The organism is Brevundimonas sp. Br13, from assembly GCF_055391505.1.
The window spans coordinates 829,583-883,848 of sequence record NZ_AP044008.1; the positions used below are offsets into that span (position 1 = coordinate 829,583).

Sequence of the window (54,266 nt, forward strand, 5' to 3'; positions counted from 1 at the left end):
CACCCGCAGAATGCGGCGGTCGACGGCGTCTATATCGATCATCAGAAATCGGTCCCTTGCGCCGAATTATATTCGGATCAACCTCATATCATACGAAGCACCTTCAACGAACTCCGGCATATACGGCGTAAATCCACAGGATTTCTCGCCGATGACCACGCCCGCCTTCACGCCTTCGAGCCTGGCCGCCTGGGACGGTCTGGATCGGGACAAGTTCCGCGACGAGCGCGCGGTCGTCGCCGACAATCTGGCGCGCATCCAGCTGGACGCCGCCGAACGCGCCGCCGTGGTGGCGGAGGCGACGGCCCTGGTCGAACACGCCCGGCGCAGCCAGAAGAAGCAGGGGGTAGTCGAAAGCTTCCTGCAGCAGTTTTCGCTGGGCACCCGCGAGGGCCTGGCCCTGATGTGCTTGGCCGAGGCCCTGCTGCGCGTGCCGGACGAGGAGACGCGCGACCGGCTGATCGCGGAAAAGATCGGATCCGCCGACTGGGCGTCTCACCTGGGCCAATCCGACAGCCTGTTCGTCAACGCCTCGACCTGGGGTCTGATGCTGACCGGCAAGCTGGTGGATGTGGACGACCAGGCGCGCAGCGACCTGCCGGGCTTTCTGAAGCGGATCGCCGGTCGTCTGGGCGAGCCGGTGATCCGTCAGGCGGTGGCCACCGCCGTCAAGATCATGGGTGAGCAGTTCGTGGTCGGCCGCACTATCCAGGGCGCGCTGAAACGGTCGAACAAGGAAGGCTGGCTGTGCAGCTTCGACATGCTGGGCGAAGGCGCCCGCACCGTCGCCGACGCCGACCGCTACGAAAAGATCTACGCCGACGCCATTGAGGCGGTCGGCAAGACCTCGAAGGGCCAGGGACCGGAACACGGTCATGGCGTCTCGGTGAAACTGTCGGCCCTGTCGCCCCGCTATGAGGCGACGCACGAGGACGACGTCTGGGCGACCCTCTATCCCCGCATCCTGCGCCTGGCCCAGATCGCGGCCAAGTACGACATCAACTATACGATGGACGCGGAAGAGGCGGACCGCCTGGCCCTATCGCTGAAGCTGCTGGATCGGCTGGCGCACGAACCCAGCCTGGGCGGCTGGACCGGCCTGGGGCTGGCGGTTCAGGCCTATCAGAAGCGCGGGCTGGAGACGATTGAGCGGGTCGCCGACCTGGCCCGCCGCTCGGGTCGCCGGCTGATGGTGCGCCTCGTCAAGGGCGCCTATTGGGACACGGAGATCAAGCGGGCCCAGGTCTTCGGCCGCACCGACTATCCGGTCTTCACCACCAAGGCGGCGACCGATCTGAACTATCTGGTCTGCGCCCGGGCCATGATCGAGGCGGCGCCGGCCCTCTATTCCCAGTTCGCCAGCCACAACGCCCATACCCTAGCCGCCGTCCGCCGCATGGCGCGGGATCGCGGCGTCGCCGTCGAGCATCAACGGCTGCACGGCATGGGCGAGGCTCTTTACGACGCGGCGCAGGAGGCGTGGAAGGACGAGACCGTCATCGTTCGCGCCTATGCTCCGGTCGGCGGACATGAGGAGCTTCTACCCTATCTGGTGCGGCGCCTGCTGGAAAACGGCGCCAACTCCTCCTTCGTCCACGCCCTGCTCGACGAGCGGGTGCCCGCCTCGGCCGTCGCGGCCGATCCCATCTCCCTGGTCGAGCAGGCGCCCGACCGCCACCCCAAGATTCCGGTTCCCAAAGACATGTACGGCGATCGTCAGAACTCCCTCGGCCGCGACTTTTCCCAGGCCGCAGACCGCGAAGCCCATGCCAAGGCGTTGGAGACGGTCGATCGCGAGAAGCTGACCTCAGGCCCCATCATCGGCGGCAAGCTGCGGGCCGGGATCGACGCCCAGGCCGTGACCAATCCGTTCGACCGGTCGCAGGTTCTGGGTCATGTTTCTGAAGCGACGGCCGCCGACATCGACGCCGCAGTCGAGGCGGCCGCCCGCGCACAGATCGCTTGGGACCGCCAGGGCGGAGCCCAGCGTGCCTTGACGCTGCGCGCCATGGCCGACGCCTTGGAGGCCGATCTGGACCGATTGGTCGCCCTGCTCAGCCGCGAAGCCGGCAAGACCCTGAACGACGGCGTCGCCGAGGTGCGTGAGGCCGCCGACTTCTGCCGATACTACGCCCTGCTGGCCGAGCGCGACTTCGCCGCGCCCCAGACCCTGAAGGGACCGACCGGCGAGACCAACCAGCTGATCCTGCACGGGCGCGGCGTCTTCGCCTGTATCAGCCCGTGGAACTTCCCCCTGGCCATCTTCACCGGCCAGATCGCCGCCGCCCTGGCCGCCGGCAACGCCGTCCTAGCCAAGCCGGCCGAACAGACGCCCCTGATCGCGGCGGAGGCGGTGCGCCTGTATCACAAGGCCGGCCTGAACCCCGATCTTCTGGCCCTGGTTCCCGGACGCGGCGAGACGGTCGGCGCGGCCCTGGTCGCCCATCCGGGCGTCGACGGCGTCGCCTTCACCGGCGGCACCGACACGGCCGGCGCCATCAACCGGTCGATCGCCGCCCGCCCCGGCGCCATCATTCCCTTCATCGCCGAGACCGGCGGACTGAACGGCATGTTCATCGACACCACGGCCCTAAAGGAGCAGGTGATCGACGACGTGATCCAGTCCGCCTTCGGCTCGGCCGGCCAGCGTTGCTCGGCCCTGCGCATCCTCTATGCGCCCAAGGAGTCGGCCGACGCCCTGATCGAGGGGCTGAAGGGCGCCTTGGCGGTCCAGACCGTCGGCGACCCCGCCGATCCCAAGACCGACATCGGCCCCGTCATCGACTCCGAATCGCGCCGCGCCCTGGAGGCCCACGTCGAACGTCTGGCCCGCGAAGCCAAGGTGATCGCCCGCGCCGCCCTGCCGCTGGGTTCGGAAAAGGGCGATCTCTTCGCCCCCACCGTCGCCGAAATCCCCACGCCTGACTTCCTGGAGCGCGAGGTGTTCGGGCCCATCCTGCACATCTACCGCTACGAGCCGTCCGAGCTGCAATCGGTCGCCTCGCGCCTAGCCGCGCGCGGCTATGGCCTGACCCTGGGCGTCCACAGCCGTATCGAAGCCTTCGCCGCCGAGGTGACGGCCCTGGTCCCCGCCGGCAACGTCTACGTCAACCGCTCCATCACCGGCGCCGTCGTCGGCGTCCAGCCCTTCGGCGGCGAGGGGCTGTCCGGAACGGGCCCCAAGGCCGGCGGACCGAACAGCCTGATCCGCTATGCGGCGGAAAAGGCGATCAGCGTGAACATCGCCGCCCAGGGGGGCGATCCGGCGCTGTTGAATCTTTAAGGCGCCCAGGACTTGGGGTGCTTGCACTGAACGCGAACCGGTCTATGTTCCCCGCCAAATCGGGCTGGGCGGCCTTGGTCACGCTCACGGCGAAGATGGCGAGCACCCGTTCCTCATGAGCGTGATCAATTTAGCGAAGCGAAATCGCCGCATCATTCATGCGTTGATGATGCGCGAAATCGTGACTCGATTTGGTCGTGAGGGGTTGGGATTTTTCTGGCTCATCGGCGAGCCTCTTTTGTTTTGCCTGGGCGTGTTGGTCATGTGGTCGATCATCAAGCCTGAGTACGAGCACGGGGTAAGGCTTGGCCCATTTGTTATGACCGGGTACATGTCTCTTTTGCTTTTGCGACATCAGATCAGCTTCAGTATGGGTGCTTTGCAAGCAAATATAGGGCTTCTTCATCACAGACAAATAAAAGTGCTCCACCTTTATTTGGCACGAAATATTTTAGAAGGTCTTGGTGCCACCGCGGCCTTTATTGTGGTGTACGTTATTCTCATGCTTCTCGGTCAGGTGGCGCTACCGAAAGACCCAGGTCTTCTGTACCTGGGCTGGCTCATTATGAATTGGCTGGGTATGGGCTTGGCCATAACGCTTGCGGCGCTGTCTATACGGTTTGAGGTGATGGAGCGCTTGGTTCCTGTCCTATCGTATGCATTGATCCCGATTTCCGGGGCCTTCTTCATGGTCGATTGGATACCTGCCGCTTATCGGGATCAGTTTCTGTTGCTGCCGTTTCCTCATCCGATTGAAATGATACGTGCTGGCGTTTTTGGGGAATTCACGCCCACGCACTTTGATCCATGGTATGCAGTCCTGTGGGGCTTCATACTGAATTTCGTTGGTATGATCTTGTTGGCTGGCGCGCGCGACAAGGTGGATATTGAATAGGCGTGTCAGCATTTCGGACCTTGGAAATTTGATGTCTCAATCCCACCTCCGATATCTCGGGCCGCTTCAAGATAGCATTCTTGGAAGCAATAGGCCTGCGTACTTGAAACGTGTACCATGGCCATTCTTTTTAGTGGTTGTTTTGCCCACCCTTGTCGCAGCTGCGTATTTTTTACTGATCGCTTCTCCGCGGTACGTTTCCGAAGCGCGGTTCGTTGTCAGGTCGCTGGACACGCAGCGCCTCCCGTCCTCCCTCGGAGTCGCGCTTCAAAGTGTGGGGGTCGGTCCAAGTCAGACTGACGCCTTTGCTGTCCACGAGTATATCACTTCAGCTGAAAGCATTTCGGACCTTAAAAGGACCATCGATCTAGAGCGAGTCATGGGCCCTCCGTCGGCGGACTTTTTGTCGCGGTATCCGCGTTTGGGGGAGAGTCAGAACTCTGAAGAACTGCAAAAGGCCTTCGAACGGTTCGTAACGGTGGGGTACGATTCGACGACCGGCATTAGCACCTTGCGCGTTCAAGCATTCAATGCCCGTGACGCCAAACGCTTGAACGAGGCTCTTCTCAGGGGAGGGGAAGCCCTAGTGAATCGATTAAATGAGCGTGCGGCGGTGAATGCCGTTCTCGAAGCGACGCGAGCACGGGACGAGGCGCAAGAGAATGTCTCAAAAGCGCAGGCGCAACTCACGAATTTCCGCAACCGAGAGCGGATCGTGGATCCTGCGCGTGTAGCCGCAGAAAGCGTTCAACTCGTCGGCTCGTTGATGGCGACCTTAGCCCAGCTTGAGGCGGAACGCGCCCAATTGGCGAGCCAAGCGCCAGAGAGTCCTCAAATTTCATCTATTGACGCTCGGATCGTGGCCTATCGCCAACAGTTGGAGGTCGAAAGAGAGAAGATTGCTGGTCGTTCCTCTTCAATTGCACCACAGATCGGTGCCTATGATCAGTTGGTTTTGCAGCGGGAAATCGCAGATCAGGAACTTGCGCAGGCCACCGCGAATCTAGTTTCCGCGCAGCAGGAGGCGCGCCGACAGAAGCTCTTTCTGGAGCGTATAGTCTCCCCCGCTCTTCCTGATTCGCCCCAAGAGCCGCGCCGCCTAAAGGCGATTCTTATAGTGTTCGGGAGCGCGTTTTTGGCTTATGCAGTCGGGTGGTTGATCTGGGCCGGAATTCGCGAGCATCGACAAGAATGACGCAACCCGAACAGCCGCAGATTGGACTGCGCGTTGAAAATCTTGGCATGCGTTACAGGACTGCGAAGACGGCGACGTTCAATAGCCTACACTTTGACGTCGAGCGTAACGGGCGCCTAGCTATACTCGGTCGTAACGGGCAGGGAAAATCCACCTTAATCCGACTTTTGGGGGGGATCCTTCCTCCGACTAGTGGCCGAATACGTTGGTTTATGAAGCAGTCCTGGCCGATTGGATTTGGCGGCGGCTTCCAAGGCAGCCTCAGCGGTTTAGATAACATTAGGTTTCTCGCCCGTCTTTACGACCGAGATTTCTCCACTACCTATGCGCTCGTCGATGAGTTTGCAGAGCTTGGACGATCGTTGAGTGAGCCGGTGAAATATTACTCGTCTGGAATGAGGGCTCGCTTAGCGTTTGGTCTCTCGCTTGCGATTGAGTTCGACTGTTACCTAATCGACGAGTTAGTGGCTGTGGGCGATAGTCGGTTTCAGGATAAATGTCGAGTTGAGCTTTTTGAACGCCGGCGGGATCGTGCGTTTATGATGGCGTCCCATGATATGGGGTTAATCGCTCAGCACTGTGAAAAAGCGATCATAGTCGAAAGCGGAGTGGCGCGACAGTTCGACGATATTGAAGAGGCAATCGACGTTTACAAATGGCTTCGCGCTTCGTGATGGATGGAAGCGAAATGGCGAGCACAGCTTGTCTTGTGTATGTTGAATCGTCTCCACAATTTGAGTTTTGGGCAGAGCAAATACGCCGTGCTAATTATTTGCCGACGAGCGACATCGATTTCTTTGAGAACGCCCAGCAACCGCGGCTTATTCTCTGGCCCACGCTATATTGTGGGGCAGGGGACGACGGATCTACAGATGCTCTTCAAGCAAAAATCAGGGAGAAAACGGCGGTCCTCGCTAGGTTGAGTAACCTAAGCGTTCACCAGGTCCCACTAGTCGAACTTTCGCCTCAGAGCCTGTGTCCGATTTTACCCAATGGTGTTGAACTGGTACAGCCAGCAACTCACACTCAACATGAGACTGTTGAACAGGCATTAGGACTGTATCGTGGAGGGGCACCAAAAATTGGGGCCAAGGCATTCTGGCCGTGTGCGTTATTTAATCTCGACCAGAGAGGCGCTCATCTACGATCGCGGCTTAACGAGATGGAGTTGGTCGGTCGGGCCCGGCATCTGGTGTTTGGTCCGTATTTTCACCTACCGCCGGGTTTATGGCGAATAACAGTCTTTTTTCGCTGCGACGACGTGGCTGCTAAGCAGTGGCTTCGCCTAGAGTGGGGCGGGGGAGGCTTCGCCACCTACGATCTGACACCTGGCAATGGCGGAGGGCGTTACGAAGCGGTTATTGAGACGCGATTGAACGAACCCCAAGAGGTAGAGTGTCGCGTCATACTAACCGCGAGCGCGCTGGATGGGTGGTTTGCATTCGACGGGGCTGAAGTTGAAAAGATCGCCTAGTTGGGGTGTTACGCCAGTGGCGGAGCAAAGGAGGTGAGGTGCTCCCTTCCTGATCCCTCGTTTTGAGTGAGAGTCCGTTTCATCAAGGAGACGGACGTGAAGAAGAGCAGGTTCAACGAAGGGCAGATCCTCGGCGTGTTGCGGGAGCAGGAGGCAGGGAGCCCGACGGCGGAGGTTTGTCGTCGGCATGGGATCAGCGAGCAGACCCTCCATTGGTGGAAGGCGAAATACAGCGGCATGTCGGTGTCGGACGCGACGAAGCTGAAGGCGCTGGAGGACGAGAACCGGCGGCTCAAAAAGCTGCTGGCGGAGTCGATGCTTGGACGTTCGGCGCTGAACGATCTTCTGGGAAAAAACTGATCGGGCCTGCAGCGCGCATAGCGGCCGTGCTTCGCCTGATGGCAGAGCGCGGCTTCTCCCAAAAGCGCGCCTGCGGGCTGGTTTAGATCGATCCCAAGACGGTGCGTCACGAGCCTGAACCGGGCGACGCGGAGGTGCGCGAGCGGCTGCGCAGCCTGGCGGCCGAGCGCCGGCGGTTCGGCTACTGGCGCTTGGGCATCCTGTTGGAACGGGATGGCGTCAGCATGAACAAGAAGCGGCTGTTCCGGCTCTATCGGGAGTGACGTGACCCCCGTTTCTCATCCAGCCATAACGAGAGTCCTGGGTTGATCTGAGCTGGGGTTGGCGTGGTTGGCAAGAGGCCGGTCTGCGCAGCCATCAACCCGCGCAGCAGGCCGGCCGATGTGTCCGGTGAGCGCCTTTGCGTAGGCCTCGGGCGTCAGCCATCCCAGCTTCGAGTGCGGCCGGGTTTCATTGTAGTCGCGCCGCCAGGTTTCGAGCACGAGCCGGGCGTGCGGGAGGGACCGGAACAGCGTCTCGTTCAGCAGCTCGTCGCGCAGACGACCGTTGAAGCTCTCATTGAAGCCGTTCTGCTGCGGCTTGCCCGGCGCGATGTAGTGCCAGCCCACCCCCGTCTCGTCGGCCCAGGATAGGATCGCGTTCGAGGTCAGCTCGGTGCCGTTGTCGCTGACGATCGTCTCGGGACGACCCCGACGGACGATGATGGCATCCAGCTCGCGCACGACCCGCCGGCCCGACAGCGAGGTGTCGGCCACGAGCGCCAGGCACTCGCGGGTGCAGTTGTCGATCACCGTCAGGATGCGGAAGCGCCGCCCGTCAGTCATCTGGTCGGAGACGAAGTCCAACGACCAGCGCTGGTTGGCGACCAGCGGCTCATCCAGCGGCCGACGGGTGCCCATGGCGCGCTTGCGCCCGCCGCGCCGTCGGACCGTCAGCTTCTCCTCGCGATAGAGCCGCTGAACCCGCTTCCTGTTCACCACATGACCCTCGCGCCGGAGCATAACGTGCAGCCGGCGATAGCCGAACCGACGTCGCTCCTGGGCCAGGGTCCTCAGTCGATCTCGTAAAGCGCCATCGTCAGGGCGCGTCGCCCGATAGCGCACGCTGGTCCGATCCACGCCCAGCACCCGGCACGCCCGCCGCTCGCTCATCTCGTGGACCGACCGCAGGTGCGCCACAGCCTCTCGATGCGCAGCGGGCGTCACCACTTTTTTCCCAGCAGATCCTTCAGCGCGACGTTGTCCAGCATCGCGTCCGCCAGCATCCGCTTCAGCTTGGCGTTCTCGTCCTCCAGCGCCTTCAGACGCCGGGCCTCCGACACGTCCATGCCGCCGAACTTGGCCTTCCACTTGTAGAAGGTCGGCGAGCTTAGCCCGTGTGTCCTGCAAAGGTCCGCCACCGGAACACCGGCCTCCTGCTCGCGCAGGATCCCGATGATCTGCTCTTCCGTGAACCGTGATCGCTTCATTCCGTCCGTCCTTTCGAGGGGCGGATTCTAGCTATTCCTGGAGGAGCTTCAGGGGGTCACGTCACCGCCCTCTCGAGGTCCGGACGGTGGCGTCGCGTGGAAACTCTCAGAGGCAGGTCAGGCGTCCGTTTAAGCCTTCCTACATCATTCCAAGTTCGACCAAGCGACGGCGATAGTTCTCGGCAAGAGCCTTTCGCCCGAAGTTCTCTGCGATATGCGTCTTCGCGTTCTCTCCGACCTTCTTGGCCTGTTCAGGATTCTCATAGACATGGCGAATGAATGCGGCTGCCTGGTCTACATCTACCTCGGCCCAGGTCATTTCTGGACGCCAGTAAAGGTACTCGCGCTGAAGGACGGGAACTTGGTGGGCATCCACCAAATAACAGGCGTCAACGCCAGCAAACTCGGCGTTGGCTGAGTAGTTCGTCATGATCACCGGCTTACCCAAGGCCATGGCCTCCGCGGGGCCGTAACCGAACCCTTCCGATCGATGCAGACTTATATAGCAGTCAACTTCCTTCTTGAGCGAATAAAGCTCATCCAGCGTCATGGTTCTATTCACTAACGACACTCGAGGATCCGAGTCCACAAGCTCCATCAGCTCTTCGCCGCGGCCGTTAATAGCGTTCCAGTGATTGTTGGAGAAGTTCTGCGTTTTTATGATCAACCGGGCCTTCTCGGATCCTTCGGGGAAGGCCTTGAGGAAGGCGCGTACTACCGCGGCTGGGTTCTTCCGGTGGATGACAGAGTAGGAATCGAAAGAGAACATAACGATGAACTCGTCACGTTCCAATCCGAGGTCCGAACGGCTGAAATGGCGCTTCAGTACAGGAAGATCGACCGAAGTTCCTACATTGACAACTGGGACGCCCTTTTCACTGTAGCAGTCCTTTACGAACTCGCTGGGCGCCCAAATTTCATCGACCATGTCACAACCAAGTTGGTGATTGACCGGCATGGCTTCTGTTTCCCAGAAGAAATATCCGACGTTCCGTTCCTTGTTAATGAACATCGGTATCGTCGCGATGGCTTCAGAAAGAAACTCGGCATTATAGTGCCAAAGCGTTAACTTGGGCCTTTCGCCACGATAGTGGAGCTCTTTAGGTACGGACTCCAGCGGCGCCGACGGATTATCGAACATAAAGTTCATAACCCTCAGCCGACAGCCCAGAGTTTGAAGCGCATTCACCGACCGACGGGTGCCGGTACCCAAGCCCGACGCGGCCGAGAAGGGGCCGATCAACAGAATATCGATATCTTCCTCCTTGTCGCCAGGAAGATAATCGACCCCATACTGCGTCTTGAGACGTTGCCGAATCTGATCTTGTTCAATGCTCTCAACATCCGCTGTTTCGACATCCGGTGCGAGAATTTTCATCCGAGGGAATCTTGGAAGAACATCTTTGGCAAACCAGCTAACGATCGCATCCGCTTGCCTCAGGGCTTCGGCTGGATCGTTGAAAGCAAATCGCTCGGTCATCATGGCCAGGATCAGCATGAAGCGGCTGACACGCCGTTCCGCCCGTGCCGCAGGAGCTGCCCAATAGGCGATGACTTCTGGAGCAACCCCAAGATCATTCCCATCGCGAACGAAACTATGGACAATCAAGTCGAGGTTAAACGCTTCCCGCTCGCGCCAATCTGCCCAGTTGTAACGAGACCGATATATATCGACACGATCGTGGTGCGCACGAGCGCCCTTGGAAGAATAGTGCCTCCCGTCATAGGTATCTGGGGCGTTTAGTGCTGCGACCAGCGCTTGTGGCACCAATGGCCTCACGAGAACTGAGGATGCCAGCTCATAAATAACCAAACTGGAGAAACGGAGATACCCGATCTCAGTATAGATGTTGAACTGCTCGTCGTGTCTAAATCGCGTTCGCCAAACTTCATGCAAGAATGTCGTCATGGGGCCAAAGGCGCTGACGGGCTTATTCAAAACTTGAATCAGGGAGTCATCTATGCGCGGCAAATCGAACGGCCGGCCCGGCACGTATTCCAGTAGATACCAAACAATGAATGACAGCCGATCGCGATCCGAATTCAGGTGAAAACGATCTCGCATATCGTATCGATGCCACGTAGCCCACATATGGGCGGTCAGTGGAATGGGTGAATCCTTAAAAAGTGGATCCACCTTGCACAGAGTCGCCAGATTAGTGCGAGTGGTCATGTGAATATCCCTGGATTATCGGCGTGTCGGGGCACGAAAGACGGGGTCTTGGAAGAGAGCAAAACCCTCTGCGTGCTTTGCCTTCAACGCTCTAAGAAGTTCCTGGATTTCGATGCGTTCAGGCATGGTGAAGGTGCTGGTGCTGACTTCGTTCAGAACTTTTGAGCTCGGTTGTAGATCCGCCAAGGCGACGAAGGCGTGCAGGTTGTCCTTATCAAGGCTAAGCGCCGTCTCATAGTTTGCTTGGGCATCGTTGGGGCGGCCAGCCAGCTTCATCAGATGCCCCAGTTGAAGATAGGTGTCCGAATGGTTGGGGCGTAGGCGAAGCGCCGTGCGATATGCGGACTCTGCTTCCTCGTGGCTGCCAATATCCTTGAGCATATTGCCCAACTGGACCCAAACCCCGGCTTGGTCTTCACGAACCGATATGGCACTGCGGTAGCCAGCGATCGCGCCGACGAGATCACCGGCATCGCGAGCCTTGTCCGCCGCTTGGACATGCTTTCGAAAGCTGGTGTCCATGGGAGAGATGACCTTGGCGGCCTTTGCGGCCTGTCTGATCGGGGACTTCACGACATCAAACCTTGTACTCATTGAGCGGATTGAGCGCGTCAGCGAGTTCATCGCGCAAATAGAAATCGGACGTGGCTTTTAAGCCGTCCGCCATAGATATACGCTCGTTGAAACCTGTAAGGTGCTTGAGCTTAGATACGTCGGGAGCGCGTCGCTTGACGCTGCCGGCTGGCGAAGGATGGAGAGTGATGTCTTCGGCTACACCTTCTTGACGAAGCATGCGTTGGCCGAGCTCAAGCATGGTTATTTCTTCGGCCCCGCCGATATTGATGATTTCGCCTGCGGCAGCGTCCGCTTCGGCGACCATAATCGTCGCGCGTACAGAGTCGTCCACATATAGAAAAGACCGGGTGTCCTCGTAGCCGAACAGTTCGTAACGTCCCTCACGCATGCGGGCGTAGAAGTCAGGAACGACATGCTTGTCGCCCATGCGGGGGCCATAGGCGTTGTGGTACCGAATGATGGAGAAAGGAAAGCCGTAGGTCCGTCCAGCCTGAGCGGTGACGACTTCCCCGTGCATTTTCGAACCGGCATAGGACCAGCGCGGGTTCATGACATCATCCAGGCCTAACGGGACGTCTTCACCGGTCGGGACAGGCCAGCCGAAGCGAGTTACCGTCGAGGCGTAAGATTCGCTGGTCCCCGCATACACAAAACGCTTCATTTGCGGTGACCGCCCATAGCGTTCCGCCAGATAGATTGTAGGTAATGTGCACCCCTTGATTACGGCCATTGGACGCTCGTAGAAGTTCTGCGTACCGTTAAGCGCCGCCAAGTGATACACGTAATCCGCATCTGGCAGCGCATCGCAAGCAGACGGATCCGTCAAATCAACGTCTAGACGCTTCACGTTGGGGCGAGCTGTCAACGCATCATAGTGGGCGTCGTTTTCACCGCGGGCGAAGTTGTCTACGCAGATGACTTCAAATCCCTCTCGAGCAGACAAAGCGCGCGCAAGGTGAAAACCGAGGAAACCGGCGGCGCCGGTGACTAGGCAGGTGGTCATGTCAACGGGCCTCGATGTTGAGGTTCAGTGCGCCGAGACCGCGATAGGTGACGCGGTTCGGCAGCTGCAAATGCCGAGCATTGTGCTGATTCCAAAGGTCGTAAATTATACCGTCGTTCGCCATGCTGCTGGCGAGCGAGCCGATATTCATACGGCCGAAGACTTCATGGTTATTTTGAACAACGACAACATCCGCCTCAGCGAAGGCTGCTTCTAGAGATGTTGATGTTTCTACGCCAAGCGTCGCGACGTCTTCCTCTGAAGCAACCGCGTCCCATCCAAAGAGCGTAGCGTCGGGGAACTCGGCCCGGAGAGCGTCGATGAGGGGGGCTGCCAATGTGCCCCGTAAGTCGCTGGTGGCCGGGCGGCCTTTGAAGGCGACGCCGGCGATCACCACCTTCCGTGCTGATCGTTTCGCGATCCGCTCAAATTCGCGAGAGACTTCAGCGGCGACGCGAGTGGGCAGCGATTCGTTCCAACGTCGGCCGGCAAGACTTAGCGATGGGACGAAACCGTACCGCTCCAAACCTTCCGCGAGAATGTAGGGGTCCTTTTCAAGGCAAGGACCGCCGACCGGACCTGGCAGCGGAAGGTTGGCTCGCGGGTAGCCCAGATTGCCTGCATCGATGACTTCCTTGGCGGATATTCCCACGGCGTCGCACATTGCGGCCACCTCGTTTGCAAAAGCAAAGACGAAATCGCGCTGAGTATTATTGACCAACTTAACCATTTCCGCCGTCTCTAGATCGTTCACGCGAACGACCGACGGGGTTAGGAAAGAAAAGATTTGGCTGGCGCGGAAGGTGGATGCGGCGTCAACGCCACCCACAATTTGAGGGAGGCTGCGCAGTTCCACAAGCGCCTTGCCTTCAAGTGTGCGTTCTGGGCAAAAAGCCAACTGGTAATTGCGGCCCGTCGCGTCGAGGATCGGCTTAACGGTGTCCCGGCTCGTACCGATACGCACCGTAGACCGCAATATGACCAAATCTCCATCTTTCAGAACATCAGCGATCATATTCGTGACGGCCATGAGGCCAGCGAACTGAGTCCGCTTATCGTTGCCTACCGGAGTGCCGACGGTAACGATGAAGACCGTGGCCTTGGTGTCTTTTTTTATCCCCTTGTTGAAGCTGAAGCGGCCGGCCGCAATCTGATCCGCCAGTACGGAGTCGAGGCCCGCTTCGCTGAAATGAGCCCTACCTGTGGCGAGCGCATCCAGAACCTTCTGGTCACGCTCCACGCCTTCTACGGAGAAACCGGCTTCGGCCATCGCCACCGCCAACGTCAATCCAACGTAGCCAAGCCCTATGATGCAGACGTTTGGGTCTTTGAAAGTATCTGGCAGCATGAATTTCTTCTGAGGTAGGGAAGGATGCCGACGGAGGTAGCAGCTTCACTCGGCAAAGAGAAGGCGGGGAGATAGTTTTGCTGATTGCGGTCGGTTCTTTGACGATGCCGTCTCAGCGTTGTGGCCGAGAAAGTTATAGGCGATTTTTAGCCGGTCAATTAGGTCGTTACCCCCACCTTGGAGTAGAGGTCGCTTAGCCGTGCTTGATAGGCTTGGGGAGAGAACTGAGCCGCCTGAAGTAAGCCCGCCCTTTCCAGTTCGGTGCGAAGATCCCGATCAGCATCTAACGCTTGGATGCCTCGAGTCATTGCTTGAACATCGTATGGATCGACGATTATAGCAGCCTTTCCCGCGACTTCCGGGAGGCTTCCTCCCGTAGAGGTCAGAACGGCGGTGGACAGCGCCATTGACTCCAGAACGGGGAGTCCAAATCCTTCAAAAAGCGACGGAAACAGAGTGGCTTTTGCGCCACGTATCAACGAGATCAACATCGAGAACGGCATGTACTCGTATTGGCGAATTCGGGCGGCGTTGGGTCCGCCGTCCGCCTTGATTTGACGTAGAAGGGCCGTCTCGGGTTCGTCAAGCCAGGCACGACCGCCTATCAAAATCAGCGGCGTCGAAACGCCTGAAGAGAGGTAAGATTCTACAATTCTACCCAAGTTTTTCTTAGGTTCTACTGCGCCAAAATGAAGGAAGTACTGCTTCCATTCGAGTCCAAAAACCCCTTCTAGTTCAGTCTCGACTTCTTCTTGCGAGCGTGTGGCAAGGTGATCGGGTATTTTGACGGCCTGGTACGTATTGGTGACTCGATCTTCAGGGACGCCAAGAATGCGAATTACGTCCTGCCGGGTCGCCTCCGACACCACCGCGATATGATCGGCCCGTTTAACCACTTCTTGGCATAGGCTCATGAATACTGATTTGTCGTCAAGGGTGGCGTGAGGTAATCGAATGGGTATCAGGTCGTGGAAAGTATATATGTTTGGAACTCCTTTTGCGTACAAGGGGAGGGGCGTTGTCCAATGCATTACATCAGGCGTGGGTGAGGATTTATTATGCTGAAAACGAAGAGGCGTTACTGCTTTATAGGTTTGGAAGCATCGTATTGAATGGAAAAAAATTTCCTGGCTAGACCAGAAATAGTCTGCGGATGGACGTCCGCCGGAACGTGACGGCCATATTACCTCGCCGGATGGTTGTATGGGGTCGGCCGTGCGACCAAACCTTGAGAGGAGGGTCCGGCGCATGCGGACTGATTTCTCCTTGCGAGAAAGTTTAGTCGCCGGCCGCTCCGCATCGACTAACATTGCCTCGCTAAGGACCTGATTCCGTCTCTTGGGAGATTTAGGTCCATATAAAACCTGTGTTCCCATGCCTACGGATCGCACGTTCTCCAGGAGGTTTCGACCATACGTGGCAATACCCGACCCCTGTGATAGAGCGATGTTGAAGCCGTCGATGCAGATGGATTTCATGGACTCTGGGTCAGCTTGAATTTGGTGCGCCGATGGAAACTGAGCGCGATATCGTAGGTGTAATGTCATAGTCGGCTATGTGCCGTAGTCCAGCCTTTCCCTCGTGACTCCCCGCCCATCCCCCGCTATCTCGCGCCGGTGATGAACGAAACCGAGCGCCAGTCCGAGGAACGCAGCTGGGAGACGGCGAAGACGCTCGCCGAGGCCCTGCCCTATATTCAGGTGTATGACCGCGAGACCGTGGTCATCAAATACGGCGGTCACGCCATGGGCGAGAGCGCCGTGGCGAAACAGTTCGCGGCCGATGTGGTGCTGCTGAAGCTGATGGGGGTGAACCCGGTCGTCGTGCACGGCGGCGGGCCGCAGATCAGCGCCATGCTGGACAAGGCGGGGGTCAAGTCGGCCTTTGTCGATGGTCTTCGCGTCACCGATCCGGCGACGATGGAGGTGGCCGAAATGGTCCTGTCCGGGGCGGTCAATAAGGAGATCGCCCACTGGATCACCATGGCGGGCAAGGAGGCGGACGTGCGCGGCGTCGGCCTGTCGGGCAAGGACGCCGGCCTGCTGACGGTCGAGAAGACCCGCCGGACCAAGCGCGATCCCGACAGTATGATCGAGCATGAGGTCGATCTGGGCTTCGTCGGGGAACCGACCAAGGTGGACCCCAAGCTGATCAAGGGGCTGATCGCCTCGGAGACCGAGGACTGGGTTCCGGTCATCGCCCCCATCGGGGTGGCCGAGGACGGCCAGACCTACAACGTCAACGCCGATACGGTGGCGGGCGCCGTGGCCGGTTCGCTGAACGCCAAGCGGATGCTGCTGCTGACCGACGTGCCGGGGGTCAAGGGGGCGGACGGCGAGATCATTCGCCAGATGACCCTGGAGGAGGCGCAAGAGCTGATCGACACCGGGGTCGCCTCAGGCGGCATGATCCCCAAGCTGGAGACGGCCATGGCGGCCGTGCGGGCCGGGGTCGAGGCCGTGGTGATTTTGGACGGCCGCCGGCCCCATGCGATGCTGGTGGAGCTGTTCACCGAATTCGGCGCGGGCACCCTGGTGAAGGCGTCTTGATCGACCTGTCGCACGTCAACGCCTGGGTGTTCGATATGGACGACACCCTGTATCCACGCGAACAGGGGCTGATGTCCCTGGTTCAGGCGCGGATCAACGCCTATGTGGTCGAGGCCGTCGGCCTGGCGCCCCAGGAGGCGCGGCTGTTGCAGCGCCAGTTCCTGGACGAGCACGGCACCACCCTGGCCGGGCTGATGGCCAACTACACCATCGATCCCGAGGACTTTCTGAGGGTGGTGCATGAGGTGCCCCTGGACGGGGTGGAGCGAAATCCCCGTCTGGCCGAGCGGCTGAAGATTCTGCCCGGGCGCCGGTTCGTCTTCACCAATGGGGCCAGGGACTACGCCCACCGCGTTCTGGACCGGATCGGGATCGCCGACTGTTTCGACGGGGTCTTCGCCATCGAGGACGGCGATCTGACGCCCAAGCCGGCCCCGTCGGCCTTTCGTCGCATGATCGAGCGGTTCGACTTCGAGCCGCGCTGCGCCGCCTTCTTCGAGGACACGCCTAGGAATTTGGAGCCGGCCAAGGCCCTGGGGATGGCGACCGTCCTGATCGGCGACGGCCATGGAAAGCCCCTGGGCGATCATATCGACCATATCGCCCCCGATCTTCTCGACTTTCTCAACGCCCTGACCTTCAAGGACGCCGCATGACCGACCTGTCGCATCTCGAATCCGTCGTCGAGGCCGCCTGGGACAACCGGGCCGAGGTGTCGCCCGCCACAGGAGGCGAGGTCCGGGACGCGGTCGAGACCGCGCTCAACCTGCTCGATTCCGGCCAGGCCCGTGTGGCGTCGCGGGGGGCGGACGGCGCCTGGACCACGCACCAGTGGCTGAAGAAGGCGGTGCTGCTGTCCTTCCGCCTGAACGACAACCAGATCATGCGGGCCGGCCACGCCTCCACCATCCCTCTGTCGGCCGATCATCCGGCCGCCCTCGGCCCGTTCTGGGACAAGGTTGCGAACAAGTTCGGCGACTGGAGCGCGGGCGACTATCAGGCGGCCGGCTTCCGCTCGGTTCCCGGCGCCGTCGTCCGGCGGGGCGCGCACATCGCCAGGAACGTCGTCCTGATGCCGTCCTTCGTGAACATCGGCGCCTTCGTTGACGAGGGGTCGATGGTCGACGCCTGGGCCACGGTCGGCTCCTGCGCCCAGATCGGCAAGAACGTGCACCTGTCGGGCGGCGCCGGCATCGGCGGGGTTCTTGAACCGCTCCAGGCCAATCCGACCATCATCGAGGACGGCTGTTTCATCGGCGCCCGAGCCGAGGTGGCCGAGGGCGTGATCGTGCGCGAAGGCGCGGTGCTGGCCATGGGGGTCTATCTGTCCGCCTCGACCAAGATCGTCGATCGGGCGACCGGTCAGGTCTTCCGGGGCGAGGTGCCCGCCTATTCGGTGGTGGTGCCCGGCGCCCTGCCGGACCCCAAGGGCGGGCCTTCGCTCTATTGCGCCGTCATCGTCAAACGGGTGGACGCCCAGACCCGCGCCAAGACCGGCGTCAATGAGCTGCTGCGCGACTGATCGTCCGCCGCCCGCCCTGGCTTTGACGCCGCGGCGTCCGAGGGCGCACACTGCGTCGCGCCCGCCGTTCTGACCCCGCCTTCCGTTGAGACCTGCAATGACCGATCGGACTTCGCCGCTGGACCGTTTCACCAGTTTCGAGGGCGTGACGGTTGTGGTGATCGGCGACGTGATGCTCGACGCCTATCTCCAGGGCCACGTCAGCCGCATCTCGCCCGAGGCGCCGGTGCCGGTGGTGAAACATGCGCGGGACCGGTTCACGGCCGGCGGCGCGGCCAATGTGGCCTTGAACGCCGTGGCGCTCGGCGCTTCGGCGCGTTTGATCGGGGTGGTGGGCGATGACCAGGCCGCCGATCAGCTGCGCGCGATCGCCGAACAGGCGGGCGTCTCCTGCCGGCTGCTGGGTCTGAAGGGCGGCGAGACCACGACCAAGACACGGGTTCTGGCTGGCGCCCACCAGGTGGTCCGGATCGACCGCGAAGGGTCCAACGCCCTGTCGGCCGAGGATGAGGCCGCTCTGATCGCCCTGTTCGAACAGGCGCTGGATCAGGCGGATGCGGTGATCGTGTCGGATTACGCCAAGGGATGTCTGACCGATGCGGTTCTGGCGGCCGTGTTCGACCGGGCGCGCAAGGTCGTGGTTCCCGTCTTCGTCGATCCCAAACGTCCCGATTTTTCCGCCTATCGCGGCGCGGCCTATATCAAGCCGAACCGGTCGGAGCTGGCGGGCGCGACCGGTCGGCGCTGCGACGACGACGCGGCCGTGGGCGAGGCGGCCCGGCAGGTGGTGGACCAGACCGGCGCCAATCTGTTGGTGACCCGCTCCGAACAGGGCATGGCCTTCTATGGCGTGGACGGGGAGGCGATCCTGCTGGAGACGGAGGCGGCGGAGGTGTTCGACGTCTCGGGCGCCGGCGACACCGTCATGGCCGCCTTCGCCCTGGGCGTGGCCTCGGGCCTGCCGGTCGTGCGGGCGATGCGCCTGGCCAATACGGCGGCCAGCATCGTGGTCTCCAAGGCCGGGACGGCGGTGGTGTCCGCCGCGGAGCTGCGCACCGTGCTGAATCACCAGGATCAGCGCGACGACCATCGCGACGGACTGATCCTGTCGCGCGCAGACGCCCGGGCCGTCCGCGGCGCCTGGCGGGATCAGGGGCTTTCGGTCGGCTTCACCAACGGCTGTTTCGACCTGCTGCATCCTGGCCATGTGGCCCTGCTGCGTGAGGCCGCGAGCCATTGCGACCGGCTGATCGTCGGGCTGAACAGCGACGCCTCGGTGCGGCGGTTGAAGGGCGAGACTCGGCCGATCCAAAGCGAGGGGGCGCGCGCCGAGGTGATGGCCGCCATCCGACATGTGGACGCGGTGGTCCTGTTCGAAGAGGACACCCCCTATGAACTCATCGCCGCCCTGGAGCCCGACGTCCTGGTCAAGGGCGCGGACTATCAGGAGCATCAGATCGTCGGCGCCGATCTGGTCAGGGCCAAGGGCGGGATCATCGTCCGGGTCGAGCTGAGGGCCGGCCATTCCACCACCGGCCTGGTGGACCGCAGCCGTACGCCCTCGGCCTAGATATGAGCCCCGATCCCAGCACCGAGCTGAAGGCCGCGTCGCGCCAGGCGACAGCTTGGCTTTACGAGACGGCCCTGCCGCTGTGGCTGGAACACGGCGTCGATCGTCGGCGTGGCGGCTTCTATGAGGCCCTGTCTCACCACGACCTCAGCCCGGTCCACGACTATAAGCGGCTGCGGGTGTTGAGCCGCCAGATCTATGTCTTTTCCCAGGGGGCGCAGCGCGGCGTCTCGGACGCCGGCGCGGCGGTTGAGCATGGTCTGGATTTTTTGCTGAACCGCGCCCGCCATCCGGACGGCGGCTTCATCAGTCGACTGGACTTGGACGGGGAGGGCCTGGATCAGACGCGCGATCTGTACGACCTGGCCTTTGTCCTCTTCGCCCTGGCCCATGCCTATAGGCTGACGAGGGACGGTCGGTTGAAGGCGGAGGCCCTGGCGCTCTTAGACTTCATCCAAACGTCCATGCGCCATCCAGCAGGCGGCTATGTCGAGGCCCTGCCGCCGCGCGCCCCGCGTCGGCAGAATCCGCACATGCATCTGCTGGAGGCGGCCCTGGCCTGTGTCGAACATATGCCGGACCCTGCCTTCTCCGCCCTGGCGGCGGAACTGGTCGGCCTGTGTCGGCGACGGTTCATGGACGGGTCGCGGGGGCTTCTGTTTGAGTATTTTCAGGACGATCTGACGGCCCCGCTGCGGCCGAATGGGCGGGCCGTGGTCGAGCCGGGCCATCAGATGGAATGGGCCTGGCTGTTGCGGGAGGCGCAGCGGCTGGGCATGGACACGAGCGCAGGCGCCGACGGCGAGGCCGAGCGGCTGGGGCGTTTCGCCCTTGCGCACGGCCTGGACCCGGCGTCGGGCCTGTTGCGGGGCGAGGTGTTCGAGGACGGCGCGATCGCCGTCGCGGGCGTCCGGCTTTGGCCGCACGGTGAATGGCTGAAGGCGGCTCTGCGCGTCCCGGCCTTGGCGCCGAGCTGGCCTGGCGCCTGGGCCGCGCTGAGCCTGTTCCTGAACACCCCGACGCCCGGTCTCTGGTTCGAACAATGGGATCCAGGGGCGGGCGGCTTTTTGGACACGCCGGTTCCGGCCAGTTCGCTCTATCACATCGCCACGGCCGTGGCCGAGCTGGAGCGGGCGGACCTTTAGGACGAAGGGCGGGAGGGGGCGCAGTCCCGCCTCCCGTCTCGCTTCAAGGGTCTCAGGCGGCGCTCTTCATCGCGTCCTTGTTTACGGCGGCGTCGGCGATGCCGGTCAGGTCTTCGTCGGTTTGGGATTCTTCCTGCAGGGTCTCGTCCAGCAGGGCGACGGCGTCCTTCAGGCCCAGGACACTGGCCCAGCGCTTCAGCGTGCCGTAGCGGGTGATCTCATAGTGCTCCACCGCCTGGGCGGCGGCCAGGAGGCCGGCGTCGAGGGCCGGGTTGTCCTTGTATTCTTCCATGATCTCGTCGCCCTCGGCCAGAATGCCTTCGATGGCGTCGCAGGTCTTGCCGCGGGGGGCCTTGCCGATGATTTCGAACACCTGCTGCAGGCGTTCGATCTGACCTTCAGTCTGGTCCTTGTGCTTTTCAAAGGCCGCCTTCAGCTCGGGCGACTGGGCGGCGCGGGCCATCTTGGGCAGGGACTTCAGGATCTTGCGCTCAGCGTAATAGATGTCCTTGAGCGTGTCGTGGAACAGGGTGTCGAGGGTTTTCTCGGCCATGGATCGTCTCTCGCAATGGTGATGGGGCGCGGGGGCGCACCCCATCACAAGCGATCAGGCCGGCTTATGTTCCTGTGTCGGAATCCGGGCTTAGGCGGTCGTCGCCCGCTTCAGATCCGGCGGCGTGGCCTCGTCGGTCAGAAGGCGAATGGCCTCCTCGACCGTCACCACCGTCTGCTCCTGGGAGCCCAGGCGGCGGATGGCGACCTTGCCCTCTTCGGCCTCCTTGCGGCCGACGACGGCGATGACCGGGACCTTGCCGACCGAGTGTTCGCGGACCTTGTAGCCGACCTTCTCGTTACGCAGGTCGATCTCGGTGCGCAGGCCCGCCGCCTTGAACCGGTCCATGACCTCGCGGGCGTAGTCGTCGGCGTCCGAGGTGATGGTGGCGACCACCGCCTGGACCGGCGCCAGCCACAGGGGGAAGGCGCCGGCGTAGTTCTCGATCATGATGCCGATGAACCGCTCGAACGATCCCAGGATCGCCCGGTGCAGCATGACCGGCCGGTGCTTCTGGCCGTCCTCGGCGATATAGGTCGCATCCAGGCGTTCCGGCAGGACATAGTCCAGCTGGATCGTGCCGCAGGTCCATTCGCGGCCGATGGCGTCCTTGACGATGAAGTCCAGCTTGGGCGCGTAGAAGGCGCCGTCGCCAGGGGTGACGACCGGCTCGGAGCCGGCGGCGCGGGCGGCCTCCAGCATCTGGGCCTCGGCCTTGTCCCAGAATTCGTCGGTGCCGGCGCGCTGCTCGGGCCGCGTGCCCAGGCTGATGTAGGCCGTCTCCATGCCCAGATCCGCATGGACGCTGCGGCACAGTTTGATGAACTCGGCCGTCTCCTCGACGATCTGGTCCTCGCGGCAGAAGATGTGGGCGTCGTCCTGGGTAAAGCCGCGCACCCGCATCAGGCCGTGCAGCGAGCCCGATGGCTCATAGCGGTGGCAGGCGCCGAACTCGGCCATGCGCAGCGGCAGTTCGCGGTACGAGCGCTGGCCCTGGTCGAAGATCTGGACGTGGCCAGGGCAGTTCATCGGCTTCAGGCTGAGGGTCTCGCCCTCGACCGTTTCGCAGACGAACATATTGGGCCGGTACTTGTCCCAGTGGCCTGAGGCCTCCCAGAACTTGCGGTCCAGAACCTGAGGGGTCTTGACCTCGACATAGCCGGCGGCGTCCAGCCGGCGGCGCATATAGGCCTCGAGCACCCGCCACAGGATCCAGCCCTTGGGATGCCAGAAGACCATGCCCCGGCCCTCTTCCTGCATGTGGAAGAGCTCCATGGCCTTACCGACCTTGCGGTGGTCGCGCTTTTCGGCCTCTTCGAGCCGTTGCAGATAGGCGTCCAGGTCCTCCTTGGTCGCCCAGGCGGTGCCGTAAATGCGCTGAAGCTGTTCGCGCTTGGAATCGCCGCGCCAATAGGCGCCGGCCAGCTTGGTCAGTTTGAAGGCCTTGCCGACGTGGCGGGTCGAGGGGAAGTGCGGCCCGCGGCACAGGTCGATCCAGTCGCCCTGTTTGTACAGGGTGATGGTCTCGTTCTCGGGCAGGTCCTTGATCAGCTCGGCCTTGAACTTCTCGCCCCGCGCCTCGAAGAAGACGATGGCCTCGTCGCGGTCCCAGACCTCGCGCTCGAACTTGGCGTCGCGATCGACGATCCGGGCCATCTCCTTCTCGATGGCGGCGAAGTCGTCGGTCGAGAAGGGCTCTTCGCGGTAGAAGTCATAATAGAAGCCGTCCTCGATGGCCGGGCCGATGGTGACCTGGGTGCCGGGGAACAGGGTCTGGACCGCCTCGGCCAGGACGTGGGCCGTGTCGTGGCGGATGGTGTAGAGGGCCTCGGGATCGTCGCGCATGATCAGGCGGAAGTCGCCGCCCGTCTCCAGCACCCGGCCCATGTCGCGCTGCTCGCCGTTCAGCTCGGCCAGCACGGCCTTCTTGGCCAGGGACGGCGAGATCGAGGTCGCCACGTCGCGCGCCGTCGAACCGGCCGGATACTGACGCACCGCGCCGTCGGGGAATTTCAGATCGATCATGACTGTTCTTTTTCGTCGGTCTTCAGGGGCGGGACCGGGTCATAACCCGAACCGCCGAAGGGATGGCATTTACAGAGGCGACGCACGGTGAGCCATCCCCCCTTGAGCGGCCCGTGCCGGATCAGGGCGTCGCGCCCATAGTCCGAACAGGTCGGCAGGAACCGGCACTGCTGGCCGATCAGGGGAGACAGCGTCAACTTGTAGCCTCGATGGGCCGCGCGGACGCCGCGTTCATAGAGAGACATTTGTCCCTTCGCCGGGGGCTGGATGGGTTCGCCGCGCTTATCCCCTGTCACAGCAGGGGGATCAACCGGTCAGAGCCCGTCAGGCCGCGCCGGCGAGACGAGTTCGCCCCGCCAGGGCCTGATCGACCGCCTCAAGCGTCGCCTCGATCGCCACTAGGGTCGAGGCGTGTCGGGCGGGATAGTCGGCGACCTGTTTCAGGACGCGGAGCCCTTCGAAACGGCCGTCGGGGCCTTCGCCGCCGGACTTCAGCATGGCGGTCATGGCGTCGCGGACCTCCCTGATCTCATCCGCCGAGGCGCCGAGGACGGACTGGCCCAGCACGCCGGCGGCCGCCTGGCCCAGGGCGCAGGCCTTGACGTCCTGGGCGAAGTCCATGACCCGCCCCTGGTCGTCCAGGCTCACATCGACGATCGCGCGCGAGCCGCACAGTTTGGCGACCCGCTCGCCGGTCCCTTCCGGCGACGCCAGCCGACCGGCATGGGGCAGGTTGGCCGCCAGGGTCAGGATGCGCGCGCTGTAGAGGTCGTCGATCATGGCCGGAAGATAGGGGGCTGAAGGGGCGAGTGGAAGGCGTGAAACGTCCGCTAGACGCTCAGCGTCAGACCGCCGTCCGCCTCGACCACCAGGGTCGCGGTTCCATAGTCGGACAGCTGCGGGTGGTCCGTCGCCAGAGGGTGGGACCAGGCCGCGGTCACCACCAGAACCTCCGCCCCGGCCGCCTCGCCGGCCGCAATACCGGCCGGGGCGTCCTCGAACACCAGACAGTCGGCGACGTCCACGCCCAGCCTCTGCGCCGCCAGCCGATAGCCGGCGGGATCGGGCTTGCCGCGTTCCACGTCCTCGGCCGTGATCAGCACGGCGGGCGGTTCGACCCCTGCGGCCTTCAGCCGGGCCTGGGCCAGGGGCGCCGTAGCCGAGGTGACGACGGCCCAGCGGTCGGGCGGCAGGCGTTTGACGAAGTCGATCGCGCCGGGAATGGGGGCGACGCCCTCGACATCCTCGATCTCGCCCCGTTCGACCCAGGCGACCTCGGCCGCCAGGTCGACGCCCGGCAGGTTCTGGCGGCGGATGGTGTCGGCGGTGCGCACCCCGTGGATGGTGGGGATGAAGGCGACCGGGTCGATCCCGTGCCGTTCGGCCCAGCGGGTCCAGACACGCTCGGCCGCAGCGGTGGAGGTGATCAGGGTGCCGTCCATGTCGAACAGGAAGGCGCGATAGGCGCGGGGGGCGGACCCGGGGGAGACGGTCATGTCCCTATCCAGCACGGCGCCGGCCGGGCGGCAAGCCGAGGTTCCTGCCGATCAGCCGCCTTTCAAGGAGGACCAGGTGCGGGCGGTGTCGCTGGGCGATGGGGCGGAGGCGACCGCCGGCTGGGGCGTGGCCGGCGTATTGCGCGCCGCCAGCCAGGCCAGGTTCTGATCGGCCAGCTCGGGGGGCAGTTCGCGGCGCAGGATCTGTTCAGCCTCGCCCATCTTGCCTTGCAGGCCCAGGGTCATGGCCAGGGTCTGGCGCACCTTGCTGGAGGCCGTCGGCTGGGCCGCAGCCCGTCGCAGCAGGGCCTCGGCGCCGGGGGCGTCGCCGTGGGTCAGGGCCGCCGTGGCGGCGTTGGTCAGGACGTCGGGATTGTCGGGCGACAGGACCAGGGCCTGGTTCCAGGCCGCGCGCGCGTCGTCGAACCGGCGCACCTGCTCATAGGCCACGCCCAGCAGGGAATAGGGCCGCCAGTCGCGGGGCGCCAGGTCGCGGGCCTTTTCCAGCGGGGCGATGCCGTAGAAGGCCTGGCCCCGGCCGATGTGGGCGCGGCCCAGCTCCAGCAGGGCGTCCAGATTGGCGGGCTGGAGGGCCAGCAGGGTTTCGGCCGTCTGGGCGGCCTGATCATAGCGGCCCAGTTCGCGCAGGGCCTGGGCCAGCTTGACCGCCGCCACGGGATCGGCCGGGTTCAGGTCGTGCTCGCCCGACCAGAAGACCGAGCGCGCCAGGGCGTCCATCCGGTCATAGGCGGCGCGGACCTCGGCCGAGGCGGGCGCGCGGGTCGCGCTTTGGACGGCGTTCTGGGGCGCGCCCTGGGTCTGGACCGGGGCGGCCGCGAGGGCGGGGCCCGCCGACAGGCTGAGAAGGGCGACGGTTGCGAGAAGGGCGGGCATGGGCGACATGGGGGGAGTCCTGACGGTTCCTCGGTCCGCCTCAGAATCGCCGGTTCGCGTCAACTCTTGGTTAAGAAGGTTCGCCATGCTCGCCCCCCATCCCCTGCTGGTCGCCGCGAACGCCGGAGAGCGGGCCGTTCCGATCCGCCTGTCGGCGCCGGGTGCGGTTCTGGACGGGGCGGCGAAGTCCTGGGCCGAACGGCACGGCTTTGCCGGCAAGGCCGGGGAACTGCTGATCGTGCCGGAGGGCGATGGGATCCGTCAGGTGCTGCTGGGGAGCGGCGCGGCCTTCGATCCGGTCCTGGCGCGCGGCCTGTCGGCGCGGCTGCCCGGCGGCTTGTACCGGCTGGAGGCCGAGCCTGAGACGGCGCTGGCGGCGGCCCTGGCCTTCCTCCTGGGGGCCTATGTCTTTGACCGCTACAAGGCCCGGCCGGAGCGGGCGCCGGTTCGGCTGGTCGCGCCCGAGGGGCTGGACCTGGATGAGACGACGCGGATCGTCGCCGCCTGCGCCCTGGCCCGCGAGATGGTCGACACCCCCGCCGCCGACATGGGGCCGCTGCAGATCGAGACCATCGCCCGCGAGATCGCCGAGAGCGCGGGGGCTGCCGTGACCGTGACCACCGGCGAGGCCCTGCTGGAGGCGAACTATCCGGCGGTCCACGCGGTCGGTCGTGCGGCCGCTCCGCACCGCGCTCCGCGGCTGATCGAGATCGGCTGGAAGCTGGACCGGACCGACCTGCCTCTGGTGGCCCTGGTCGGCAAGGGGGTGGTGTTCGACACCGGGGGGCTGGACCTGAAACCGGCCGCCGGAATGCGCAATATGAAGAAGGACATGGGCGGGGCCGCCCACGCCCTGGCCCTGGGGCGGCTGGTCATGCAGGCCGATCTGCCGGTGCGGCTGGCGGTCATCGTGGCGGCGGTGGAGAATGCGGTTTCGGGCGACGCCTTCCGGCCGGGGGACATACTGAACAGCCGAAAAGGTCTGACGATCGAGATCGGCAATACGGATGCGGAGGGGCGGCTGATCCTGGCCGACGCCCTGACGCGGGCGGGGGAGCATTCCCCCGACCTGACCCTGGACTTCGCCACCCTGACGGGGGCGGCGCGGATCGCCCTGGGGCCGGAGCTGCCGCCCCTCTATACGGACGACGAGGCCCTGGCCGCCGATCTGCTGGCGGCGGGAGCCGAGGTGGGCGATCCCCTGTGGCGCATGCCCCTGTGGCCGGGCTATCGGGCGGCCCTGGACACCGAGATCGCCGACATCAAGAATGACGCCTCGGCCTGGGCGCAAGCCGGGTCGGTCACGGCCGCCCTGTTCCTGCAAAGGTTCGCCCCCGCCAGCGGCGCCTGGGCCCATATGGACATCTTCGCCTGGAATCCCCGCGCCCGGCCCGGCTTCCCCGAAGGGGGAGAGGCCCAGGCCATAAGGGCCTGCTACGCCGTGCTGAAGGCGCGCTACGGCGGTTGAGGTCAGGCCGGGCTCAGCCCGAAGGTCCACGCCCCCTGAGGCGCATCGTCGGGCGAGCGGGGGCGTAGACCGGGGGAAACGACGGGGCGCAGACAAGAATTCCACAGGAAGGCGACGCCCATTAACGGCCGATTCGGCTTCCGGGGATAAGACTGCCGCTTCAGCCAATGCGAGCCCAGGTTTGACCGACCGCCTCGATCTTCTCCCGCCCGGCGATCGTCTCGCCCGCCCGGACCTGGCCGAACAGGCGCTGGAGGGCCTTGTGCGGGCGGCCGCCTATCGGGCGACCGAAGCCATGTCCTGTCGCGTAGCCGTCGCCGACGTCTGGTCGGACGGGGGCGAGCGGATCGACCAGCTTCTCCATGGCGAGATCTTCGACGTCCTGGATCGGGCGGACGGCCGGGCCTGGGGTCGGGCGCGCCGCGACGGCGTGGTCGGCTGGGTGGTTCTGGACAGTCTGTCGGCCGGCGCGGCCTTGCCGACGCGAAGGGTGGCTGCGGTCGATGCGGCCCTGCCGCTGAACGCCCTGGTGGTCGAGACGGCGGAGGGCGTTGCGGACGCCGACCTGGCGCCGATCGGAACCTTTGAGCGTGATCCTGTCTCCGTGGCCGAACGCCTGCTGGGCCGGCCGCATGAACTGGGCGCCCGGTCCTCGGTCTCGACCGACTGTTCGGGTCTGGTGCAGCAGGCCCTGCTGGCCTGCGGCCTGCCGGGGCCGCGCCGGTCCGACGCCCAGGCGGAGCTGGGCCGGGCCGTGTCGGCCGAGGCCCCGGCGCGCGGCGACCTGGTGATCTGGCTGGCGCCCGGCGGCGACCACGACTGGACCGGCCATTCGGCCCTGATGATCGACGCCGAACGGATCATCCACGCCACGGGCGGCAAGGGGGTTCTGATCGAACCCCTCGCCGAGGTCGAGGCCCGGCTGACCGCCGAAGGCTTTGCGACGGCGATCTTCCGCCGCCTCTGAGACCGGGCGGGACCGTCGGGGTTGTGACGCCCCTAAAAAGACTGTCCGATGTGTCCGATGTGTCCGATGTGTCCGATGTGTCCGATGTGTCCGATGTGTCCGATGTGTCCGATGTGTCCGATGTGTCCGATGTGTCCGATGTGTCCGATGTGTCCGATGTGTCCGATGTGTCCGATGTGTCCGATGTGTCCGATGTGTCCGGTTCAGGCTGCGGCGGGCGGTTTCATTTTTGAAATTCGGCATTGAATCTAGCGAGGGGAGGACGGTCGGCGTCCTCTCAGTCGGTTCGCCATGTCAAAGACCGGATCGCCAGCCTAGCCCCGGCCGCGCCCCGGTCGCGTCGAACCGCCGGCCTGTTTCGCAACCGATTGAATCGACGAGGGACTCCTTGCGAAACTAGGGGCGTTCGTCGCGGAAGGTCCGCAGGGCGCCCAGACGGGCGAAGGCCAGGGTCAGGGCCTTGCGTCGGGCCGGCGCCAGGGGGGTGGCCGGCGCCTCGCGCACCACCGCCCCGCCGAAGCCGTCGGCGACGATCAGCCCCGGCGCCTCGGGCAGAATCTCCTGGGGAAACTCGGGCGCCACGGCGAAATAGAAGGCGTCGCAGAAGGGGCCGTACGCCTGACATTTGCGATCGACGCGATAGTCGTCGACGCCGGACTTCACCTCGCAGATGACGACGTCGCCGCGCGGCCCCAGGGCCATGACGTCGGCCCGTCGCCCATTGGGCAGGCCGACCTCCAGCAAGGGCGCATAGCCCAGGTCCAGCATCAGCCGCGCCGCCCCGCGCGTGACCGAAAGCGTGGTTTCCGGCCGGCTGAAGACCAGTTCGAGATGAAGGGCGGCGGCGGCCATGCCGACTTATGTTCCGGCTATGTTCCGAATGCAAGCGGCCTGCCGCCCAGGCGGGCGGCAGGCCGAGACGTGCAGGCCGTGTGCGGCGTGGGGACGGCGCCCCGCCTAGGCGATTTCCTCGACGTGGCCGTCCAGGTCCATCAGGGCCAGTTCGACCTCCAGATGGGGGTGGCGCTGTTTGATGGCGTCGCGCAGGGCGTGAAGCTCCTGCGTATGGACCGCCAGTTCCTTTTCGGGAGTGTCCACCGTCTCGGCGCCCAGGATGACCTTGTAGGCGCCGCAGTCGCGGTGGTCGATCACCACGACCTTGTGGATGTGATGCAGGTCGATGGCGACGTCCAGATGGCTCCAGAAGGTCTGGCCCCAGCTGGGGAATTTGTCGGTCAGGGCGCCCAGGGAGGCGCCGGCCAGAACGACGTGGTCGTATTTGTCGTGCAGACCGTGGCCTTCCATATAGGCGACGGTGTCGTCGGTGAGGCGGTAGTCCATGCAGGTCAGCAGCAGGATTTTCGTATGGCCCCGCGCCCGGGCTACGCCCGGCGCCAGGGTGGACAGAAGGCTGACCCCGCCGGCCATGGCCAAGAGGCCGAAGGCGCCGCGGCGGGACAGGGACGGGGTGTGGGCGCAGCAGTCGGGCATGGCGATCGCTCCGGATTGATCAGGCGATCACGGGTATCGGCGTTCGTTCAGTGCGCATAGTTCGTACCCTTCCGGAGCCGGTTGACAACCTGTCGTTAACGATCGCGCATCGGGTCCGCCTCAACCAATCAGGCTCTAACGGCCGGTGCTGACGACCCGGCTCATGTCCAGCCCCAGGGCCCGGGCGCGGGCCAGCAGGCGGGCGCGATCCGCCGCCGAGGCGTTCTGGTCACGATGCCAGATCCACCAGTCCGACTTGTTCGGGAGGGCCAGGATGGCCCAGTCGTAGTTCGGGTCGTGATCCCACACCCAGTAGTTCTGGCCCGCCAGGCCGCCGAAGCTGAGCAGGCCGGGCAGGGTGAAGCGGAACTTGGCGTTGGTCGTCGTATCGGTGATCCGGGCGTTGGCGCGCAGCACCTCATTGCGGCCGTCGGCGCGGCGGGTGCAGGTGACGACAATGCCGTAGCGGTCGGCCCGATTCTGGGGGGTGAAGTCGATCTGGGCCCGGCTGCAGTCCTTCTGGACGTCGTTGTGGCTGCGCTCGATCTCGAACCATCGGCCGTCGAACCGGTCCAGATCGACGGCGCGCGACTGGGCCAGGGCTGCGGACGGCGCAATGATGAGCGAGGCGGCGATTAGGGTGGCGCGAAGCATTGGGCGTTGTTCTCGTTGATCTCGCCTTGATACGCCCGACGGCGCGGCGCGGTTGCCCTCCACCCACAGCGACGCCTCAGCCGGGCGAAATCCGCAGCGAGGCGCCGGCCCGGGCCTGAAATCGAAAAATCCTGACACCTGTCGCAGATCTGAGACAGGTCCGCCTCGCAGTCTCGAACCGTCGCCCGTAGAGCAGGATGAAGTTCACGCCTCGTTAAGAGCGCCGATTGCCTCAGTAAATCGAAATAGAGATGCGAATATCGCATATGCTTAGGCCCAAAAGCATTTAGAAAGGCGAGACGAAATGTCTGACATCAGCGAGAAAATCGTCACCTGGAACGCGCAGCAGCGTGAAGTGGGTGAAGTGGTCTATAAGCGTGCGGGCAAACATCTCGAACAGGCCCTGCTGGACGCCTATCGCGTAATCGACCCGACGCTGGACGCCCTGCCTCGTGACGTGTGGGAGAACGAGAAGCGGAAGTTCGCCTTCATTTCGCGCGGCGACTTTCCGCCCGAATATTTCGAACAGCAGGCGGTGATTACCGAGAACATCTCGAGCAGCCTCGATTACGCGACCTATTTGAGCAAGACCTATGCGGCCTACGCCGCCGGTCTGGCCTCGGGGCTGGTGAAGGAAAAGCCCTGGAACGAGAAGGCCGACCATGCCCTGATGCTCAGCCTGATGCGGTCGGTCTTTTCTGACGCCAGCGTCGTCATGTTCAACTATTTTCAGATCCTGAACGCCAAGGCCGACGAGGAGCGCGCCCTGGTCGAGGCGGAGCGGCGTCGCGTCGCCGAGGAGCAGGATGCGGTGGTCGCCGCCCTGGCCGACAGTCTGAACCGGCTGGCGCGCGGCGATCTGACGGCGGTGATCACCGCGCCCTTCAACGGGCGCTATCAGCAGATCAAGGACGATTTCAACGCGGCGATCGACAGTCTGCGCGAGGCCATGAGCGCGATTTCGACCTCCACCAGCGGGCTGCGGGCCGGCTCGGACGAGATCGCCTCGGCCTCTGACGACCTGTCGCGCCGCACCGAACAGCAGGCGGCCAGTCTGGAACAGACCGCCGCCGCCCTGGACCAGATCACCGCCACCGTGAAACGCAGCGCCGAGGGCGCAAAACAGGCCTCCGCCGCCGCCTCCGACGCCACCGTCGGCGCCGCCCGCTCAGGCGAGGAGATGCGCGAGGCGGTCGCCGCCATGGGCGAGATCGAGGAAAGCTCCAAACAGATCACCAACATCATCGGGGTGATCGACGAAATCGCCTTCCAGACCAATCTTCTGGCCCTGAACGCAGGCGTGGAGGCGGCGCGCGCCGGGGACGCCGGGCGCGGCTTCGCCGTGGTGGCCCAGGAGGTCCGGGCCCTGGCCCAGCGCTCGGCCGAGGCGGCGCGCGAGATCAAGGCCCTAATCGCCAACAGCACGGCCCAGGTCGAGCGCGGCGTCAAACTGGTCGGAGAGACAGGCAAGGCCCTGGGGGGGATCGTCAAGCGGATCGCCGACATCGACGGGCTGGTGTCCGAAATCGCCCAGTCGTCGCAGGAACAGTCCACGGGGCTGAACGAGGTCAACACCGCCGTCAATCAGATGGACCAGGTCACCCAGCAGAACGCGGCCATGGTGGAGGAGACCACCGCCGCCGCCGCCAATCTGCGCAACGAGGCGGGCGAGCTGGAGCGGCTGGTCGCGCAGTTCCAGACCGGCCGGCCCGCCCAGGCGGCGAACCGGCCTCAGCCGGCCCAGGCCGGCCGCCACGCCCCGGCCGACAATCCGGTCGGCAAGGCACAAAGACGGCTCGCGCTCGCCGTCGGGGCGACCCAGGGCAATGCTGCGCTCAAGGACTGGGAAGAGTTCTGACGGCGCCCCCAGAGCCTGATCGGCTCTAGGTTCAATCGACATTCTGCTGACTGCGGTCAGGCCGCTCTTTCCGCGTCAGAGGGCCTTGATGCGGCGACCGGGTTCATCACAGCGATCACGGCGGATTCACAACGGTCACGACGCCGTCTGAACGCGCCGTGTTCGCCGTGACCTCGTCGTGCCCCGTTGTGATGAACCCGCCCTCAATCAGCGTTCCGCCGCCAGACGTTTTCCCTTCCGCTGACGCGGGAAGATTGGCCCTAGCCCGCCAGGGCGAGGCGGTTCCTGGCCCAGTCGGCGCGCGTCTGGCCCCACAGATGGACAGGCAGGTCGGCGAAGGGTTCTGGCAGGCGGGTGGGGCCGCGCAAAGTCGAGCCCAGCCGTTCGGCCAGCCGGATCGAGGCCGTATTGTCCAGGTCGATCGTGTGCACCACCTCGTCCCAGCCCAGGACGTCGAAGGCGTAGTCGATGGCTGCGGCGGCGGCTTCGAGCGCATAGCCCCGTCCCGTGGCGTCAGGGTGCAGGGACCAACCGACCTCCGGCCCCGGCCAGCCGTGGGGTCGCCACGGCCCGATCCGTCCGAGCCACCGGCCGGTGGTTTTCTCAAGCACCGAGAAGAAGCTTTCGCCGGTCAGGCTCCAGGCGCCGGCGACGGTCGCCATGATCCGCCAGGTTTCGGCCGGCGTCTTGGGGCCGCCGATGAAGCGCGTCGCATCGGGATCGGCCTGGAACTCGGCCCAACGCGGAAAGTCCTCCATCCTCGGGGGACGCAGGGTCAACCGTTCGGTCTCGATGCGGATCTCGGTCACAGCAGATACTCCCGCTCCAGCTCATAGTGACTGCCGTCGTCGGTCAGGACGCTGGAATAGAGGCCGAAACGGTCGATGCGGATCGGCGGCGAATGCAGCAGATTGTGGCCCGCCATCCAGGCGCCGATCCGGTCCGGATTGGTCTGGGGCTTAAGATAGGCCAGGGTGACGTGGGGGCGATAGTCGCGCTTCTCCAGGACGATGTTCGCCCGCTCGCCCGCCTTCCTGCAGCGACCGGCCAGGACCGACAGGGGGTCATTGGGCGTCTCGACGCCGGCCCAAATCGTGTGGCTGCGATGGTTGTCGCCGAAGGCGCCGACCCCCTTCAGCACGATCTCGAACGGGGCCCCGGCCACGCGGGCCAGTTCGGACGCCAGGTCGTCGGCCCGCCGCTCGTCGGTCTCGCCGTAGAAGGCCAGGGTGACGTGAAGCGCCTCCAGCGGCCGCCAGCGGGCGCCGGGCAGGCCGGACTGACGCCGTTGCAGGGTCTCGCCGACGTCCGGCGGCAGGGTCAGGGCGGTGAACAGACGCAACATGCGACTGTTGGTAGCGGTCGGAACCGCCGCTTCCAAGTCCGGTTTTCCTTGCACTGGGAGCCTCGGCTTCCGATATTCAAGGCCTGTGACCGGGGAAGTCTCCCCGGCCGACTCAGAGAAGGTTCGTCGCCATGAGCGATTTCAACAACGGCTACGCCCGCCCGCTTCCGCAGACGGCCGACATGTCGGTCGACGCCGGCCTGCGCAGCTTCATGCTGGGCGTCTACAACAAGCTGGCTCTGGGCCTCGTTGTCGCGGCGGCCCTGGCCTATGTCACCGGCAATGTGCCGGCGGTGCAGCAACTGCTGTTCGGCGTGACGCCGGACGGCCGCGTCGGCCTGACGGTCCTGGGCATGGCGGTCCAGTTCTCGCCCCTGGTTCTGCTGTTCGGCTCGATGTTCTTCATGAAGAATCCGACGGCCAAGGGGGTGAACCTGCTCTATTGGGCCGTTGTCGCCTCGATCGGCGCGGGCCTGGGCATTCTGTTCCTGCGCTATACGGGCGCCTCGCTGGCCTCGACCTTCCTGGTCACGGCGGCGGCCTTCGGCGGTCTGAGCCTGGTGGGCTACACCACCAAGAAAGACCTGTCGGGCATGGGCACCTTCCTGATCATGGGCGTGATCGGCCTGATCATCGCCATGATCGTCAACATGTTCCTGCAATCCGGGACCTTCTATCTGATCATCTCGGGCCTGGGCGTGCTGATCTTCGCGGGCCTCATCGCCTATGACACCCAGCGTCTGAAGATGACCTATTACGCCCTGGGCGGTGACCAGAACGCCATGGGCGTGGCCACGGGCTTCGGCGCGCTGAGCCTGTTCATCAACTTCGTGAACCTGTTCCAGTTCCTGCTGGCCTTCATGGGCGGCAACCGGAACTGAGATCGGTCGCAAGACGGATGCGGAAAGGGCCCCTCGCGGGGCCCTTTTTTGGTCAGTCCACCACCTGAAACTTCCGCCCGTCGAACACTTTGAGGGCCTGGGCCAGGTCGCGGCCGCGTTTCAGGATCTGGCCGCCCTCGCCGATGACGGCCCACTGGCCCTGGCGGGTCTGGAGCGCCGGGCGTTTTTCGATGCGGTACAGGGGGGCGTCGCCCGAGCGGCGGAAGACGGCGAATTCGGCGAAGTCCTTGTGGCCGACCATGGCGTAGTCGCGCCAGTCGCCCAGGGCCACCATCCGGCCGTAGACCCGCAGGATCAGGTCCAACTCGCGCCGTTCGAAGAAGACCGGGCCGGCCTGTGGAGATGGGGGCGGCGGCTCGTGCGGGGTCAGGCTCATGATCTGAACTTAGGCGCATCGGCGCGGGACGCCAGAGGGGGTGGAAAAAGCGCTTCAGACACCAAATGGCCCCGTTTCGGTCCTTCGCCCGCCCGTTTGGGCGGCGAAATAACGATCATCGGCTCGTCGGAGTTCGGAAGCGTCCGGATCCTGAACAGCCCCCCCAGCCCCCTGGATGTTTCCAACAAGGGCTCCGGCGGCCGATGCTTCCTCCAAGCGAGCGCCCGCCCTGCCGATCCCCTCCCCCTCCCAGGCAAGGCGGGCGTTTCGCTGTCTGGAGCCCGGCTGGAGCCGCTCAGGCGGGCGTCTTCTCCTCAGCCGTCTTCTCCCGGGGCGTCTTCTCCAATGTGATCGTTTGGGTGTCGCCGCCGCGCCGCACCTCCAGGGCGACGGAGCCGGCTGCGGCCTCCAGCGCCCGAGCCGCCGCGCGGATGTCCGCCGTCGCAACGCCGTCGATGGCGAGGACCAGGTCGCCGGCCAGCAGTCCGCCCTGGGCGGCGGGCGTGCCGGCCTCGACGGCCGAAACCTGAACCTCGCCCTCCATGTCCCGCAGGGTGGCGCCATAGGCCAGGACGCGATCCGCGCCGACCTGGACCGGGGCCTCGACCGGCGGCTCGACGGCGAGGGCGGTCGTGGCCTCGCGCCCTCCGCGCAGATAGACGACGCTTAGGCTGGAGCCCGGCGCGGCGACGCCGACGGTGGCGTTGATGGAGCCGGCGTTGGCGACCGGTCGCCCCTGGAGGCGCAGGATGACGTCATCCTCGCGCAGGCCCGCGCGTTCGGCGGGCGAGCCGGGGGCCACATCGGCCACCACGGCGCCGCGCACGATGCCCAGCCGCATCCGGCGCGCCTGCTCGGGCGTCAGGGAGGCGAAGATGGCGCCGGTCTCGCCGCGCTTGACCTCGCCCTGGGTGCGCAGCTGGTCGGCGACATAGAGCATGATGCGGGTGGGCACGGCGAAGGCGATGCCGTCATTGCCCCCGCCCATGCCGCCCGACAGGATGGCGGTGTTGATTCCGATCAGCCGGCCCCGGCTGTCCAGCAGCGGTCCGCCCGAATTGCCCGAGTTCACGGCCGCGTCGGTCTGGATATAGTCCTCCACCGCATCGCCCAGGCCCGATCGGTTCAAACCCGAGATCACCCCCATGGTCAGGGTCTGGTCCAGGCCCAGCGGATAGCCGACCGCAAAGGCCAGGTCGCCGGTCCGCAGGGTGTCGGAATCCACCGTCTGCACCTGTTTCAGATTCAGCGGCCGCCCGTCGGGCGTGATCCGCAGCACGGCGATGTCGGTGGCCTTGTCCGCCCCGACCAGGACGGCGTCGAACAGCCGGCCGTCGATCAGATCGACGGTGAATTTCCGCCCGTTCTCGACCACATGGTTGTTGGTGATCACCAGGCCCTGGGCCGCGTCGATGACGACGCCGGAGCCGGAGGCGTAGGGTTTGGGATCGTCCGCATCGGAACTGGGGCCGCGCGACTGGCCCAGGGTCGTCACCTTGACCACGGCCGGCAGCGAGCTTTCCAGACCTGCGGCGAAGCTGAAGACGCCGCGGCGCGCGTCATAGGGCAGGACGGTGGGCGCCGACTGGGCCAGGACGGGGCCGGCGGCGGCCAAAAGGGCGGTCGCGACAGTCAGGGAGGCGGCGGCCGAAAAGCGAAGCGTCATGGAATGTCCCTTGATCGAGCCCCGACCTTAGCCCGACTTGATCAAACTGACGATGGGCGCCGTCCCGATCGAAGGCCGTCGCGTCGGATCCGCGAAACAGGGCTTGCGCGGCGACCGTTCCCGCGTGACCATCGTCGGGCGAACACCGGGAGCCGCCGCATGAGCCAGACGACGATCGACCGCGCCCGCCGGTGCTCGACGCCGTTCGACCGTCTGTTCCGCGATCATCCGCGCGAGGTGGGCGAGACCTATTTCCAGCACATGGCGGCCTCGGCCGGTTTTGGATTCCGCCTGTTGCGGCTGGCGGGCGCCGCCTTCGCCCACGCCCTGGTTCCGGGCGTGCACAGGGCCACGGTCTCCACCGCCGTCCGGGGCATGGCCCAGGAGATGGGCGGCCGGGCGGAGGAGGCGAAACAGAGCCGGATGCGCGACGCCGGGGTCTGGGACGTGGGGCTTTAGGGCGCTCCGACCGGCCCGGTCATGCAATTGCCGGGGTTTGTGCTATAGAGGCGGGCTAAACCGCATCCAGGATCGCCGCCTTGAGCATTACGCTCGATCTTTCCCGTGTCTCGAACGCGCCGGCCGTGAAGGCCCCCGTCAACCTGTCCGGTCTGACGCGCGCGGGCCTGCGCCAGGCCCTGATTGATGCGGGCGTTTGCCCGCCCGAAAAGGCCAAGATGCGCGCCAGCCAGATCTGGGGCTGGATCCACCACTACGGCGTCACCGACTTCGCGGCCATGAGCAATGTGGCCAAGGACATGCAGGCCAGACTGGCCGAGCATTTCACCTTGGCCCGTCCCGAGATCGTGGAACGCCAGGTGTCCAAGGACGGCACGCGCAAATGGCTGATCCGCACGGCGCCGGGCATAGAGATCGAGACCGTCTACATCCCCGACGTCGGTCGGGCCGGGGCGCTTTGCGTCTCGTCCCAGGTCGGCTGCACCCTGAACTGCACCTTCTGCCACACCGGCACCCAGAAGCTGGTCCGCAACCTGACCGCCGCCGAGATCGTGGCCCAGGTCCAGGTGGCCCGCGACGACCTGGAGGAATGGCCGTCGCCCAAGGAAGACCGCCGCCTGTCCAACATCGTCTTCATGGGCATGGGCGAGCCGCTCTACAATTTGGACAACGTCTCGGACGCGATCGACATCATCTCGGACAATGAGGGGATCGCCATTTCGCGGCGGCGGATCACCGTCTCGACCTCGGGCGTGGTGCCGATGATCCCCGAGCTGGGCGAGCGGACCGGGACCATGCTGGCCATCAGCCTGCACGCCACCAACGACCCGCTGCGCGACGTCCTGGTGCCGCTGAACAAGAAATATCCGCTGGACCAGCTGATGGCCGCCATCCGCGCCTATCCGGGCCTGGGCAACGCCAAGCGGGTGACGTTCGAATATGTCATGCTGAAGGGCGTCAACGACAGCCCGGATGAGGCGCGCGCCCTGGTCAAGCTGATCCAGGGCATACCGGCCAAGGTGAACCTGATCCCGTTCAACCCCTGGCCCGGCACGGACTACCAGTGCTCGGACTGGAAGACGATCGAGGCCTTCGCCGCCATCCTGAACCGCGCCGGCTACGCCAGCCCCATCCGCACCCCCCGCGGCCGCGACATCCTGGCCGCCTGCGGCCAGCTGAAGTCCGAGAGCGAGAAGCTGCGGGCGAGCGCAATCAGGAAGGCGGAGCAGGCGGCGGCGTGAGCGGCCTGTAACTACGCCTCCAAATGATCCATCCGGCCAGCCCGCCTGGGATCGCCAACAGTGGGGCGGCTAATTCCGTGCCCGGGGCAAGAAGCCGAAAGACGATTGCGCCCGCGATAACGCTTTCGATTGCGGCCGTAATCGAGAAGGCGCCTACGCTGGTTCGGCCTGAATTATGCAGAATCCACCAAGTTGGAATTCCGACGACGATCAGGCCAACAAGATAGACCGGGAAAGAGATTATGAAGCCGTAGAGGGCTGCGAGCAGCCCGAACAGAAGTCCCCCGCCCAGGGCGTTGCCCAAGCCAGTTTCGCCGGGCGAAACGATTATGCTGATCCACATTCCTATGGCCGACATTCCAGCTGTGGTGCTTGCGGCAAGGACGTTTGCAATGATGAGCGTACCAAGCCGATCCGACATCGACTTGATCATATCTTAGCCACAACTCTGTTTAGAGGTCTCGGACCCATGCTTTCCGGCGTCCGCACATCCCAGGCCAGACCCAGCCGTTCCAGCAATTGAATGAACCGGAACCCCCAGTCGCTCTGGCCCGGGTAGAGGCCGATCTTCGCCGAGCCGGGATAGGCGTGGTGGTTGTTGTGCCAGGCCTCGCCCATGGTGGGGATGGCGGCCCAGGGGACGTCATGGGCCTGGACGCCCGCCTCGCGCACCAGCCAGGTTTGCGGACCGCGACGGTGGGCCAGATGGCCGACGAACCAGTGGCCGATGACGCTGGCCGAGACCCGGGCGCAGACGCCCCAGACCACGAAACCCCAGCCGCCCATCAGCCACAGCGCCGCCGCGACAGGAAGCTGTTGCAGCATCCAGGTCCGTTCCAGGAACCGATAGAAGGGATCGCGGCCGATCCGGCCCAGCTCGAACTGCGGCGGCCGTTCCAGCACCAGCCGGCAGTGCATCTGCCACCAGGCGTCGACCGCCATCGGCCGCCGGTGCGCCAGATAGTCGTGACAGTCGGTCTGGCGCTGGGCCCAGTCGCGGATGTCGTGGGTGCGGATCATCCAGAAGGGGCCGCTCATGCCGACCAGGGTCCCGAACCAGGCCAAGACGCGCTCCAGCCACAGCGGGCAATCGAAGCTGCCGTGGATCAGCCGACGGTGAAATCCGACCGAATGGCCCAGCAGAAGCGTCGTCCCTGTCACGACGACGAAGACTGCGACAGCGGCGAGGCTGAAGGTCTTGGCGCCGAAGATCAGGGCGGCGGCCAACATGGCGCCGTTCCACAGCGAGTGACGCGGGTCCCAGACGACACGGCCTTCGATCGGGCTGCAGCCGGGCGTCTCGACGAGACTGTTCACGGCGCAGGGATCAGCGTGGTCCATGTCGGCCTCCCTTCGTAGGTAATTAGGCAATCACTTAAACATTGAAATGACCCGCTGGCAAGCGCTTAGCAAATCGCTTAAATACCGCCCATGCAACGCGTGTTCGAAGCCCTTTCCAGTCCCGTCCGCCGCAAGATCTTGGCCTATCTGGCCCACGCGGACCTGACCGCCGGGGAGATTGCGGCCAAGTTCGAGATCTCCAAGCCGGCGGTGTCCCAACACCTGTCGGTGCTCGAGGTCGCGGGTCTGGTGACCAGCGAGAAGAAGGGCCAGTACGTCCATTACAGCTTGGCGCCGGACCAGTTGACCAACACCCTGAACGGCTATGTCCAGGAGGTGTGCCCGGTCGCCAAGCCGTTGAAACGCGAGAGCGCGGCCCTGGCCAAGGCGCGCGCGAACAAGCCGGATGACGCAGGCCTGTAATCTTTCGTCACAAGGTGTTGCTTCGCCGCGCTTGCGGATTGGGGCGGCAATCGGGCAAGGCGTAGAGACATGGACCCCTCACTGACGAACGTCCTGTCGAGCGCCGAGGTGCAGGCTTTCGCCTCGGGCTTTCCGGTCATGGTCACGCACCTGATCGTGACCCTGCTGCTGCTGGCGGCGGGGGCGACGGTCTACGCCCTGCTGACGCCGTGGAAGGAGATCGCCCTGATCCGCGAGGGCAATCCGGCGGCGGCGGTGGCCTTCGCTGGAATTCTGGTGGGTCTGGCCATTCCGCTGGCGGTGTCCCTGTCGGTCTCGACCTCGGTCCGGGATGTGGCCATCTGGGGCGTGGCGACCCTGGTGCTGCAGTTGCTGGCCTTCCGGGTTGTGGACCTGATGCTGCACGGCCTGCCGCAGCGGATCAAGGACGGCGAGGTTGCGGCCTCGGTGGTCCTGGTCGGGGCCAAGCTGGCGACCGCCCTGATCCTGTCGGCCGCCCTGACCGGCTGAGCGGCGAACGGATCGCGTCATGCAATTCCCCCGCCTGCCGGACTGGGCCATCTACGGAGCGGTGGCGGGCGTGCTGCTGGCGGTCTCGCTGGGCCGGCGCGAAAACGCCGACGCCCCGCCCGCCCCGCCGCCCCCCGACGAGATCGAGGGCGCCCTGCTGGGCCCCATCACCCCCTTCGACACGGCCGTGACCCTGGACGCGCCGGACACGCCCTTTACGCCGAAATCCGGCACCGCCTTTTCGATCGCCGGGCGCGGTCGCTGGGTCACGGCCCGCCATGTGGTGGAGGGCTGTCGTCGGCCGGCCCTGGTGGTGGGCGGCGGTCGGGCGGTGGCGGCCGACGTGCGCCTGGCTCCCCGGGCCGACGTGGCCCTGCTGCTCACGGAAGGCGGGCCGCCCGCCCTGCCGGTCGCGGTCCAGGCCCCGCTGCGCAAGGGCCAGCGCGCCTTTCACCCCGGCTTTCCCCAGGGGCGGGCGGGCGAGGTGACCTCGCGCCTGCTGGGGCGCGAGACCCTGAAGGTGTTCGGCCGCGGCGCCCATGACGAACCGGTTCTGGCCTGGGCCGAGGTCGGGCGCACCGACGGGCTGGAGGGGACCCTGTCGGGACTGTCGGGCGCGCCGGTGATGGACGGGCGCGGGCGGGTGCTGGGCGTCACCATCGCCGAGGCGCCGCGCCGGGGCCGGATCTACACCACGGCCCCTGAATCCTTCGCCCCCGCCATTCGCGGCGAACAGCGGGCGGACGAGGCGGCGCTGGGCGAGCCGGTGACCATCGACAACTACGGCCGGGTCGCGGATGCGCTGAGGCGCGATCTGCGGGTGGCGCAGGTGGTGTGTCTGTCGGTTTGAGAGAGGCCATCCGTGCTAGTGAGTGGTGCTAGTGAGCAAGGGGCGCACGAAGCCGAGGCTGCCTTCCATTCTGCTCACTAGCACCAGCACTTTTCACTTCACCCCTACTTCAGCGAACCGCTGTTCAGATTCAGCTCGCTCGCCTCGATGACCTCCAGGTTCGGGTGTTTGGCCCGCAGGGCGTCGAGGAACAGCGACCCGTCGCCGACGATCACCAGGCTGGCGCGATTGACCGGCAGGTGTTCGGCGAAGGCGGCCTGGACCTGTTCGGGGGTGACGGCGCGGACGCGGCCGGCGTAGTCGGCCAGATCGCTCATCGGCAGGTCGTAGAGGGCCAGGTTGGCGACCAGGGCGCCCAGGCCGTCGACCGTCTCCAGCGACCGACCAAAGCCGCCGATCAGGGTGGCCCGGCGCGGCGCCAGGTCGGCCTGGGTCGGGGTTTCCGCGCCCAGTTTGGCGATCTCGGCCAGGATCAGATCGGCCACCTCGTCGGCGGTCTCGTTCTTGGTCTGGGTCGAGGCGGTGAACAGGCCCGCATCGGCGCGGGCGCCCAGGGACGAGCCGGCCCCGTAGGACAGGCCGCGCTTGATGCGGATCTCCTGGTTCAGCCGCGACGAGAAGCCGCCGCCCAGCAGGGTGTTGCCCAGGGTGAGCGGGAAATAGTCGGCGTCGGTGCGCGACACGCCGCGAATGGCGGCGACGACCGCAGCCTGACCCGCGCCCGGCTGGTTCACCACGACGATGCGCGGGGCCAGGGCCTGACCGGCCGGGTCGGCGACGGCGGCGGGGGCGGCGCCGGCCGGACGCCAGTCGCCGAACGCCTGCTGCGCCAAGGCGCGAGCGGCGGCGGGGGTGATGTCGCCCGAGAAGACCAGGGTGGCGTCCGAGGGGCGATAGCGGGCGGCGTGGAAGGCGGCGACGTCCGCCGGGGTGATGGCGGGCACCGATTGGACCGTGCCCGAGCCCGGCGCCCCGTAGGGGGCGTCGCCATAGACGACCCGGCCCACGGCCTGGCCGGCGATCGAGCCCGGCTGGCTGAGGGCGACGCGAAGATTGTCCAGGGTCTGGGCCTGCTGGCGCTCAAGCTCCTCGGCGGCGAAGGTCGGGTTCTTCACCAGATCGGCCATCAGGGCGACCGTCTGGGGGAAGGCGTTGGCCGGGGCGTTGGCGTAGACATTGGTGAAGTCCACGCCCGCGCCGGCGCCGATGGAGGCGCCCAGCTGTTCGATCTCGGTCGCGATTTCGGGCGCCGACTTGGTCTTGGTGCCCTGGGTCAGAAGGGCGGCGGTCATCGCGGCGATTCCGGCCTTGCCCGCCGGGTCGTCGGACGAGCCGGCGTCGAAGCTGAGGCGGGCCGAGACCAGCGGCACGCCGTCGGTCGGGGCCACCAGGACCCGCAGGCCGTTGTCCAGTCGGAAGTCGGCGACGGCGGGGGTGGCCGGGGCCACTTCCGCGCCGGGCTGCGGCAGAGGCGTGCGCTGGGCCTCCGGCAGCAGGACCGCCGGGGCGCCGGCCGGCGCCAGGTCGGCGACCTTGACGGGGGCGTCGACGTTCATCTTCTGCACCGAAGGCGGGTTCTGTTCGTCGGCGGGCAGATAGCGGATCGTCGACTGGCGCTGGGGCGTCAGATATTTGCGGGCGACACGCTGGACGTCGGCGACGGTGACGGCCTGGATCTGGGCGATCTCGCGGTCGGCGGCGGCGGCGTCGCCGGTGTTGATAAGGGCGAAGCCCAGCGCCGAGGCGCGGTCGTCCACCGTCTCGCGATTGCGCAGGGCGTCGGCGACGATCTCGTTCTTGGCCTCGGTCAGTTCGGCGGCGGTGACGGGGGCGTCGCGCAGCTTGGCGATCTCGGCGTTCAGGGCGGCGATTCCCTCTTCCGCCGTATGACCCTGGGCCATGATGGCCAGGGCGGTCAGATTGCCGGCCTGCTGGGCGAAGTCGGGGGTCGAGCCGATCTGGGCGGCGATCTGCTGATCATAGACCAGGGAACGATACAGGCGGCTCGATTCACCGGTGGACAGTATGCCGTCCAGCACGGTCAGGGCGGCGCGGTCGGCGTCGGCGTATTTGACCGTGGGCCAGCCGATCACCACGGCGGGCAGGGGGACGTTGGGCGCATAATAGGTGACGTCGCGCGGCCCGGTCGGCTCGGGCTCGGCCACATTGTTGGTCGGCAGCGGCGTGGCCGGGTTCTTCAGCGGCGTGAAATACTGGTCGATCCAGCGGTCCAGCTGGGCCTGGTCGAAATTGCCGGCCACGATCAGATAGGCGTTGTCGGGCCGGTAGTAGGTGGCGTGGAAACGCAGGACGTCGTCTAGGGACGAGGCGTTCAGCTCCTCGATCGAGCCGATGCCGGGACGGCGATAGGGGCTTTCCTGATACAGGGTCTCGGGCACGAACAGGCCGAACAGACGGCCATAGGGGTTGGCCAGGATGCGCTGGCGATATTCTTCCTTCACCACGTCGCGCTCGGCGACGAAGGTCGGTTCGTCCACGACTAGGGAGCCCATCCGCTCGGCCTCGGCGAACAGCATCCGCTGCAGGTGGTTGGCGGGGACGGTCTCGAAATAGGCGGTGGTGTCGTCGGCGGTGAAGGCGTTGTTCGAACCGCCCACATCTTCGGTCAGCCGGTCGAAGGTCTCGGGCGGCAGGTTCTTAGTCGCCTTGAACATCAGATGTTCGAACAGATGGGCGAAGCCGGAGCGGCCGGCCGGATCGTCCTTGGACCCGACCTTGTACCAGACCTGAACCGTCACGTTCGAGGTGTCGGCGTCGCGGGCGGTGTAGACTTCCAGCCCGTTCGGCAGGACGCGCTTGGTGAAGCCCAGGGGCGGGACGACCACGCCGTGCTGGGCCTGGGCGGCGACAGGCGCAGGCGCGAGTGCGGCGGCCGGCGCTGCGAAGGCGGGCGCGGCGAGGCCCAGCAGCAGGGCCGAGGCGGCGACGGTGGCGGTGAGGCGAAATTTCATGCGGGTCTCCAGGCCCGGAGCGCCGGGCGATGAGACCGTATCAGCCCTCGGCTGACATGCACCTTACCGAGCTGTAATTATCGTCGTTCAAACACCTCAACGCCGATCTCGCCGTCCGGCGTCAGCCAGGCGTGCTTCATCCCCTGGCTGTTGAAGGGGGCGGCGATGTTGCCGGCGGCGTCCAGGGCGATCAGGCCGCCGTCGCCGCCCATCCGGCCGATCTCGTCGATGACGGCCTGGGCCGCGGCGGCCAGGGCCTGACCCGCCGCGACGCGCCAGGCCACCTGGGCGGCGGCGGCGACGCGGATGAAATATTCGCCCTGGCCGGTGCAGGAGGTCGCGGCGTGGCCGTCGGCCCAGGTCCCGGCGGCGGGGATGGGGGTGTCGCCGGCGCGGCCCGGCATCTTGCCGAAGACCCCGGCGGTCGAGGTGGCGGCGGCGAGACGGCCCTGGCTGTCCAGCACGCAAGCGCCGACCGTGCCGTGGCTCAGGGTTCCGGGCGGATGATTGTCCTCGCCCTGACCGGCGCCCGTATACCAGGCGGCTTCGTCGGCGACGGGCTCCAGCCCCTGATCCTGGGCGAACAGGGCCGCGCCCTCGCCCACCAGCATGACGTGGGGGGTGCGCTCCATTACGGCGCGGGCGGCGACGACAGGGTTGCGAAAGCCCTGGAGGGCGGCGACGGACCCGGCCCGTTTCGTCGATCCGTCCATCAGGCTGGCGTCCAGCTCATAGGCGCCGGCCAGATTGGGCGAGGCGCCCTTGCCGGCGACATAGAGGCCGGAATCCTCCAGCATGACGACGGCGGCTGTGGCGACGTCCAGGGCGCTTTCACCCGCGTCCAGACGCGGCCTCATGGCCTCGACCACCTGGCGCATGTGGGCGACCTCGGCGTCATAGTTGCGTTCGCGCCGGGCGCCGGCGCCGCCGTGGAGGATGAGGGCGGTCATGTCGTCTTCCTGAGCCTTGTTTCGGACGCCTCTTTCAAACGGGCGTGGCGCTCTTTAGCGTCGGGATGAAGGCCGCGCCATGTCGGTCGAACACAAGCGGGCCTCAAGTCGCGCTAAGCGCGGTAGGCCCAAGGGAGGAATGATGCGCGCTGTCCTGTCCAAGACCGCCGGTGGTCCCGAAACTCTCGTGGTCGAAGACGTGCTCGATCCGACGCCCAAGCCGGGCGAGCTGGTCATCGAGGTCAAGGCCGTGGGGATCAACTATCCCGATACGCTGATCATCGAGGACAAATACCAGTTCCGCCCCGAACGGCCCTTTTCGCCCGGCGCGGAGGTGGCGGGCGTGGTCGAGGCTGTGGGCGAGGGCGTCAAGGGCGTGGCCAAGGGCGACCGGGTCATCGCCGTGCCCGGCTGGGGCGGGCTGGTGGAACGGCTGGCGGTCAGGGCCGAGACGGTCATTCCCATGCCTGAGGCCATGAGCTTCGAGGAGGCGGCGGCCCTGATCATGACCTACGGCACCAGCTATTACGCCCTGAAGGACCGGGCGCAGCTGAAGGCCGGCGAGACCCTGCTGGTGCTGGGCGCGGCCGGGGGCGTCGGCGCCGCCGCCGTGGAGCTGGGCAAGGCCATGGGCGCCCGCGTGGTCGCCGCGGCCTCGACCAACGACAAGGTCGAGTTCGCCCTGGCGCTGGGGGCCGACAACGGCCTGATCTATCCGACCGGGCCGATGGACAAGGCGGCGCAGAAGGAACTGTCCGGCGAGTTCAAACTGGCGACCGGGCGGGACGGGGCCGACGTGGTCTATGACGCGGTCGGCGGCGACTACGCCGAGCCGGCGCTCAGGGCCATGGACTGGAACGGCCGCTATCTGGTGGTCGGCTTCCCGGCGGGGATCCCGTCCCTGCCGCTGAACCTGACCCTGTTGAAGTCGGTCTCGGTCATCGGGGTCTTCTGGGGCGCGGCCGTGGCGCGCGATCCCAAGGGCCACGCCGCCAACATGGCCGAGCTGATGCGGATGTACGCCGAGGGCAAGATCAAGCCGCGCGTGTCCAAGACCTTCCCGCTGGAGAAGGCGGGGGCGGCGATCAAGGCCCTGGGCGACCGTCAGGCCCTGGGCAAGATCGTGGTGACGGTGGAAAGCTGAAATCCCTTCTCCCCTTGCGGGAGAAGGTGGCCCGAAGGGCCGGATGAGGGGTCGGTCTGTGCGAAACGGCGAGGCCGGCGCGACCCCTCGCCCGACCGCGCCAGGACGACGGCTGCGCCGCCGTGCGCGGTCTCCCTCTCCCGCAGGGGGAGAGGGTTACTTTCCCCTCAGCCGCTCAACCGCTTCTTCGGCCTGGTCGCGGTGGCGGCGTTTGATGTTGGCGCCCAGGGTGGCGATCAGGGCGGCGATGACCGCCGCGTCGTCGGTGTAGCCGATGCCGGCGAACAGGTCGGGAATGGCGTCCACCGGCATGACGAAATAGGCCAGGGCGGCGAAGATCATTCCCTTGGCCGGAAGCGGCGTCTGGGGATCGCGGGCGGCGTACCAGGCGGCCAGGGCCTGATCCGCGAAGGGGATGCGGGCCGCCGTGCGCTGGATCTTGGGCCAGAAGCCGCGCGTCACCCGCGCCTCATTGACCTTCACCACGGTGGGGACCAGGGCCTTTTTCGGGTCCAGGGCGTCTTCGGGCGAGACGGGTTTGGCTTTGGCGGTCATGGCCGCTAAATCCTCAAACGAAACTCAGGTTCATTACAACATAGGAAAGACCGAGATGAAACTCGACAGCAGCATCGCCGCCGTGGTCACGGGCGGGGCGTCCGGCCTCGGCGAAGGCACGGCCCGCGCCATCGCCGCCACGGGCGCCAAGGTGGCCCTGTTCGATCTGAACGCCGAGAAGGGCGAGGCCATTGCCGCCGAGATCGGCGGCGTCTTCTGCCAGGTGGACGTGACCGACGACGCCTCGGTGGCCGCCGCCTTCGAAAAGGCGCGCGCCGCCCACGGCCAGGAGCGGCTGACCGTCAACTGCGCGGGCATCGCCACCGGCATGAAGACCGTCTCGCGCAAGAAGGACACCGGCGAGATCAAGGCCCACGACATGGCCCAGTTCGAACGCACCGTGCGGGTCAATCTGTTCGGCACCTTCCGCGTCCTGTCGCAGTCGGCGGCGGGCATGGTGACCCTGGAGCCCATGGCGGACGGCGAGCGCGGCCTGATCGTCAACACCGCCTCGGTGGCGGCCCAGGACGGCCAGATCGGCCAGGCGGCCTATTCGGCCTCCAAGGGCGGGGTCTACGCCATGACCCTGCCGATCGCGCGCGACCTGGCCCAGGAAGGGGTGCGCTGCAACACCATCCTGCCCGGCATCATGTGGACGCCGATGATGGCCGGCATGGACCAGAAGATTCAGGACGCCCTGGCCGCCGCCATCCCCTTCCCCAGCCGTCTGGGCACGCCCGCCGACTACGCCTCCCTGGTGCTGGAGCTGGCGCGCAACGTCTATATCAACGGGGAGTGCATCCGCCTGGACGGGGCCATACGTTTGGCGCCGCGCTGACATCTTTAGCGCGCTATCGCTCGCCGCGCGGCGGCTCGCTGCTTGAGCGCGGAAGGGCGCTACGCTCGCGATGCGTTCCCGCCTTCGCGGGAATGACGAGGCTCGCTGCTTGAGCGCGAAGGGGCTCCGGCCGTGATCAAAAGGCGGTCTCTCAGCCTCAAGCAGCACGAAGTGCGATAGGCCGAAAAAAAGGGGTTGCGGTCCGCCGCAACCCTCCGCTATACGCCCCCTCCTCGACGGGGAGCACACATCGCTCCCTACGGAGTGCGGGCGTAGCTCAGGGGTAGAGCACAACCTTGCCAAGGTTGGGGTCGGGCGTTCGAATCGCCTCGCCCGCTCCATGTCGGGATGCAAAATCAGGGGCCTGTCGTTCTCGGCAGGCCCCGATTTTTTGCCTGAAACCCAACGATGTCTCAGAGCAGGGCGGCCGCCAGCGTCAGGGCGCCGAGGCCCAGAGACAAGGGTAGCCGCAGCCCCAGCCAACCCTCGGGCGTCAGGCCCAGGGCCTTCAGCCGGACATCGACCAGGACGCTGAGGGCGATGAAGCCCCCCAGCGGGCCGAGCGAGAGGCCCATATCGCTCTCGCCCGACGCGAGGGGCCAGGCCGCAGCCAGGGCCAGCAGCGACGGAAGCACCGCCACGCCCCAGACCCAGGCGGGAGCCTTGCCGCGCGCGGCCGCCGCCAGTCCCCACCAGACCCCGCCCAGGAAGCTGAAGATCAGGGCGGCATAACCAAAGGCCAGACCCAGGGCCAGGGGGCGCAATTCGGCCCCGCCGCCGACCAGCAGGGCGACCGCCGCCGCCTGGGGCAGCAGGCCCGAGAAGCCCAGCTGGCGGGCGAGGGAGGGAAGGCGGGCGGGGGCGTTCGTGTCCATCTCGATCCGGCGTCTGAGCGGGGAGGCAAATCCGATCCCCGGCGCCGGTTCGTATATCACGATCACCGCGCGCCGCGCCCTCCGGAAGCTCTCCTCCCCGATGATCCGACGTTCAGCCCGCCCCGCGCCCTGTTCTGAACCAAGCCGATGAGCCGGCTGGTCGTCTGGCACGACGGGGCCTGTCCCCTGTGCCGCCGCGAGATCGTCCTGATGCGACGGCTGGATCGCCGCGGCGTCATCGAATTCGTCGATGTGGCGGGCGACGGGGATGTCGCCTGCCCGCTGGATCGCGAAACCTTGCTGGCCCGGTTTCATGCACGCGAGGACGGGCGGATCCTGTCGGGGGCGGCGGCCTTTGCGGCCATGTGGCGGGCCATTCCCCTGCTGCGGCCCCTGGGGCTGGCGGCGCGGTCGCCGATTGTGCTGGCGGGGCTGGAGGCGGCCTATCGCCTGTTTCTGAAGGTGCGGCCCCGGCTTCAGGCCCTGGCGCGAAGGGCGGGGTGAGCCATGGCGGTTCTGAGACTGGTGCTGGGCGATCAGCTTTCGGACGGGCTGACCGCCCTGGAGGGGCTGGATCCCGAGGCGGACACGGTGCTGATGGCCGAGGTGCGCGCCGAGGCGACCTATGTCCGCCATCACAAGCAGAAGATCGCCCTGGTCTTCGCCGCCATGCGGAACCACGCCGAACGGCTGAGGGCCCGGGGCGTGCGGGTGCGCTATGTGGCGATCGACGATCCGGACAACAGCGGCTCGATCACCGGCGAACTGGCGCGGGCCCTGGATGCGGGCGTCTATGACCGCGCCGTCCTGACCGAATGCGGGGAATGGCGCCTGGCCGAACATCTGGCGGCCTTCGCCGAAGGGGCGGGCCTGCCCGTGGAGATCCGCGAGGACCGGCGGTTCCTGTGCTCACACGACCGGTTCCGGCGCTGGGCCTCGGGCAAGTCGCAGCTGCGGATGGAGTTCTTCTATCGCGAGATGCGGCGCGCGACCGGTCTGCTGATGGACGGCGATCAGCCGGAGGGCGGGCGCTGGAACTATGACGCCGAGAACCGCAAGAAGTTGCCGCGCGGGGTGAGGCCGCCCAAACGCCTGCGCATCACGCCCAACGCGATAACACAGGCGGCCATGGCGGACGTCGCCTGCCTGTTTCCCGATCATTTCGGCGCCCTGCACGATTTCGGCTGGCCGACGACGGCCGAGGAGGCCGAGACGGTTCTGGAGGATTTCCTGACGAACGTCCTGCCCGGCTTCGGCGACTGGCAGGACGCCATGGCGGAGGATCAGCCGTGGATGTGGCACGGGCTGATCTCGACGTCGTTGAACCTGGGCCTGCTTGATCCGATGGACGTCTGCCGCCGGGCCGAGGCGGTCTATCGCGCCGGACGGGCGCCGTTGAACGCGGCCGAGGGCTTCATCCGCCAGATCCTGGGCTGGCGGGAGTTCGTGCGCGGAATCTACTGGCTGAAGGCGCCGGAATATCGGGCAAGGAACTTCCTGGACGCGGACCGGAATCTGCCCTGGTTCTACTGGTCGGGCGAAACCGACATGGCCTGCGTGGCCGATGTGGTGAGGACGACGCGGGAGAACGCCTACGCCCATCATATCCAGCGGCTGATGGTGACGGGCAATCTGGCCCTGCTGCTGGGCGTGCATCCGGATGTGGTCGATGACTGGTATATGGCCGTCTACGCCGACGCCTATGAGTGGGTGGAGATGCCCAATACACGGGGCATGGCTCTGTTCGCCGACGGCGGGATCGTGGGGTCGAAGCCCTATGCGGCGTCCGGCGCCTATATCGACCGGATGAGCGACTACTGCGGCGGCTGTCGCTATGATGTGAAGAGCAAGAGCGGCGACGCCGCCTGCCCGTTCAACCGGCTGTACTGGGGCTTTCTGGAGCGGAATCGGGGCCGGCTCAGGGACAATCCGCGCCTGGCCATGCCCTATCGGACCCTGGACGGTTTTGGGGAGGCGAGGCGGGCGGCCCTGGCGGCGGAAGCCGAGGCGTGTCGCACCCTGCTGGGTGTGACGCCCAGGGACTGAGGGGCAGCTTGGCGGGAACCTCGACGGGAGCTGCGGGATTTGCTTGGCTGTTTCCCCGTTCGAGCCAGAGAGGTCGCCTCCATGATCGCCCTTCGCCGCCCCGCCTCCCGTCTTCCTGTCCGTCTGCTGGCCGCCGCCGTCGCGGCCTCGGCCCTGTCGGCCTGCGCCTATAATGAGGCGCTCGGTCGCAACCAGCTGCTTCTGGTCGACAACGCCGCTCTGGCTCAGCAATCGAACGCCGCCTGGCGCGAGGCGATCAGCAAGCCGGGCGTCCAGACCTCGGGTGCCCAGGTCGATCGCATCCGTCGCGTCGGCAACCGTCTGGTCCAGGCGGCGGGCCTCGGCGACCGGACCTGGGACTATGCGGTCTTCAGCGAGAAGAGCCCGAACGCCTTCGTCCTGCCGTCCGGCCAGATCGGCGTGACCGACAGCCTGCTGGCCCTGGTCCAGAACGACGACCAGTTGGCGACCGTGATCGGCCATGAGATCGGCCATGTCGTCGCCAACCACGCCGCCGAGCGGGCGTCGAGCCAGGCGGCGACCTCCATCGGCCTGGCGGCCGTCGGCGGGGCGGCGGGGCGTTACGGCGACGCGGTCAACGCCTATGGCGGTCTGGCGGCCCAGTACGGTCTGCTGCTGCCCTATTCACGGCGCGACGAGCTGGAGGCCGACCGGCTGGGCGTGGACTATATGCAGGCCGCCGGTTTCCGCCCGTCCCAGGCCGTGGCCCTGTGGCGGCTGATGGCGGCCCAGCGTCAGGCCAGCATTCCGCAGTTCGCCTCGACCCACCCGTCGGACGCGACCCGGATCGACCTGCTGCAGCAATATATCGCCGGCAAGGGCTGGAGCTGATCAGACCTTGATGTCAAGATAGGTCCCCGGACGCATGATCCGGGGCGGCTGTCCGTCGGTCGATGGCGAGGGCGGGGTCGGCCGCGTCGGGCTTGCGGCGGGCGTCTGAGGCTGGATCGGAGCAGCCTGGATCGGATTGGTCTGGACCTGGTTCAGGGCGGCGCGAAAGAAGGCGGCCTGGGCGTTGCGCGCCGACGAGGTCTCGCCGCCGGGGGTCGGCAAGGTCTGGGGCAAACCTGGGCGAATCGCGCTCATAGCCAACCGTTAACGCATCGCGAGCCGACAATCGTTAACAAGATCTCAGGAAAGAGGGTTAATCCGGGCTTAACGGCTATTTTTCCGACGGCAGGGGCCGAGCGGGCGCCTGCATCGAGGCGACCAGCCGCTCGATGTCGGCGTCGTTCAGCAGGGGGCCGGACTGTTTGGCGGTGATCCGGCCCATGGCGTCGACGGCGAAGGTCTCGGGCACGCCGGATATGCCCAGGTCCAGCCCGGCCCGCCCCTCGCGATCGACCAGGACCATCGCATAGGGATCGCCCAGCTCGTCCAGGAAGGCGCGGGTGGCGACCGGCTCGTCCTTATAGACCACGCCGACGACGGCGATCCCGCGCGCCTTCAGGGCCAGAAGCTTGGGGTGTTCGATCCGGCAGGGGGCGCACCAGGAGGCGAAGACATTGACCAGCATGGGCCGTCCCACCCCGGCGGTCTTCAGGTCCAGATTGCCCGGCCCGGCCGTGTCGCCCTCCAGCATGGGCAGGACGGTCTCGGGGATGGGCTGGCCGACCATGGCGTCGGGCTTGAAGGCCGGGTCGCGCTTCAGCGACCAGCCGGCGAACAGGGCGAACAGGGCGACCGCCACGACGAGCGGCAGCAGGGCCAGCCAGCGGTTCATTTTAAGGGCCCTATCGCGCTTTGCGCTGCTTGAGGGCGCGGGGAGACTGCCGCGTCTGATGTCGCGCTCTGGTCTTTTTCCAGACGCTCGAGTTCGCGCTTCCATTTGCGCGAGGCGACGACGGCGCGGGCCGTCAGGGCGGCCAGCACCAGGGCGCTGACGCCCCAGGCGGGCCAGACGAAGGCGGCGTAGGGGCTCATGTCGAGGTCGAGCATCTTAGGCCTCCAGCGCCTTTCGCGCGCGCAGGGACAGGACGCGGCGGCGGCGGATTTCGGTGCGGATCGCCGTCAGCCACAGGGCCGCGAACGACACCCCATAGGCCGCCAGCATGGTCAGGAAGGCGGGCAGATAGACGGGGTCTAGGCCCGAGGCGCCCGGCGTCAGGAAGCTGGCCGGCTGATGCAGGGTGTTCCACCAGTCGACCGAGAATTTGACGATCGGCAAGTTGATCAGCCCGACCAGGCCCAGGACGGCGGCGGCGCGGGCGCCCTTCTGCTCGTCGTCGATCGAGGCCCGAAGCGCCATATAGCCGAGGTAGAATAGAAACAGCACCAGGACGCTGGTCAGGCGCGCGTCCCAGACCCACCAGGTTCCCCACATGGGCTGGCCCCACAGCGAGCCGGTGAACAGGGCCAGGGCCGTGAAGGCGGCGCCGGGCAGGGCGGCGGCCCGGGCGGCGGCGTCGGCCAAGGCGTGGCGGAAGACCAGGGCGAAGAAGCTGGAGACCCCGAGCGCCGCATAGGCCCCCAGGCCCAGGCTGGCGGCGGGCACATGGACGAACATGATCCGCACCGTGTCGCCCTGCTGATAGTCGGCGGGGACGGTGAAGCTGAGCCAGGTTCCGACCGCCAGCAGGACGGCGGCGGCCGTCCACAGCACCGGCGTCAGCGGGCCGGTGAAGCGCATGAACCGCTGCGGATTGGACAGGCCGAACATGGTGTCAGCGATTACGCGGCGGGACGGCGGCGGGCAAGCGGCGTGTCACGGCGTCCCCTAGCCTTGGGCGTTCCTGACCGCCGCCGCCCCGGCGAAGGCGGCGACGACCCCGGCGAACAGGACGTAGGCGGTAAGGAAGGCCAGGGCCGGGGCCGGCGACTGGCCGGACGCCGCCCGCTCCAGCGCCCCGGCGCCGAACACCACGGGCGGGATGAACAGGGGCAGGACCACGACGGCGATCAGCAGGCCGCCCCGCTTGGCGCCCAGAGCCAGGGCGGCGCCCAGGGCGCCGGTCAAGGCGAAGCCCGCCCCGCCGATCAGGGCCGACAGGGCGGCCAGGGGCGCCAGCGAAACCGGCAGGCCCAGGGCCAGGGCGGCGACCGGCGCGGTCAGGGCCAGGGGCAGGCCGACGGCGATCCACTGGGCCAGGGCCTTGATCAGAACCACCGATTCCAGCGGCAGATGGCCGATCGCCAGCAGGTCCAGCGCCCCGTCCTCCAGGTCCCGTTCGAACAGCCGCTCTAGCGACAGCAGCGAGGCTAGCGCCAGGGCCAGCCAGGCGATCCCGCCCGCCACCGGCGAAAGCGTGCGAGGATCGCCCCCCGCCGCCAGGGGCAGGACGGCGGTCAGGCAGGCGAAGAAGCCGCAGGCCAGCAGCGGGCCGCCCCCGCCGCTCCAGGCCAGGTCCAGCTCCCGTTCCAGCAAGACGCGCGTCGCGCCCCGCAGGCCCGGCGGGCGGGGTTCGGCGTCCACCGGCCGGCTCACGCCAGACCTCCCAGGTCCAGGGTGCGGGCCGGGATCGGCAGGGGGTCGTGGACGGCGGCGAGGATCAGGCCGTCGGCCTCGAGATGACGGCGCATCTGGTCGGCGAAGACGGCGCGCCAGCGGGCGTCCAGCGGGGCCATGGGCTCGTCCAGCAGCCACAGGGCGCGCGGCGATCCGACCAGCCGGCCCATGGCCAGACGACGGCGCTGGCCGGCGGACAGGCGCCGAACCTCAAGGTCCAGCAGGGGCTCAAGGCCGAACGCCTCGACGGCGTGATCGAAGCCGGTCTGGGTGTGGCCCAGCCAGTCGCATTGGAAGCCCAACTCCCGGCGGGCCGTGCGTCCGGTCTTCAGTCCGTCCT

Annotated in this window: 58 protein-coding genes and 1 tRNA gene (2 of these 59 running past the window's edge); 27 read left to right on the forward strand and 32 right to left on the reverse strand. The window is 66.0% G+C overall.

Annotated features, from left to right (window positions below; translation table 11 throughout):
* Positions 1–42, reverse strand: partial view of an Lrp/AsnC ligand binding domain-containing protein gene (locus ACZ5M6_RS04035; protein ID WP_054764580.1) — the 5' end (the start) only. The gene continues 420 nt to the left of window position 1, outside the view; 42 of the gene's 462 nt are visible here — the first part of the coding sequence; its start codon is at positions 40–42; its stop codon lies off the left edge, out of view.
* Positions 43–151: 109 nt separating this feature from the next.
* On the opposite strand from ACZ5M6_RS04035, the gene putA reads away from it, so the two are divergent.
* The 6 genes from putA to ACZ5M6_RS04065 all read left to right on the forward strand — a co-directional run bounded on the left by putA (position 152) and on the right by ACZ5M6_RS04065 (position 7,470).
* Positions 152–3,283, forward strand: a complete 3,132-nt coding sequence (gene putA / locus ACZ5M6_RS04040) for a bifunctional proline dehydrogenase/L-glutamate gamma-semialdehyde dehydrogenase PutA (RefSeq protein ID WP_464159732.1) — start codon at positions 152–154, stop codon at positions 3,281–3,283.
* Between the two features lie 115 nt (positions 3,284–3,398).
* On the forward strand, positions 3,399–4,178 hold the full coding sequence (locus tag ACZ5M6_RS04045; RefSeq protein ID WP_054764582.1) for an ABC transporter permease: 780 nt from the start codon (positions 3,399–3,401) through the stop codon (positions 4,176–4,178).
* 379 nt (positions 4,179–4,557) lie between these two features.
* Positions 4,558–5,373: a KpsE/RkpR family capsule polysaccharide export protein gene (locus ACZ5M6_RS04050; protein WP_227976035.1), complete on the forward strand. Its 816-nt coding sequence runs from the start codon at positions 4,558–4,560 to the stop codon at positions 5,371–5,373.
* A complete protein-coding gene (locus tag ACZ5M6_RS04055) occupies positions 5,370–6,047 on the forward strand; it encodes an ABC transporter ATP-binding protein (RefSeq protein ID WP_156314148.1) in 678 nt (225 codons plus the stop codon). The genes ACZ5M6_RS04050 and ACZ5M6_RS04055 overlap by 4 nt, the downstream gene beginning before the upstream one ends.
* Positions 6,048–6,943: 896 nt before the next feature.
* Positions 6,944–7,207 (forward strand): transposase, encoded by a 264-nt coding sequence (locus tag ACZ5M6_RS04060; RefSeq protein WP_464159733.1) that lies wholly within the window; start codon positions 6,944–6,946, stop codon positions 7,205–7,207.
* A gap of 101 nt (positions 7,208–7,308) precedes the next feature.
* On the forward strand, positions 7,309–7,470 hold the full coding sequence (locus ACZ5M6_RS04065) for a hypothetical protein (RefSeq protein ID WP_464159734.1): 162 nt from the start codon (positions 7,309–7,311) through the stop codon (positions 7,468–7,470).
* 15 nt (positions 7,471–7,485) lie between these two features.
* Here the strand turns inward: ACZ5M6_RS04065 and ACZ5M6_RS04070 are convergent.
* The 6 genes from ACZ5M6_RS04070 to ACZ5M6_RS04095 all read right to left on the reverse strand — a co-directional run bounded on the left by ACZ5M6_RS04070 (position 7,486) and on the right by ACZ5M6_RS04095 (position 15,322).
* Positions 7,486–8,675 (reverse strand): IS3 family transposase gene (locus tag ACZ5M6_RS04070; RefSeq protein ID WP_464159735.1). Its coding sequence is split into 2 segments (ribosomal slippage): positions 7,486–8,417 and positions 8,417–8,675, totalling 1,191 coding nucleotides; the frame shifts between segments, so codons are not numbered across the junction.
* 139 nt (positions 8,676–8,814) lie between these two features.
* On the reverse strand, positions 8,815–10,848 hold the full coding sequence (locus ACZ5M6_RS04075) for a glycosyltransferase family 4 protein (protein WP_152949388.1): 2,034 nt from the start codon (positions 10,846–10,848) through the stop codon (positions 8,815–8,817).
* A 15-nt stretch (positions 10,849–10,863) separates the two neighbouring features.
* Positions 10,864–11,421 carry a tetratricopeptide repeat protein gene (locus ACZ5M6_RS04080; protein WP_194167000.1) on the reverse strand — a complete coding sequence of 186 codons (558 nt, stop codon included), beginning with the start codon at positions 11,419–11,421 and terminating at the stop codon, positions 10,864–10,866.
* Positions 11,422–11,425: 4 nt separating this feature from the next.
* Positions 11,426–12,427: an NAD-dependent epimerase/dehydratase family protein gene (locus tag ACZ5M6_RS04085; protein ID WP_054764587.1), complete on the reverse strand. Its 1,002-nt coding sequence runs from the start codon at positions 12,425–12,427 to the stop codon at positions 11,426–11,428.
* 1 nt (position 12,428) lies between these two features.
* Positions 12,429–13,775: a nucleotide sugar dehydrogenase gene (locus ACZ5M6_RS04090; protein WP_054764588.1), complete on the reverse strand. Its 1,347-nt coding sequence runs from the start codon at positions 13,773–13,775 to the stop codon at positions 12,429–12,431.
* Positions 13,776–13,933: 158 nt separating this feature from the next.
* Positions 13,934–15,322 carry a glycosyltransferase family 4 protein gene (locus tag ACZ5M6_RS04095; protein WP_464159736.1) on the reverse strand — a complete coding sequence of 463 codons (1,389 nt, stop codon included), beginning with the start codon at positions 15,320–15,322 and terminating at the stop codon, positions 13,934–13,936.
* Between the two features lie 72 nt (positions 15,323–15,394).
* Between ACZ5M6_RS04095 and argB the strand changes: the two genes are divergently transcribed.
* The 5 genes from argB to ACZ5M6_RS04120 all read left to right on the forward strand — a co-directional run bounded on the left by argB (position 15,395) and on the right by ACZ5M6_RS04120 (position 20,561).
* Positions 15,395–16,324, forward strand: a complete 930-nt coding sequence (gene argB, locus ACZ5M6_RS04100) for an acetylglutamate kinase (protein WP_464159737.1) — start codon at positions 15,395–15,397, stop codon at positions 16,322–16,324.
* Complete coding sequence (locus tag ACZ5M6_RS04105) at positions 16,321–16,980, forward strand: pyrimidine 5'-nucleotidase (RefSeq protein WP_152949390.1); 660 nt, start codon at positions 16,321–16,323, stop codon at positions 16,978–16,980. The genes argB and ACZ5M6_RS04105 overlap by 4 nt, the downstream gene beginning before the upstream one ends.
* Complete coding sequence (gene dapD / locus ACZ5M6_RS04110; RefSeq protein WP_152949391.1) at positions 16,977–17,846, forward strand: 2,3,4,5-tetrahydropyridine-2,6-dicarboxylate N-succinyltransferase; 870 nt, start codon at positions 16,977–16,979, stop codon at positions 17,844–17,846. The genes ACZ5M6_RS04105 and dapD overlap by 4 nt, the downstream gene beginning before the upstream one ends.
* Before the next feature lie 97 nt (positions 17,847–17,943).
* A complete protein-coding gene (gene rfaE1, locus ACZ5M6_RS04115; RefSeq protein ID WP_464159738.1) occupies positions 17,944–19,416 on the forward strand; it encodes a D-glycero-beta-D-manno-heptose-7-phosphate kinase in 1,473 nt (490 codons plus the stop codon).
* Between the two features lie 2 nt (positions 19,417–19,418).
* Positions 19,419–20,561, forward strand: coding sequence for an AGE family epimerase/isomerase (locus tag ACZ5M6_RS04120; protein ID WP_464159739.1), 1,143 nt, complete (start codon positions 19,419–19,421; stop codon positions 20,559–20,561).
* A gap of 52 nt (positions 20,562–20,613) precedes the next feature.
* Here ACZ5M6_RS04120 and ACZ5M6_RS04125 read toward each other — a convergent pair whose 3' ends face one another.
* From ACZ5M6_RS04125 to ACZ5M6_RS04150, 6 genes are all read right to left on the reverse strand, one after another.
* Positions 20,614–21,114: a YciE/YciF ferroxidase family protein gene (locus ACZ5M6_RS04125; protein ID WP_464159740.1), complete on the reverse strand. Its 501-nt coding sequence runs from the start codon at positions 21,112–21,114 to the stop codon at positions 20,614–20,616.
* A gap of 90 nt (positions 21,115–21,204) precedes the next feature.
* Positions 21,205–23,139, reverse strand: a complete 1,935-nt coding sequence (thrS, locus tag ACZ5M6_RS04130; RefSeq protein WP_464159741.1) for a threonine--tRNA ligase — start codon at positions 23,137–23,139, stop codon at positions 21,205–21,207.
* Positions 23,136–23,384: a membrane protein insertion efficiency factor YidD gene (yidD, locus tag ACZ5M6_RS04135; protein ID WP_054764596.1), complete on the reverse strand. Its 249-nt coding sequence runs from the start codon at positions 23,382–23,384 to the stop codon at positions 23,136–23,138. The genes thrS and yidD overlap by 4 nt, the downstream gene beginning before the upstream one ends.
* Positions 23,385–23,463: 79 nt before the next feature.
* A complete protein-coding gene (locus tag ACZ5M6_RS04140) occupies positions 23,464–23,919 on the reverse strand; it encodes an iron-sulfur cluster assembly scaffold protein (RefSeq protein WP_464159742.1) in 456 nt (151 codons plus the stop codon).
* A gap of 50 nt (positions 23,920–23,969) precedes the next feature.
* On the reverse strand, positions 23,970–24,635 hold the full coding sequence (locus tag ACZ5M6_RS04145) for an HAD-IA family hydrolase (protein WP_054764598.1): 666 nt from the start codon (positions 24,633–24,635) through the stop codon (positions 23,970–23,972).
* A 51-nt stretch (positions 24,636–24,686) separates the two neighbouring features.
* Positions 24,687–25,538 carry a tetratricopeptide repeat protein gene (locus ACZ5M6_RS04150; RefSeq protein ID WP_464159743.1) on the reverse strand — a complete coding sequence of 284 codons (852 nt, stop codon included), beginning with the start codon at positions 25,536–25,538 and terminating at the stop codon, positions 24,687–24,689.
* Between the two features lie 76 nt (positions 25,539–25,614).
* Between ACZ5M6_RS04150 and ACZ5M6_RS04155 the strand changes: the two genes are divergently transcribed.
* The 3 genes from ACZ5M6_RS04155 to ACZ5M6_RS04165 all read left to right on the forward strand — a co-directional run bounded on the left by ACZ5M6_RS04155 (position 25,615) and on the right by ACZ5M6_RS04165 (position 28,197).
* Positions 25,615–26,997 carry a leucyl aminopeptidase family protein gene (locus ACZ5M6_RS04155; RefSeq protein WP_464159744.1) on the forward strand — a complete coding sequence of 461 codons (1,383 nt, stop codon included), beginning with the start codon at positions 25,615–25,617 and terminating at the stop codon, positions 26,995–26,997.
* A 181-nt stretch (positions 26,998–27,178) separates the two neighbouring features.
* Entirely contained in the window at positions 27,179–27,964 is a 786-nt protein-coding gene (locus tag ACZ5M6_RS04160) for a C40 family peptidase (protein WP_182713380.1), read from the forward strand.
* Positions 27,965–28,014: 50 nt separating this feature from the next.
* Positions 28,015–28,197, forward strand: coding sequence for a hypothetical protein (locus tag ACZ5M6_RS04165; protein ID WP_464159745.1), 183 nt, complete (start codon positions 28,015–28,017; stop codon positions 28,195–28,197).
* Between the two features lie 163 nt (positions 28,198–28,360).
* On the opposite strand, the gene mmcB is transcribed toward ACZ5M6_RS04165, so the two are convergent.
* The 3 genes from mmcB to ACZ5M6_RS04180 form a co-directional block, all read right to left on the reverse strand.
* Positions 28,361–28,816 (reverse strand): DNA repair putative endonuclease MmcB, encoded by a 456-nt coding sequence (gene mmcB / locus ACZ5M6_RS04170; protein ID WP_464159746.1) that lies wholly within the window; start codon positions 28,814–28,816, stop codon positions 28,361–28,363.
* 105 nt (positions 28,817–28,921) lie between these two features.
* A complete protein-coding gene (locus ACZ5M6_RS04175; RefSeq protein WP_464159747.1) occupies positions 28,922–29,455 on the reverse strand; it encodes a carbonic anhydrase in 534 nt (177 codons plus the stop codon).
* Between the two features lie 135 nt (positions 29,456–29,590).
* The gene (locus ACZ5M6_RS04180) at positions 29,591–30,109 is read right to left on the reverse strand and encodes a lipocalin family protein (RefSeq protein WP_054764605.1); all 519 of its coding nucleotides are present in this window, start codon (positions 30,107–30,109) and stop codon (positions 29,591–29,593) included.
* Positions 30,110–30,413: 304 nt separating this feature from the next.
* Between ACZ5M6_RS04180 and ACZ5M6_RS04185 the strand changes: the two genes are divergently transcribed.
* Positions 30,414–31,967, forward strand: coding sequence for a methyl-accepting chemotaxis protein (locus ACZ5M6_RS04185; protein ID WP_464159748.1), 1,554 nt, complete (start codon positions 30,414–30,416; stop codon positions 31,965–31,967).
* Between the two features lie 260 nt (positions 31,968–32,227).
* Here ACZ5M6_RS04185 and ACZ5M6_RS04190 read toward each other — a convergent pair whose 3' ends face one another.
* Together ACZ5M6_RS04190 and thpR are read right to left on the reverse strand one after the other, a co-directional pair.
* Entirely contained in the window at positions 32,228–32,776 is a 549-nt protein-coding gene (locus tag ACZ5M6_RS04190) for a GNAT family N-acetyltransferase (protein WP_464159749.1), read from the reverse strand.
* Positions 32,773–33,312 (reverse strand): RNA 2',3'-cyclic phosphodiesterase, encoded by a 540-nt coding sequence (thpR, locus tag ACZ5M6_RS04195; RefSeq protein WP_464159750.1) that lies wholly within the window; start codon positions 33,310–33,312, stop codon positions 32,773–32,775. The genes ACZ5M6_RS04190 and thpR overlap by 4 nt, the downstream gene beginning before the upstream one ends.
* A gap of 131 nt (positions 33,313–33,443) precedes the next feature.
* Here thpR and ACZ5M6_RS04200 point away from each other — a divergent pair, with 131 nt between their 5' ends.
* Complete coding sequence (locus ACZ5M6_RS04200) at positions 33,444–34,193, forward strand: Bax inhibitor-1/YccA family protein (RefSeq protein WP_152949408.1); 750 nt, start codon at positions 33,444–33,446, stop codon at positions 34,191–34,193.
* 52 nt (positions 34,194–34,245) lie between these two features.
* On the opposite strand, the gene ACZ5M6_RS04205 is transcribed toward ACZ5M6_RS04200, so the two are convergent.
* Positions 34,246–34,590: a DUF2794 domain-containing protein gene (locus tag ACZ5M6_RS04205; protein ID WP_152949409.1), complete on the reverse strand. Its 345-nt coding sequence runs from the start codon at positions 34,588–34,590 to the stop codon at positions 34,246–34,248.
* Positions 34,591–34,885: 295 nt separating this feature from the next.
* The gene (locus ACZ5M6_RS04210) at positions 34,886–36,256 is read right to left on the reverse strand and encodes a trypsin-like peptidase domain-containing protein (RefSeq protein WP_054764609.1); all 1,371 of its coding nucleotides are present in this window, start codon (positions 36,254–36,256) and stop codon (positions 34,886–34,888) included.
* Positions 36,257–36,415: 159 nt separating this feature from the next.
* On the opposite strand from ACZ5M6_RS04210, the gene ACZ5M6_RS04215 reads away from it, so the two are divergent.
* Positions 36,416–36,715 carry a DUF6356 family protein gene (locus tag ACZ5M6_RS04215; protein WP_464159751.1) on the forward strand — a complete coding sequence of 100 codons (300 nt, stop codon included), beginning with the start codon at positions 36,416–36,418 and terminating at the stop codon, positions 36,713–36,715.
* Between the two features lie 80 nt (positions 36,716–36,795).
* A complete protein-coding gene (gene rlmN, locus ACZ5M6_RS04220) occupies positions 36,796–37,956 on the forward strand; it encodes a dual-specificity RNA methyltransferase RlmN (protein ID WP_464159752.1) in 1,161 nt (386 codons plus the stop codon).
* On the opposite strand, the gene ACZ5M6_RS04225 is transcribed toward rlmN, so the two are convergent.
* Positions 37,928–38,389 carry a hypothetical protein gene (locus tag ACZ5M6_RS04225; RefSeq protein WP_054764612.1) on the reverse strand — a complete coding sequence of 154 codons (462 nt, stop codon included), beginning with the start codon at positions 38,387–38,389 and terminating at the stop codon, positions 37,928–37,930. The two genes, rlmN and ACZ5M6_RS04225, sit on opposite strands and share 29 nt — an antisense overlap.
* Complete coding sequence (locus ACZ5M6_RS04230; protein WP_054764613.1) at positions 38,386–39,297, reverse strand: acyl-CoA desaturase; 912 nt, start codon at positions 39,295–39,297, stop codon at positions 38,386–38,388. Before ACZ5M6_RS04230 ends, ACZ5M6_RS04225 begins: the two co-directional genes overlap by 4 nt.
* A gap of 90 nt (positions 39,298–39,387) precedes the next feature.
* Here ACZ5M6_RS04230 and ACZ5M6_RS04235 point away from each other — a divergent pair, with 90 nt between their 5' ends.
* From ACZ5M6_RS04235 to ACZ5M6_RS04245, 3 genes are all read left to right on the forward strand, one after another.
* On the forward strand, positions 39,388–39,720 hold the full coding sequence (locus ACZ5M6_RS04235) for a metalloregulator ArsR/SmtB family transcription factor (protein ID WP_054764614.1): 333 nt from the start codon (positions 39,388–39,390) through the stop codon (positions 39,718–39,720).
* Positions 39,721–39,789: 69 nt separating this feature from the next.
* Complete coding sequence (locus ACZ5M6_RS04240; protein ID WP_054764615.1) at positions 39,790–40,230, forward strand: DUF350 domain-containing protein; 441 nt, start codon at positions 39,790–39,792, stop codon at positions 40,228–40,230.
* A 19-nt stretch (positions 40,231–40,249) separates the two neighbouring features.
* Positions 40,250–41,080, forward strand: a complete 831-nt coding sequence (locus ACZ5M6_RS04245; protein WP_183217508.1) for a S1 family peptidase — start codon at positions 40,250–40,252, stop codon at positions 41,078–41,080.
* 104 nt (positions 41,081–41,184) lie between these two features.
* Here ACZ5M6_RS04245 and ACZ5M6_RS04250 read toward each other — a convergent pair whose 3' ends face one another.
* Complete coding sequence (locus ACZ5M6_RS04250; protein ID WP_464159753.1) at positions 41,185–44,052, reverse strand: M16 family metallopeptidase; 2,868 nt, start codon at positions 44,050–44,052, stop codon at positions 41,185–41,187.
* Positions 44,053–44,129: 77 nt separating this feature from the next.
* Positions 44,130–45,002, reverse strand: coding sequence for an isoaspartyl peptidase/L-asparaginase family protein (locus ACZ5M6_RS04255; RefSeq protein ID WP_464159754.1), 873 nt, complete (start codon positions 45,000–45,002; stop codon positions 44,130–44,132).
* Positions 45,003–45,144: 142 nt separating this feature from the next.
* On the opposite strand from ACZ5M6_RS04255, the gene ACZ5M6_RS04260 reads away from it, so the two are divergent.
* Positions 45,145–46,146: an NADPH:quinone oxidoreductase family protein gene (locus ACZ5M6_RS04260; RefSeq protein ID WP_464160097.1), complete on the forward strand. Its 1,002-nt coding sequence runs from the start codon at positions 45,145–45,147 to the stop codon at positions 46,144–46,146.
* 156 nt (positions 46,147–46,302) lie between these two features.
* Here ACZ5M6_RS04260 and ACZ5M6_RS04265 read toward each other — a convergent pair whose 3' ends face one another.
* Positions 46,303–46,701 (reverse strand): YkvA family protein, encoded by a 399-nt coding sequence (locus tag ACZ5M6_RS04265; RefSeq protein ID WP_152949415.1) that lies wholly within the window; start codon positions 46,699–46,701, stop codon positions 46,303–46,305.
* Positions 46,702–46,756: 55 nt separating this feature from the next.
* Between ACZ5M6_RS04265 and ACZ5M6_RS04270 the strand changes: the two genes are divergently transcribed.
* Together ACZ5M6_RS04270 and ACZ5M6_RS04275 are read left to right on the forward strand one after the other, a co-directional pair.
* Positions 46,757–47,539, forward strand: coding sequence for an SDR family NAD(P)-dependent oxidoreductase (locus tag ACZ5M6_RS04270; protein WP_054764620.1), 783 nt, complete (start codon positions 46,757–46,759; stop codon positions 47,537–47,539).
* A gap of 266 nt (positions 47,540–47,805) precedes the next feature.
* Positions 47,806–47,880: transfer RNA gene (locus tag ACZ5M6_RS04275), tRNA-Gly, on the forward strand.
* A gap of 72 nt (positions 47,881–47,952) precedes the next feature.
* Here the strand turns inward: ACZ5M6_RS04275 and ACZ5M6_RS04280 are convergent.
* On the reverse strand, positions 47,953–48,414 hold the full coding sequence (locus ACZ5M6_RS04280; RefSeq protein ID WP_464159755.1) for a DUF3429 family protein: 462 nt from the start codon (positions 48,412–48,414) through the stop codon (positions 47,953–47,955).
* 147 nt (positions 48,415–48,561) lie between these two features.
* Here ACZ5M6_RS04280 and ACZ5M6_RS04285 point away from each other — a divergent pair, with 147 nt between their 5' ends.
* From ACZ5M6_RS04285 to ACZ5M6_RS04295, 3 genes are all read left to right on the forward strand, one after another.
* Positions 48,562–48,918, forward strand: a complete 357-nt coding sequence (locus ACZ5M6_RS04285; RefSeq protein ID WP_054764622.1) for a thiol-disulfide oxidoreductase DCC family protein — start codon at positions 48,562–48,564, stop codon at positions 48,916–48,918.
* Positions 48,919–48,921: 3 nt separating this feature from the next.
* The gene (locus ACZ5M6_RS04290) at positions 48,922–50,460 is read left to right on the forward strand and encodes a cryptochrome/photolyase family protein (protein ID WP_464159756.1); all 1,539 of its coding nucleotides are present in this window, start codon (positions 48,922–48,924) and stop codon (positions 50,458–50,460) included.
* A gap of 81 nt (positions 50,461–50,541) precedes the next feature.
* Positions 50,542–51,312 (forward strand): M48 family metallopeptidase, encoded by a 771-nt coding sequence (locus tag ACZ5M6_RS04295; RefSeq protein ID WP_054764624.1) that lies wholly within the window; start codon positions 50,542–50,544, stop codon positions 51,310–51,312.
* Here the strand turns inward: ACZ5M6_RS04295 and ACZ5M6_RS04300 are convergent, their stop codons facing one another.
* The 6 genes from ACZ5M6_RS04300 to ccmA all read right to left on the reverse strand — a co-directional run.
* Positions 51,313–51,567, reverse strand: a complete 255-nt coding sequence (locus ACZ5M6_RS04300) for a hypothetical protein (protein WP_464159757.1) — start codon at positions 51,565–51,567, stop codon at positions 51,313–51,315.
* 76 nt (positions 51,568–51,643) lie between these two features.
* Positions 51,644–52,204 (reverse strand): DsbE family thiol:disulfide interchange protein, encoded by a 561-nt coding sequence (locus ACZ5M6_RS04305; RefSeq protein ID WP_464159758.1) that lies wholly within the window; start codon positions 52,202–52,204, stop codon positions 51,644–51,646.
* Positions 52,201–52,419 carry a heme exporter protein CcmD gene (ccmD, locus tag ACZ5M6_RS04310; protein WP_287397401.1) on the reverse strand — a complete coding sequence of 73 codons (219 nt, stop codon included), beginning with the start codon at positions 52,417–52,419 and terminating at the stop codon, positions 52,201–52,203. The genes ACZ5M6_RS04305 and ccmD overlap by 4 nt, the downstream gene beginning before the upstream one ends.
* Before the next feature lies 1 nt (position 52,420).
* Positions 52,421–53,140, reverse strand: a complete 720-nt coding sequence (locus tag ACZ5M6_RS04315) for a heme ABC transporter permease (protein WP_182713398.1) — start codon at positions 53,138–53,140, stop codon at positions 52,421–52,423.
* 57 nt (positions 53,141–53,197) lie between these two features.
* Positions 53,198–53,905: a heme exporter protein CcmB gene (gene ccmB, locus ACZ5M6_RS04320; protein ID WP_191557908.1), complete on the reverse strand. Its 708-nt coding sequence runs from the start codon at positions 53,903–53,905 to the stop codon at positions 53,198–53,200.
* Positions 53,902–54,266, reverse strand: the 3' portion of a protein-coding gene (ccmA, locus tag ACZ5M6_RS04325; protein ID WP_464159759.1) for a heme ABC exporter ATP-binding protein CcmA. Its footprint extends 259 nt past the window's final position; the window shows 365 of its 624 coding nt (coding positions 260–624); the start codon falls outside the window, past its right edge; the stop codon is at positions 53,902–53,904. The genes ccmB and ccmA overlap by 4 nt, the downstream gene beginning before the upstream one ends.

Excerpts from the sequence above, each read along its gene's own strand:
- putA (WP_464159732.1), top strand. The coding sequence starts at position 152 with ATGACCACGCCCGCCTTCACGCCTTCGAGCCTGGCCGCCTGGGACGGT.
- ACZ5M6_RS04045 (WP_054764582.1), top strand. The coding sequence starts at position 3,399 with ATGAGCGTGATCAATTTAGCGAAGCGAAATCGCCGCATCATTCATGCG.
- ACZ5M6_RS04050 (WP_227976035.1), top strand. The coding sequence starts at position 4,558 with ATGGGCCCTCCGTCGGCGGACTTTTTGTCGCGGTATCCGCGTTTGGGG.
- ACZ5M6_RS04055 (WP_156314148.1), top strand. The coding sequence starts at position 5,370 with ATGACGCAACCCGAACAGCCGCAGATTGGACTGCGCGTTGAAAATCTT.
- ACZ5M6_RS04075 (WP_152949388.1), bottom strand. The coding sequence starts at position 10,848 with ATGACCACTCGCACTAATCTGGCGACTCTGTGCAAGGTGGATCCACTT.
- ACZ5M6_RS04085 (WP_054764587.1), bottom strand. The coding sequence starts at position 12,427 with ATGACCACCTGCCTAGTCACCGGCGCCGCCGGTTTCCTCGGTTTTCAC.
- ACZ5M6_RS04090 (WP_054764588.1), bottom strand. The coding sequence starts at position 13,775 with ATGCTGCCAGATACTTTCAAAGACCCAAACGTCTGCATCATAGGGCTT.
- ACZ5M6_RS04095 (WP_464159736.1), bottom strand. The coding sequence starts at position 15,322 with ATGACATTACACCTACGATATCGCGCTCAGTTTCCATCGGCGCACCAA.
- argB (WP_464159737.1), top strand. The coding sequence starts at position 15,395 with ATGAACGAAACCGAGCGCCAGTCCGAGGAACGCAGCTGGGAGACGGCG.
- dapD (WP_152949391.1), top strand. The coding sequence starts at position 16,977 with ATGACCGACCTGTCGCATCTCGAATCCGTCGTCGAGGCCGCCTGGGAC.
- rfaE1 (WP_464159738.1), top strand. The coding sequence starts at position 17,944 with ATGACCGATCGGACTTCGCCGCTGGACCGTTTCACCAGTTTCGAGGGC.
- ACZ5M6_RS04120 (WP_464159739.1), top strand. The coding sequence starts at position 19,419 with ATGAGCCCCGATCCCAGCACCGAGCTGAAGGCCGCGTCGCGCCAGGCG.
- ACZ5M6_RS04125 (WP_464159740.1), bottom strand. The coding sequence starts at position 21,114 with ATGGCCGAGAAAACCCTCGACACCCTGTTCCACGACACGCTCAAGGAC.
- thrS (WP_464159741.1), bottom strand. The coding sequence starts at position 23,139 with ATGATCGATCTGAAATTCCCCGACGGCGCGGTGCGTCAGTATCCGGCC.
- yidD (WP_054764596.1), bottom strand. The coding sequence starts at position 23,384 with ATGTCTCTCTATGAACGCGGCGTCCGCGCGGCCCATCGAGGCTACAAG.
- ACZ5M6_RS04140 (WP_464159742.1), bottom strand. The coding sequence starts at position 23,919 with ATGATCGACGACCTCTACAGCGCGCGCATCCTGACCCTGGCGGCCAAC.
- ACZ5M6_RS04145 (WP_054764598.1), bottom strand. The coding sequence starts at position 24,635 with ATGACCGTCTCCCCCGGGTCCGCCCCCCGCGCCTATCGCGCCTTCCTG.
- ACZ5M6_RS04150 (WP_464159743.1), bottom strand. The coding sequence starts at position 25,538 with ATGTCGCCCATGCCCGCCCTTCTCGCAACCGTCGCCCTTCTCAGCCTG.
- ACZ5M6_RS04155 (WP_464159744.1), top strand. The coding sequence starts at position 25,615 with ATGCTCGCCCCCCATCCCCTGCTGGTCGCCGCGAACGCCGGAGAGCGG.
- mmcB (WP_464159746.1), bottom strand. The coding sequence starts at position 28,816 with ATGGCCGCCGCCGCCCTTCATCTCGAACTGGTCTTCAGCCGGCCGGAA.
- ACZ5M6_RS04175 (WP_464159747.1), bottom strand. The coding sequence starts at position 29,455 with ATGCCCGACTGCTGCGCCCACACCCCGTCCCTGTCCCGCCGCGGCGCC.
- ACZ5M6_RS04180 (WP_054764605.1), bottom strand. The coding sequence starts at position 30,109 with ATGCTTCGCGCCACCCTAATCGCCGCCTCGCTCATCATTGCGCCGTCC.
- ACZ5M6_RS04185 (WP_464159748.1), top strand. The coding sequence starts at position 30,414 with ATGTCTGACATCAGCGAGAAAATCGTCACCTGGAACGCGCAGCAGCGT.
- thpR (WP_464159750.1), bottom strand. The coding sequence starts at position 33,312 with ATGTTGCGTCTGTTCACCGCCCTGACCCTGCCGCCGGACGTCGGCGAG.
- ACZ5M6_RS04200 (WP_152949408.1), top strand. The coding sequence starts at position 33,444 with ATGAGCGATTTCAACAACGGCTACGCCCGCCCGCTTCCGCAGACGGCC.
- ACZ5M6_RS04205 (WP_152949409.1), bottom strand. The coding sequence starts at position 34,590 with ATGAGCCTGACCCCGCACGAGCCGCCGCCCCCATCTCCACAGGCCGGC.
- ACZ5M6_RS04210 (WP_054764609.1), bottom strand. The coding sequence starts at position 36,256 with ATGACGCTTCGCTTTTCGGCCGCCGCCTCCCTGACTGTCGCGACCGCC.
- ACZ5M6_RS04215 (WP_464159751.1), top strand. The coding sequence starts at position 36,416 with ATGAGCCAGACGACGATCGACCGCGCCCGCCGGTGCTCGACGCCGTTC.
- ACZ5M6_RS04225 (WP_054764612.1), bottom strand. The coding sequence starts at position 38,389 with ATGATCAAGTCGATGTCGGATCGGCTTGGTACGCTCATCATTGCAAAC.
- ACZ5M6_RS04230 (WP_054764613.1), bottom strand. The coding sequence starts at position 39,297 with ATGGACCACGCTGATCCCTGCGCCGTGAACAGTCTCGTCGAGACGCCC.
- ACZ5M6_RS04235 (WP_054764614.1), top strand. The coding sequence starts at position 39,388 with ATGCAACGCGTGTTCGAAGCCCTTTCCAGTCCCGTCCGCCGCAAGATC.
- ACZ5M6_RS04240 (WP_054764615.1), top strand. The coding sequence starts at position 39,790 with ATGGACCCCTCACTGACGAACGTCCTGTCGAGCGCCGAGGTGCAGGCT.
- ACZ5M6_RS04245 (WP_183217508.1), top strand. The coding sequence starts at position 40,250 with ATGCAATTCCCCCGCCTGCCGGACTGGGCCATCTACGGAGCGGTGGCG.
- ACZ5M6_RS04250 (WP_464159753.1), bottom strand. The coding sequence starts at position 44,052 with ATGAAATTTCGCCTCACCGCCACCGTCGCCGCCTCGGCCCTGCTGCTG.
- ACZ5M6_RS04255 (WP_464159754.1), bottom strand. The coding sequence starts at position 45,002 with ATGACCGCCCTCATCCTCCACGGCGGCGCCGGCGCCCGGCGCGAACGC.
- ACZ5M6_RS04260 (WP_464160097.1), top strand. The coding sequence starts at position 45,145 with ATGCGCGCTGTCCTGTCCAAGACCGCCGGTGGTCCCGAAACTCTCGTG.
- ACZ5M6_RS04265 (WP_152949415.1), bottom strand. The coding sequence starts at position 46,701 with ATGACCGCCAAAGCCAAACCCGTCTCGCCCGAAGACGCCCTGGACCCG.
- ACZ5M6_RS04270 (WP_054764620.1), top strand. The coding sequence starts at position 46,757 with ATGAAACTCGACAGCAGCATCGCCGCCGTGGTCACGGGCGGGGCGTCC.
- ACZ5M6_RS04280 (WP_464159755.1), bottom strand. The coding sequence starts at position 48,414 with ATGGACACGAACGCCCCCGCCCGCCTTCCCTCCCTCGCCCGCCAGCTG.
- ACZ5M6_RS04285 (WP_054764622.1), top strand. The coding sequence starts at position 48,562 with ATGAGCCGGCTGGTCGTCTGGCACGACGGGGCCTGTCCCCTGTGCCGC.
- ACZ5M6_RS04290 (WP_464159756.1), top strand. The coding sequence starts at position 48,922 with ATGGCGGTTCTGAGACTGGTGCTGGGCGATCAGCTTTCGGACGGGCTG.
- ACZ5M6_RS04295 (WP_054764624.1), top strand. The coding sequence starts at position 50,542 with ATGATCGCCCTTCGCCGCCCCGCCTCCCGTCTTCCTGTCCGTCTGCTG.
- ACZ5M6_RS04300 (WP_464159757.1), bottom strand. The coding sequence starts at position 51,567 with ATGAGCGCGATTCGCCCAGGTTTGCCCCAGACCTTGCCGACCCCCGGC.
- ACZ5M6_RS04305 (WP_464159758.1), bottom strand. The coding sequence starts at position 52,204 with ATGAACCGCTGGCTGGCCCTGCTGCCGCTCGTCGTGGCGGTCGCCCTG.
- ccmD (WP_287397401.1), bottom strand. The coding sequence starts at position 52,419 with ATGCTCGACCTCGACATGAGCCCCTACGCCGCCTTCGTCTGGCCCGCC.
- ACZ5M6_RS04315 (WP_182713398.1), bottom strand. The coding sequence starts at position 53,140 with ATGTTCGGCCTGTCCAATCCGCAGCGGTTCATGCGCTTCACCGGCCCG.